This window comes from Pseudomonas putida, from assembly GCF_025905425.1.
GTDB classification, from domain to species: Bacteria; Pseudomonadota; Gammaproteobacteria; order Pseudomonadales; family Pseudomonadaceae; genus Aquipseudomonas; species Aquipseudomonas putida_AF.
The window spans coordinates 1157532-1215202 of sequence record NZ_CP109603.1 but is presented as its reverse complement, the minus strand read 5'-3'; the positions used below and the strand labels follow the sequence as shown (position 1 = coordinate 1215202).

General features: G+C 61.5%; 45 protein-coding genes and 1 pseudogene (2 of these 46 cut by a window edge). 31 read left to right on the top strand and 15 right to left on the bottom strand.

The window, feature by feature from the left end; genetic code table 11:
• Together OGV19_RS05435 and OGV19_RS05430 are read left to right on the top strand one after the other, a co-directional pair.
• A protein-coding gene (locus OGV19_RS05435; protein WP_264312474.1) for a TRAP transporter permease crosses the window boundary here: on the top strand, positions 1 to 1868 show its 3' portion. 160 nt of this gene lie to the left of the window's left edge; 1868 of the gene's 2028 nt are visible here — the last part of the coding sequence; its start codon lies off the left edge, out of view; the stop codon is at positions 1866 to 1868.
• Complete coding sequence (locus OGV19_RS05430) at positions 1865 to 2248, top strand: DUF1850 domain-containing protein (RefSeq protein ID WP_264312473.1); 384 nt, start codon at positions 1865 to 1867, stop codon at positions 2246 to 2248. Before OGV19_RS05435 ends, OGV19_RS05430 begins: the two co-directional genes overlap by 4 nt.
• A gap of 63 nt (positions 2249 to 2311) precedes the next feature.
• On the opposite strand, the gene OGV19_RS05425 is transcribed toward OGV19_RS05430, so the two are convergent.
• The gene (locus OGV19_RS05425) at positions 2312 to 4285 is read right to left on the bottom strand and encodes a BCCT family transporter (protein ID WP_264312472.1); all 1974 of its coding nucleotides are present in this window, start codon (positions 4283 to 4285) and stop codon (positions 2312 to 2314) included.
• 307 nt (positions 4286 to 4592) lie between these two features.
• Between OGV19_RS05425 and nhaA the strand changes: the two genes are divergently transcribed.
• The 12 genes from nhaA (at position 4593) to OGV19_RS05365 (ending at position 15697) form a co-directional block, all read left to right on the top strand.
• Positions 4593 to 5954 (top strand): Na+/H+ antiporter NhaA, encoded by a 1362-nt coding sequence (nhaA, locus tag OGV19_RS05420; RefSeq protein ID WP_264313891.1) that lies wholly within the window; start codon positions 4593 to 4595, stop codon positions 5952 to 5954.
• A gap of 130 nt (positions 5955 to 6084) precedes the next feature.
• Positions 6085 to 7443 carry a chloride channel protein gene (locus OGV19_RS05415; protein ID WP_264312471.1) on the top strand — a complete coding sequence of 453 codons (1359 nt, stop codon included), beginning with the start codon at positions 6085 to 6087 and terminating at the stop codon, positions 7441 to 7443.
• A 196-nt stretch (positions 7444 to 7639) separates the two neighbouring features.
• Entirely contained in the window at positions 7640 to 8059 is a 420-nt protein-coding gene (locus OGV19_RS05410) for a helix-turn-helix domain-containing protein (protein ID WP_264312470.1), read from the top strand.
• A 209-nt stretch (positions 8060 to 8268) separates the two neighbouring features.
• Positions 8269 to 8604, top strand: coding sequence for an integrative conjugative element protein, RAQPRD family (locus OGV19_RS05405; RefSeq protein WP_264312469.1), 336 nt, complete (start codon positions 8269 to 8271; stop codon positions 8602 to 8604).
• Positions 8591 to 8830 carry a TIGR03758 family integrating conjugative element protein gene (locus OGV19_RS05400; protein WP_041167230.1) on the top strand — a complete coding sequence of 80 codons (240 nt, stop codon included), beginning with the start codon at positions 8591 to 8593 and terminating at the stop codon, positions 8828 to 8830. Before OGV19_RS05405 ends, OGV19_RS05400 begins: the two co-directional genes overlap by 14 nt.
• A 15-nt stretch (positions 8831 to 8845) precedes the next feature.
• Positions 8846 to 9223 carry a TIGR03745 family integrating conjugative element membrane protein gene (locus tag OGV19_RS05395; protein ID WP_264312468.1) on the top strand — a complete coding sequence of 126 codons (378 nt, stop codon included), beginning with the start codon at positions 8846 to 8848 and terminating at the stop codon, positions 9221 to 9223.
• A 7-nt stretch (positions 9224 to 9230) separates the two neighbouring features.
• Entirely contained in the window at positions 9231 to 9632 is a 402-nt protein-coding gene (locus OGV19_RS05390; protein ID WP_264312467.1) for a TIGR03750 family conjugal transfer protein, read from the top strand.
• A complete protein-coding gene (locus OGV19_RS05385) occupies positions 9629 to 10267 on the top strand; it encodes a PFL_4703 family integrating conjugative element protein (RefSeq protein WP_264312466.1) in 639 nt (212 codons plus the stop codon). The genes OGV19_RS05390 and OGV19_RS05385 overlap by 4 nt, the downstream gene beginning before the upstream one ends.
• On the top strand, positions 10267 to 11073 hold the full coding sequence (locus OGV19_RS05380; protein ID WP_264313890.1) for a TIGR03749 family integrating conjugative element protein: 807 nt from the start codon (positions 10267 to 10269) through the stop codon (positions 11071 to 11073). Before OGV19_RS05385 ends, OGV19_RS05380 begins: the two co-directional genes overlap by 1 nt.
• Positions 11063 to 12571: a TIGR03752 family integrating conjugative element protein gene (locus OGV19_RS05375; RefSeq protein ID WP_264312465.1), complete on the top strand. Its 1509-nt coding sequence runs from the start codon at positions 11063 to 11065 to the stop codon at positions 12569 to 12571. Before OGV19_RS05380 ends, OGV19_RS05375 begins: the two co-directional genes overlap by 11 nt.
• Positions 12534 to 12953 carry a TIGR03751 family conjugal transfer lipoprotein gene (locus tag OGV19_RS05370; protein WP_264312464.1) on the top strand — a complete coding sequence of 140 codons (420 nt, stop codon included), beginning with the start codon at positions 12534 to 12536 and terminating at the stop codon, positions 12951 to 12953. The genes OGV19_RS05375 and OGV19_RS05370 overlap by 38 nt, the downstream gene beginning before the upstream one ends.
• Positions 12953 to 15697: a conjugative transfer ATPase gene (locus tag OGV19_RS05365; protein ID WP_264312463.1), complete on the top strand. Its 2745-nt coding sequence runs from the start codon at positions 12953 to 12955 to the stop codon at positions 15695 to 15697. Before OGV19_RS05370 ends, OGV19_RS05365 begins: the two co-directional genes overlap by 1 nt.
• A 37-nt stretch (positions 15698 to 15734) precedes the next feature.
• On the opposite strand, the gene OGV19_RS05360 is transcribed toward OGV19_RS05365, so the two are convergent.
• Both OGV19_RS05360 and OGV19_RS05355 read right to left on the bottom strand, forming a co-directional pair.
• A complete protein-coding gene (locus OGV19_RS05360) occupies positions 15735 to 16037 on the bottom strand; it encodes a hypothetical protein (RefSeq protein ID WP_264312462.1) in 303 nt (100 codons plus the stop codon).
• 209 nt (positions 16038 to 16246) lie between these two features.
• Positions 16247 to 16783, bottom strand: coding sequence for a chalcone isomerase family protein (locus OGV19_RS05355; protein ID WP_264312461.1), 537 nt, complete (start codon positions 16781 to 16783; stop codon positions 16247 to 16249).
• A 321-nt stretch (positions 16784 to 17104) separates the two neighbouring features.
• On the opposite strand from OGV19_RS05355, the gene OGV19_RS05350 reads away from it, so the two are divergent.
• From OGV19_RS05350 to OGV19_RS05335, 4 genes are read left to right on the top strand one after another with little or no spacing between them, the layout of a single operon-like run.
• A complete protein-coding gene (locus OGV19_RS05350) occupies positions 17105 to 17998 on the top strand; it encodes a TIGR03756 family integrating conjugative element protein (RefSeq protein WP_264312460.1) in 894 nt (297 codons plus the stop codon).
• Positions 17998 to 19353, top strand: a complete 1356-nt coding sequence (locus tag OGV19_RS05345; protein WP_264312459.1) for an integrating conjugative element protein — start codon at positions 17998 to 18000, stop codon at positions 19351 to 19353. The genes OGV19_RS05350 and OGV19_RS05345 overlap by 1 nt, the downstream gene beginning before the upstream one ends.
• Positions 19350 to 19655, top strand: a complete 306-nt coding sequence (locus OGV19_RS05340) for a hypothetical protein (RefSeq protein ID WP_264312458.1) — start codon at positions 19350 to 19352, stop codon at positions 19653 to 19655. The genes OGV19_RS05345 and OGV19_RS05340 overlap by 4 nt, the downstream gene beginning before the upstream one ends.
• A 9-nt stretch (positions 19656 to 19664) precedes the next feature.
• Complete coding sequence (locus OGV19_RS05335) at positions 19665 to 21206, top strand: conjugal transfer protein TraG N-terminal domain-containing protein (protein ID WP_264312457.1); 1542 nt, start codon at positions 19665 to 19667, stop codon at positions 21204 to 21206.
• Here the strand turns inward: OGV19_RS05335 and OGV19_RS05330 are convergent.
• Positions 21195 to 21557, bottom strand: a complete 363-nt coding sequence (locus tag OGV19_RS05330; protein WP_264312456.1) for a hypothetical protein — start codon at positions 21555 to 21557, stop codon at positions 21195 to 21197. The genes OGV19_RS05335 and OGV19_RS05330 overlap by 12 nt on opposite strands.
• A gap of 432 nt (positions 21558 to 21989) precedes the next feature.
• Between OGV19_RS05330 and OGV19_RS05325 the strand changes: the two genes are divergently transcribed.
• From OGV19_RS05325 to OGV19_RS05315, 3 genes are all read left to right on the top strand, one after another.
• Positions 21990 to 22355 (top strand): DUF3085 domain-containing protein, encoded by a 366-nt coding sequence (locus OGV19_RS05325; RefSeq protein WP_264313889.1) that lies wholly within the window; start codon positions 21990 to 21992, stop codon positions 22353 to 22355.
• A gap of 300 nt (positions 22356 to 22655) precedes the next feature.
• Positions 22656 to 22979: a hypothetical protein gene (locus tag OGV19_RS05320; protein WP_264312455.1), complete on the top strand. Its 324-nt coding sequence runs from the start codon at positions 22656 to 22658 to the stop codon at positions 22977 to 22979.
• Between the two features lie 83 nt (positions 22980 to 23062).
• Positions 23063 to 24001, top strand: a complete 939-nt coding sequence (locus OGV19_RS05315) for an ArdC family protein (RefSeq protein ID WP_264312454.1) — start codon at positions 23063 to 23065, stop codon at positions 23999 to 24001.
• 87 nt (positions 24002 to 24088) lie between these two features.
• Here the strand turns inward: OGV19_RS05315 and OGV19_RS05310 are convergent, their stop codons facing one another.
• Positions 24089 to 24454 (bottom strand): histone-like nucleoid-structuring protein, MvaT/MvaU family, encoded by a 366-nt coding sequence (locus OGV19_RS05310; protein WP_264312453.1) that lies wholly within the window; start codon positions 24452 to 24454, stop codon positions 24089 to 24091.
• A 127-nt stretch (positions 24455 to 24581) separates the two neighbouring features.
• Positions 24582 to 24776 (bottom strand): DUF7740 domain-containing protein, encoded by a 195-nt coding sequence (locus OGV19_RS05305; protein WP_264312452.1) that lies wholly within the window; start codon positions 24774 to 24776, stop codon positions 24582 to 24584.
• 222 nt (positions 24777 to 24998) lie between these two features.
• Between OGV19_RS05305 and mobH the strand changes: the two genes are divergently transcribed.
• Positions 24999 to 26717, top strand: coding sequence for a MobH family relaxase (gene mobH / locus OGV19_RS05300; protein ID WP_264312451.1), 1719 nt, complete (start codon positions 24999 to 25001; stop codon positions 26715 to 26717).
• Positions 26718 to 26720: 3 nt separating this feature from the next.
• Here the strand turns inward: mobH and OGV19_RS05295 are convergent, their stop codons facing one another.
• Entirely contained in the window at positions 26721 to 26867 is a 147-nt protein-coding gene (locus tag OGV19_RS05295; protein WP_264312450.1) for a hypothetical protein, read from the bottom strand.
• A 23-nt stretch (positions 26868 to 26890) separates the two neighbouring features.
• Between OGV19_RS05295 and OGV19_RS05290 the strand changes: the two genes are divergently transcribed.
• Together OGV19_RS05290 and OGV19_RS05285 are read left to right on the top strand one after the other, a co-directional pair.
• On the top strand, positions 26891 to 27469 hold the full coding sequence (locus OGV19_RS05290) for a KwaA family protein (protein ID WP_264312449.1): 579 nt from the start codon (positions 26891 to 26893) through the stop codon (positions 27467 to 27469).
• A 3-nt stretch (positions 27470 to 27472) separates the two neighbouring features.
• Positions 27473 to 28396 (top strand): Kiwa anti-phage protein KwaB-like domain-containing protein, encoded by a 924-nt coding sequence (locus OGV19_RS05285; protein ID WP_264312448.1) that lies wholly within the window; start codon positions 27473 to 27475, stop codon positions 28394 to 28396.
• Between the two features lie 427 nt (positions 28397 to 28823).
• Here OGV19_RS05285 and OGV19_RS05280 read toward each other — a convergent pair whose 3' ends face one another.
• Positions 28824 to 30356 (bottom strand): IS66-like element ISPpu13 family transposase, encoded by a 1533-nt coding sequence (locus OGV19_RS05280; protein ID WP_264311494.1) that lies wholly within the window; start codon positions 30354 to 30356, stop codon positions 28824 to 28826.
• An 18-nt stretch (positions 30357 to 30374) separates the two neighbouring features.
• Positions 30375 to 30734 carry an IS66 family insertion sequence element accessory protein TnpB gene (tnpB, locus tag OGV19_RS05275; RefSeq protein ID WP_010954006.1) on the bottom strand — a complete coding sequence of 120 codons (360 nt, stop codon included), beginning with the start codon at positions 30732 to 30734 and terminating at the stop codon, positions 30375 to 30377.
• Positions 30735 to 30882: 148 nt separating this feature from the next.
• Between tnpB and glsB the strand changes: the two genes are divergently transcribed.
• Positions 30883 to 31791 (top strand): glutaminase B, encoded by a 909-nt coding sequence (gene glsB / locus OGV19_RS05270; RefSeq protein ID WP_264312447.1) that lies wholly within the window; start codon positions 30883 to 30885, stop codon positions 31789 to 31791.
• A 121-nt stretch (positions 31792 to 31912) separates the two neighbouring features.
• Here glsB and OGV19_RS05265 read toward each other — a convergent pair whose 3' ends face one another.
• From OGV19_RS05265 to OGV19_RS05255, 3 genes are all read right to left on the bottom strand, one after another.
• Entirely contained in the window at positions 31913 to 32245 is a 333-nt protein-coding gene (locus tag OGV19_RS05265) for an SH3 domain-containing protein (protein WP_264312446.1), read from the bottom strand.
• 183 nt (positions 32246 to 32428) lie between these two features.
• Positions 32429 to 32794 carry a histone-like nucleoid-structuring protein, MvaT/MvaU family gene (locus OGV19_RS05260; RefSeq protein WP_264312445.1) on the bottom strand — a complete coding sequence of 122 codons (366 nt, stop codon included), beginning with the start codon at positions 32792 to 32794 and terminating at the stop codon, positions 32429 to 32431.
• Between the two features lie 533 nt (positions 32795 to 33327).
• A complete protein-coding gene (locus OGV19_RS05255; RefSeq protein ID WP_264312444.1) occupies positions 33328 to 33750 on the bottom strand; it encodes a ribonuclease H family protein in 423 nt (140 codons plus the stop codon).
• Between the two features lie 631 nt (positions 33751 to 34381).
• Here OGV19_RS05255 and OGV19_RS05250 point away from each other — a divergent pair.
• A complete protein-coding gene (locus OGV19_RS05250) occupies positions 34382 to 34990 on the top strand; it encodes a hypothetical protein (RefSeq protein WP_264312443.1) in 609 nt (202 codons plus the stop codon).
• Positions 34991 to 35237: 247 nt separating this feature from the next.
• Here OGV19_RS05250 and OGV19_RS05245 read toward each other — a convergent pair whose 3' ends face one another.
• Positions 35238 to 36146, bottom strand: a complete 909-nt coding sequence (locus tag OGV19_RS05245) for a DUF2167 domain-containing protein (protein ID WP_264312442.1) — start codon at positions 36144 to 36146, stop codon at positions 35238 to 35240.
• An 879-nt stretch (positions 36147 to 37025) separates the two neighbouring features.
• Between OGV19_RS05245 and OGV19_RS05240 the strand changes: the two genes are divergently transcribed.
• Positions 37026 to 38603, top strand: coding sequence for a hypothetical protein (locus OGV19_RS05240; protein ID WP_264312441.1), 1578 nt, complete (start codon positions 37026 to 37028; stop codon positions 38601 to 38603).
• Positions 38604 to 38864: 261 nt separating this feature from the next.
• Here OGV19_RS05240 and OGV19_RS05235 read toward each other — a convergent pair whose 3' ends face one another.
• Both OGV19_RS05235 and OGV19_RS05230 read right to left on the bottom strand, forming a co-directional pair.
• Positions 38865 to 40262, bottom strand: coding sequence for a diaminobutyrate--2-oxoglutarate transaminase (locus tag OGV19_RS05235; protein WP_264312440.1), 1398 nt, complete (start codon positions 40260 to 40262; stop codon positions 38865 to 38867).
• 25 nt (positions 40263 to 40287) lie between these two features.
• Positions 40288 to 40503: an MbtH family protein gene (locus OGV19_RS05230; protein ID WP_264312439.1), complete on the bottom strand. Its 216-nt coding sequence runs from the start codon at positions 40501 to 40503 to the stop codon at positions 40288 to 40290.
• Between the two features lie 201 nt (positions 40504 to 40704).
• Between OGV19_RS05230 and OGV19_RS05225 the strand changes: the two genes are divergently transcribed.
• From OGV19_RS05225 to OGV19_RS05210, 4 genes and pseudogenes are all read left to right on the top strand, one after another.
• Complete coding sequence (locus tag OGV19_RS05225) at positions 40705 to 41682, top strand: TauD/TfdA family dioxygenase (RefSeq protein WP_264312438.1); 978 nt, start codon at positions 40705 to 40707, stop codon at positions 41680 to 41682.
• A gap of 6 nt (positions 41683 to 41688) precedes the next feature.
• The gene (locus OGV19_RS05220; protein WP_264312437.1) at positions 41689 to 50628 is read left to right on the top strand and encodes a non-ribosomal peptide synthetase; all 8940 of its coding nucleotides are present in this window, start codon (positions 41689 to 41691) and stop codon (positions 50626 to 50628) included.
• The gene (locus OGV19_RS05215; RefSeq protein ID WP_264312436.1) at positions 50625 to 53717 is read left to right on the top strand and encodes an amino acid adenylation domain-containing protein; all 3093 of its coding nucleotides are present in this window, start codon (positions 50625 to 50627) and stop codon (positions 53715 to 53717) included. Before OGV19_RS05220 ends, OGV19_RS05215 begins: the two co-directional genes overlap by 4 nt.
• A 4-nt stretch (positions 53718 to 53721) precedes the next feature.
• A pseudogene (locus OGV19_RS05210) lies at positions 53722 to 57671 on the top strand (non-ribosomal peptide synthetase) (its annotated part continues 817 nt past the right edge of the window); the annotation flags it as partial.

The following is a 57671-nucleotide window of genomic DNA, read 5'->3' as shown; positions in this document are numbered from 1 at the left end:
TGGTCGTGTTCCTGAGCTACCCGGTAGTCGGTCACCACCGGCCTTGGCAACCGCTTGCCTGGCTGTTGGGGATTGCGGGAATGGCGACGGCCGTCTACCAGTGGTACTTCGAAGGCGACCTGATCCAGCGCTCAGGCGAGCTGACCACCGGCGATCTGATCGTCGGTCTATTACTGATCGGCTTGGTTTTCGAGGCCGCACGAAGAGTCATGGGCGTTGCGCTTCCGTTGATCTGCGCGCTGTTTCTGGCCTACGGACTGCTAGGCCAGCACCTGCCCGGTGACCTTGCACATCGAGGTTACGGCCTTGACCAGATCGTCAACCAACTGGCCTTCGGCACAGAGGGGCTGTATGGCACCCCTACCTATGTATCGGCCACCTATATTTACCTGTTTATCCTCTTCGGTGCCTTTCTTGAGCAGGCGGGCATGATCCGTCTGTTCACCGACTTTGCCATGGGCCTGTTTGGCCACCGTAGTGGTGGCCCGGCAAAAGTCGCGGTATTTTCCTCGGCGCTGATGGGGACTATTACCGGTTCCGGGGTAGCCAACGTGGTGACTACGGGACAGTTCACCATTCCGTTGATGAAACGATTTGGCTACAAGCCGGCATTTGCCGGGGGCGTCGAAGCGACTGCCAGCATGGGCAGCCAACTGATGCCACCGGTCATGGGTGCGGTCGCCTTCATCATGGCGGAAACCATCAACGTGCCCTACGCCGAAGTGGCCAAAGCTGCGCTGATTCCTGCCTTGCTGTACTTCGGCTCGGTTTACTGGATGGTTCATCTGGAGGCAAAACGCAGCCACCTGCATGGCCTGCCCCGCGAAGAATGCCCCAGTGCCTGGGACGCGTTGCGCCAACGCTGGTTCCTGCTCGTGCCGCTGGTGATATTGGTCGCGCTGCTGTTCTCGGGGCGTACGCCCCTTTATTCAGGCATGGTTGGCCTGGCCCTGACGGCTATCGTCATCCTTGGTTCGGCCATCATCCTGCGCGCTCAGGGCACCTGGCTACGCGCGGCCTTTTGGGTCGCATTGGGGCTACTGTGCTCCGGCTTTTTCCGCATGGGTATCGGCGTCATCCTGCTGGTGATCGCCGCACTTGCCCTCGCCTGCGTCTTCGTGCAAGGCGGCAGGGCTACCCTTCGCGCCTGTGTAATGGCGCTGGCAGAGGGTGCGCGGCATGCCGTGCCGGTGGGCATAGCTTGTGCGCTGGTGGGGGTCATCATTGGCGTCATTTCCCTGACCGGACTTGCCACAACCTTTGCGGGATACATTCTCGACCTCGGCCGCGACAACCTGTTCCTGTCACTGCTCTTGACCATGCTGACGTGTCTGGTGCTAGGCATGGGCATTCCCACGATCCCCAACTACATCATTACCAGTTCCATCGCCGCCCCCGCCCTGTTGGAGCTCGGTGTGCCACTGATCGTTTCGCACATGTTCGTGTTCTATTTCGGCATTCTGGCCGACCTCACCCCGCCGGTCGCGCTGGCGTGCTTCGCGGCCGCCCCCATTGCCAAGGAAAAAGGGTTACTGATCAGCTTCTGGGCGGTCCGCATTGCCCTGGCTGGTTTCGTCGTGCCATTCATGGCGGTCTACGACCCTGCGTTGATGCTGCAGGGCGACAGCCTCAGCGCCACTTTGTACATGGTGATCAAGGCCGTGCTAGCGGTGACGCTCTGGGGCTGCGCATCGATTGGTCACTTCCGGATGTCCATGACCTGGTGGGAGCGCCTGCTGGCCTTCGTAGCGGGTGTCTGCTTGATTCTGGCCTTGCCCGTCACGGATGAAATCGGATTCGCGTTAGGTATTGCGGTATTGGGCTGGCATGGGTGGCGAAATCGGTCGGCAGCCGAGCAAAGGGTATGAATGGTCTATGCCTTGGGCTTGCTGGCGTAGTGTGGGCCAGCCTGCCCGTTCAAGCGTTCACTTTGGCCTGGCAGCACACGATCGAGAAAATTCGCTGGGAAGAGGATTACCACGTCACCCCCCTCGGGTTGGTACTCACAGAAGCACGTGTACGGGGTAGCGGCGCTGGCATGGAAATACCCGACGACGCCGAGTTACGAGATGGCGTTTGGCATTACCATCGCCAATTGCCGCCTCTGAACCCCTTGCACGCCGGGCGCACGCCCGAAGCCGGAGATTATGAGCTGTGCTTTGAGGGCTCCTGCCAGCCACTTACCCACTGGCTAGGTCCGCCCTCCAAGCATATTGCAGCCGTTGACTTCTGGCCCTGCCGGCTTTAAATGCCCGCTAACGATCGCTCTGCACTGCCCTGACGCCTTATGCAGGGCAATACGCGGCCAGTCTCAACTCACCACATGCAAATAATGCAAGTGTCGCTCGTATTGATCGAGGATATCGCCGATCACATCGTCACGACTCCAGCCCATGATGTCGTAGTCCTGCCCCCCCTCACGCAAATGCACCTCGGCGCGGAAATACTTACGGCCATCGGTTCCGTCTTCGGTATCACGCATGACGAAGCTCGGCGTGTTGAACGCGCGTGGACGGACTTCATAGAGAAAGCGCCCTTCGCCAGCGTGGGACAGCTCGAGGGTGACACGGCCATCATCCCGCTCATTCACCGCGACGTCGTAGCCTTGCTTGCGCAGCTCAAGTGCAACCTCTTCACAGCCCGGCTTGACCACCTCGGCAATAAAGCGCGTGACATGGGCGCGGCGCGGCATCATGGCAATATTGCGCAGCCGGCGCTGCCAGCCACCATGGTGCTGCCGGGTATGACGAGTACCTGGAAGAGCCTGATTACGCAAGCCGCGACGGGTGGCATCCAGGCTCAAGGCCTTGAACAATCCCCAGATGGCAATCAACAAGATGGCGGCGAACGGCAAGGCGCTGGCGATGGTGGCGGTCTGCAAGGCTTTGAGGCCGTTGGCCAAGAGCAACGCAATGGCAACGGCACCGATGCTGAGCGACCAGAAAATCCGTTGCCACAATGGGGAATGGCCCTGGCCGGAGGACGCGAGCATATCGACTACCAAGGCCCCCGAGTCTGCCGAGGTTACGAAGAACACCACCACCATCAACACCGCGATCAGCGAGATCACCGTGGAAAACGGGAAGTGTTCAAGGAAAGCGAATAACGCCAATGAGCTGTCTTGCCCAACGACAGCGGCCAAGTCTTTTATCCCGTCATTGAGGATCATGTGAATAGCCGAATCACCAAACACCGTCATCCACAGCAAGGTGAAACCGGCAGGCACGAACAGCACACCACACACGAACTCACGGATGGTACGTCCACGTGAAATGCGAGCGATGAACAGGCCTACGAAAGGTGACCAAGACAACCACCAGCCCCAATACAGCAACGTCCACCCACCGATCCAGTCAGTCGGTTCATAGGCATAGAGGTTGAAGGTCTTGTTGACGATGTCCGAGAGGTAGGCGCCGGTGTTCTGTACATAAGCCTGCAGCAGGAATACGGTAGGCCCAAGAATCAATACAAACAGCATCAAAATCACTGCCAGGCTCAAATTGAGCTCGGACAGAATGCGAATGCCTTTATCCAGCCCACTGGCCACCGAAAGCGTTGCCAACCCACACGTGGCTGCAATGAGAATGACCTGAACCGTCGGGCTGACCGGCAGACCAAACAGATGGTGGAAGCCACTGTTGATCTGCAGCACCCCATACCCCAGCGAGGTCGCGACGCCGAATACCGTGCCGAGGATGGCGAAGATATCCACCGCATGACCAAGGGGGCCGTAGATACGCTCACCAATCAATGGGTAGAGTGCCGAGCGCAGGGTCAGCGGCAGGCCGTTGCGGAAGCTGAAGTAAGCCAGAATCAGTGCAACAATGGCGTAGATCGCCCAAGCATGCAGCCCCCAGTGGAAAAACGTGATCTTCATGGCTTCGCGCGCCGCCGCGACCGTGCCAGGGTCACCCACTGGAGGCGTGGTGAAATGCATCACCGGCTCCGCCACACCGAAGAACATCAAGCCGATGCCCATGCCGGCGGAAAACAACATGGCGAACCAGCTGCTCTTCCGGTAGTCAGGCTCACTGTGATCGGGCCCTAACTTAATATCACCGTAACGACTGACGGCCAGGAACACCACACTGATCAAGACCAACGCTACGGTAAGGATGTAGAACCAACTGGCATTGGTAATGATCCAGGTCTGAACGTGCTCGAACAGCGCCTGCGCATGCGCTTGAAATGCCGTGGCATACAGCACGAGAAGAAAGATCAAAACCGCGCTGGTGTAGAAAACGGGAGGATTGAGGGTGCTCCTGGGTTTCGGGGCTGCAGTCATTGCGGCAGTTCTCCTTGTAAGGCGATGAGCACAGGGGGCGAGCAAGGCGACTTGATCCAAGACCAGCAGCCAATGCAGTACCTGATGGCGGCACCTGCCCGCTCTAAGTTGACTTTAAACCCTACCGCCCGCCACAAAAAATCTCAAACACCCATCAACAAACAGTGTTTGAACCACTGACCGCAAATTGAGCATTCATCTGAGCATCATGATTGGTTAGACTCTCCACGGGTGCTAGCTGCACGGCGCAGTGAGGCAGGTTAAACAACAGCGCTGGTCGGGCCGCCATGCGGGAGCCACTGCGCCTATGCCCCGGAAAGAATTGCCTCGCGCCCAGGAATTGGCCGAACGGGCCTTTGCCAACTTTGAACGCTTTCTCCACATCGAAGCCGTCAGCGGCATTGTCCTTCTGGTGGCCGCACTCGCCGCGCTGGTCTGGGCGAACTCTCCAGCGGCAGAAAGTTATGAGCATCTTTGGCACACCCCGCTGACACTCGGCATCGGTTCGCTGATCTACGCCCAATCCCTGCATTTCTGGATAAACGACGGCTTGATGACCATCTTCTTCCTGGTGGTCGGCATGGAGATCCGTCGTGAGATCCATGAGGGGGCACTTGCCAGCCTGCGCCAAGCCGCTTTACCGATGGCGGCGGCCATCGGCGGTGTGGCCGTCCCTGCGCTCATTTACCTAGGTTTTGGCCATGCCCCTCAGGAACAACAAGGCTGGGCCGTGCCAACAGCCACCGACATCGCTTTTGCCGTGGGTGTACTGGCACTGCTTGGCAAATCGATTCCTTCCAATGTCCGCGTCTTCTTGCTGGCACTGGCGATAATCGATGACATTATCGCAGTGCTGATCATCGCCCTCTTCTACTCGGGCGGCCTTGATTACAGCGGCTTCGCGGTGGCTGCGTTTGGCATATTGCTGGTCATGGGATTGCAGAAAATCGGCGTGGGTAGCGCATGGGCCTACATCCTCCCGGGCGCCATTACCTGGCTGGGTATGCTGATGACCGGTGCTCACCCGACGCTTGCCGGTGTCGTGCTAGGTCTGATGACCCCGGTAACGGCGATGCCCATGCGTGAGCGTCCGTTGGATGCTGTCAGCCGCTTTACCAGCGAGCTGCTGGGCAATGCCAAGGCGCCCGAGAAGGATGCCAGCGACCTGATGGACCCGTTGAAACGACTGCGCTCAGCGCAACGCGAACTGGTACCTCCGGTAGTACGCATACAAGGCCTGCTGCACCCTTGGGTGGCATTTGGCATCATGCCGTTGTTCGCCCTGGCCAACGCTGGGGTGAGCCTGTCGGGCGCTGACCTTTCCGCCGAAACATCCCGCTGGGTAATGATGGCCGTGGCCGTCGCCCTGGTCGCTGGCAAACCGTTGGGAATCGTCAGCGTCAGCTGGTTGATGGTCCGATTGGGCTGGTGTGCACTCCCGGCCGAGGTCAACTGGCGCGGCATCATGTTGATCGGTCTTTTGGCAGGCATAGGTTTTACCATGTCGATCTTCATTGCCAACCTTGCATTCGTTGATCCTGCAGCGCTCGGCGCCGCCAAACTGGGGGTGTTGTCCGCTTCTGTCATCGCCGCAGCGCTGGGTTTGACCTGGGGTGTCATCGCCATACGCAACAACTCTTCACCTGGCGAAGTCCGGTCGACGTCATAACGCAACGGCGGATGTCTGGCAGGTGCGAGATGACTCGCCTGCCAGACTGTGCGTGAGTACCACTTCGGTCGGGTATGCCAGCTCAACAAATCACGCCATACTCTCCGTTTGTCCAATCACATGACAAGCAATGGCCGACTTGAAAAGCGCCACCCCCTCTTCTAGCACTTCATTCTGGCGAGAATGGCGACAACGCCTGGCATTCTGGATAGGCGCACTTCTGGTCGGGCTGGCGGCGTTGGCATTCGCGTGGCTGGCCGACGCAGCGTTCGCGTCGTTCAGGCGCTTGCTTGAATGGGCGCCTTGGTCCCCGTTGCTGATCACGCCCTTCGGTTTCGCGCTGCTGGCGTGGCTGACACAGCGCTGGTTTGAAAATGCCAAAGGCAGCGGCATTCCCCAAGTCATCGCCGCCCTTGAAATGCCCTCCCGCCGTTTACGAGCCAGATTGCTTTCACTGCCAGTCGCCGCTGCACGCATGAGCCTGACCCTCGGAGCACTCCTGGTTGGGGGCTCGGTAGGACGGGAAGGCCCAACCGTTCATATCGGGGCCGCCGTTTTGTATGCCTTCGGCCGCCAGCTGGGCCTGCATGGGCGACGCACGATCGCTGGACTGATCCTCGCCGGCGGCGCCGCAGGCATTGCCGCAGCCTTCAACACGCCATTGGCCGGGGTGGTCTTTGCCATTGAGGAATTGAGCCGCACGTTTGAGCAACGTTTCAGCGGACTGGTGCTAACGGCAGTGCTGATTGGCGGCGTCGTGACACTGGGCCTGATGGGACACTACGCCTACTTTGGCGAAATCGGTGGACGGATGCCAACTGGATGGGGTTGGAGCGTGGTCCCTGCATGCGCAGCACTGGGCGGGTTGCTGGGAGGTTTTTACGCGAAGCTGGTGCTGCCCACCGATCAGGGCATCCTCGGCCGTGTCTGCGGGCTGCGCAGTCGATACCCAGTCCGTTTCGCAGCGCTCTGCGGCTTTACGCTGGCAATACTGGGGTTGGTTTCCGGTAATCACGTATTCGGTACCGGATATGAAGAAACGCGCGCCCTGCTTGAGGCACAACCCGTCACCGATCCAGGTTTCTTGCTGTGGAAGTTTCTGGCCAACGTCGTGTCCTACCTCTCCGGTATTCCTGGCGGGCTGTTTTCACCTTCGCTGAGCATAGGCGCGGCGTTCGCGCCACTACTGTCGTTGATACCCGATGTTGACCCGCAAGCATGTGCATTGCTGGGTATGGGGGCCTATCTGGCCGGCGTGACACGCTCACCGCTCACTGCCTCCGTCATAGTCCTCGAACTGACCCACAGCCCCGACCTTGCCATACCCATGCTCGCGACCACACTGATGGCTACCGCCATCTCGGGCTGGATTTCACCTGTCTCGCTCTACCATGCACTCGCGCGACAAATTATCGACAAACTACACGCGTCCGGACGAGAATCGAACGACGGCACCGTTACGCAAATTCAGCTTACCGAAAAACCGTGAATCGCGTAGACATGACGCTGTAACCGGGGGGCGACTTAAATTGCTCACCCAAGTTGTTCAATGACGCAGGTTGTTGAGGGCCGATCTACCACAAGCCAAGAATGCTCGTTGCAGCGGTCGCGTCCAGTCATTTGCGCCAATCAACTTCGATGAGACGACAAGGTCGCTATACCTGCCTTATGTCTTAGGTAACTCAATGACACTAAAATCATCGTTTGCCAATGTGCTTCGGGTGCTACGCAACCAGCGCAACATCACCCAGCGCGGATTTGCCGACACGACCAGCCGCACCTACTTGTCCAAGCTCGAAACCGGTAGATCAAGCCTCACGCTGGACAAACTTGAACAGCTCAGCGAGCGATTGGACATGAGCCCTTTGACACTGATGGCGTTGACACTGAGCGAGGATACGGGGCAGACGGCAAATGAGTTGCTGGCCAGAACCCAAAAAGAGATTCGAGCACTTCAGTCAGAGGGCCGAATTCCAGGGTTACAGGCGACTTTAGGGGACGATGTACCTGCGGATCCGTTGCCGGCCAGCTCACGCAATCCCCGAAGGAAAATGACCGCACGCGCTCCAAGCGTACGTCAGGCGGAGCTGTCATTCTCTGACTGATGGCGGGCTAGTCTTTAAAACGCTCGCTGCAGCGCTCGTAATAAGCCCGCAGCGCTAGCAGATTCGAATCCCCCTTGATACTTCACTCCAGGCTCACCCGACGTCTGCGCTATCTCGGCAGAAAACGACAGACCGAGAATCCTTTTAATTCGTGCATCAGCTCGCCCGCGCAATGATGGTGGCAACCAGAGATTGCTCTGGAGCTCGCCATGAGGACGTATGCCTTCCCATTGCTTGTGATGTGCCTAGTAAACCTTCCAGCGGTTGCACAGGAAAGCCGCGAGCGCTCGGATTTGGGACTCATTCAACGACAATTCACGGCCATCGACCAGTTGGCCGATCGTGCGAAAAGCGGCTCTGAAAACATCGATGGCGCGCGCTATCGCTTCGACTATTTACGGTTTGCGGCAGACCTCGCACGTATGCGCGAAGGCATCCAACAATACGTGTCGCCCTCCCGCGCGCAACCAGCTGATTTGGTCGAGCTGGCTGGTCAGTACCGTGCTGAAGCGCCTCACTCGAGTTCCTCCGATGAGCATGACTGACGCCCAACTCAGCGCATTCTCCGCCGTGGCCGGATTTACCCCGCAGCTCAGTTCGGTGTTGTGGCGCTCCTCGGTGCTAGTGCTCGCGTTGCTCTGGTGCACTTGGGCGCTGTGGACCGGGTACCGCGGCTGGGCGGCCGGCAACCTCAATTTCGGCGCGCTTGGCGGCAGCACGCTGCGCCTGGCGTTAGCACTGATCGTGCTGATGTTTTTCATGCTGTCGTAACCAGGAGACTCTGCCATGAAACTCTCCCGTCACTTCCTTGTTCCGCCGCTCCTGCTGCGGGCAACCTGTACAAAAGCCCTGTTCGGCGGATGGGTGCTGCTGAGCTCGACGCTGGCCAGGGCTGATCTGCCAACCATGGAAGCTCCTTCGCGCGGTGAAGGTTCGGGCCTGATCGACACCATCAAGAACTACGCCTACGACGGCGGTATCCTGCTCGGACTGCTGATCGCCACCCTCGCCTTCCTCGGCGTAGCCTGGCATTCACTCACGGTCTACGCCGACGTGCAGAACCAGCGCAAGACCTGGAAAGACCTCGGCGCCGTGGTCGGCGTCGGCGCACTGTTGGTGGTGGTGATTTTGTGGTTCCTGACCAAAGCCGCGACGATCTTGTGAGGCCGCCATGTCCGACGTCCCTGCCACCCTGCCTGACGGCACGCTGACCTTTCTGCCGGAACGCCTCAACCGTGATCCGGCCGTCATGCGCGGCCTCACCAACGACGAGATGTGGGTCGCGCTGATCGTCGGTGCCATGCTGGGCCTGATTCTGGGCGGGCCGCTGGCGGTGGCCACCGCCTCCATCGCGACCCTGCCCACTTGTATGTTCCTGTGCATGGCGCTGGTGCTGCTTGGCGGCGGCAAGCTGCTGCGCCGGGCCAAGCGTGCTCGTCCCGAAACTTGGCTGTACCGAAGCCTGCAGTGGCAGCTGGCCGTGCACTGGGGCGTCGGCTCTCAGCTCCTGATAATGCACTCCGGCCCGTGGACGGTCCGCCGTACGCGCCGACATACGAGGCCCACCCCATGAGCCGCTTCAGCAATAAGGTGGATGCGCAGCAGGCGCATATCCTCAGCCTCCGCCTGGCGGTAGCGATACTAGCGCTGCTGTGCACCGGGCTCTGGTACGGCTGGCAGTCTGCGCCTTCCGAACTGACCATTCATGTGCCGCCGGATCTGCGCTCCGGCAGCACGCGTAAATGGTGGGACGTGCCGCCCGAGAACATCTATGCCTTCGCCCTGTACATCTTCGGCCAGCTCAACCGCTGGCCCACCGACGGCGAAGTCGACTACCACCGTGCCATCTTCACCCTGCAGCCCTACCTGACGCCAGCCTGCAAAACCTTCTTCGATGGCGACTTCGAGTACCGCAAAGCCGCCGGCGAATTGCGTGGCCGCGTGCGCGGCGTGTACGAGGTGCTGGGTCGTGGCTACAGCGATGACCCCGACCTGCGGGTGAAGCAACTGGATAAGCACAGCTGGCTGGTCAAGCTCGACCTCAATGCCGACGAGTACTACGCCGCCGAGCCGGTGAAGCGCGTGGTCGTACGCTACCCCCTGCGTGTCGTGCGCTTCGACGTCGATCCCGAGCACAACAAGTGGGGCTTGGCCCTGGACTGCTACGAAGGCACACCGCAGAAGCTGACACTGCCTGGAGGTGCATGATGATGCGTGTCTTGATCCTGATGCTGGTCTCGCTTGCCGCGTGGTGTTCAGCCGCAGTTGCCGTCGAGGTCAAATACTGGGACCGCCTGCCGCTGGCCGTGCCGCTGACGGTGGGTCAGGAACGTATCCTGATGCTGGATGAGGATGTCCGCGTCGGATTGCCCAGTGCGATCACCAGCAAGTTGCGCGTGCAATCGGTAGGCGGGACGGTGTACCTGCGTGCCTCGGAAGCCATCCCCCCTACCCGCCTCCAGCTGCAGTCGGTGAAGTCAGGGGACATCATCCTGGTCGACATCGAAGCTCTTGAGGGCAGCGAGGCGCTGGAGCCGGTCAAGATTGTTGCCCAAGCGCAGGCGCCAGATGTGGACACCGCGCCGGACGCAGCGCCTGCAGCGACGCCGGTACCGGTGGTGCTGACTCGCTATGCCGCGCAGAACCTTTATGCGCCGCTGCGAACTGTGGCGCCCTTGCCTGGTGTGCGTCGGGTCCCACTGGACAAGTCTTCTGGGTTTAGCACACTGCTACCGACCGAACACGTGGCCATCAAGGGGCTCGCCGTCTGGCGGCTGGGTGATTACTGGGTAACGGCGGTGAAGATCGTCAACCGTGGGCCGGGAAAGGTGACCCTGGACCCGCGTCACTTGCAGGCCACCCTGTATGCCGCCACCTTCCAGCACGAGTACCTGGGGCACGTCGGCACACCTGAAGACACCACCGTGGCATACCTTGTCACCCGCGGTGGCGACCTGAAGCACGCACTGCTGCTGCCACCACCTGCACCGGAGGCCGCCGATCATGAAAGCTAACGGCTTGCTGAAATGGCTGGTACCAGCAGTCCTGCTGGGGATTGTGCTGATCATCGGTAGATCCTGGGTGGCGGCGCCGGATGCTCAACCTGCCCATGATCCCGAGAACACCGTCCTTAGCCCGGACCAGGCCAAGGCCCTCGGCATTGCCGGCGACACGCCGCGTGACACCGTGGCAACGCTGATTGGCCAGGTCAAGGCGATGCGCAGCGAGATGCTGTCGCTGAAGAAAGGCAACGAGACCCTGCAGACCGAGAACAACCGCCTGCGCACGCGCGAAGGCAACATCGACAGTCGCATTCAGAGCACCCTGAGCAGTGTCACCCAGCAGGTCACCGAACAGCGCCAGCAGGCGAACGATGCTCGGCAAAAAGCCGAGCAACAGCACCGAGAGACCCAGGGTTTACTGTCCCGGCTCAAGGATCAACTCACCAGCAAACCGACCGCGAACCCCGACGTACCCGTGGGCTTTGGACTCGAGCCGGGTGACGAACAACAATTCTCCGAGGCACAACCACCGGCGGATGCGCTGCAGTGGATCGAGCCATCCAATTCACGTGCTGGCCAGGAGAAAGCCAGCGAAGCTGAGGGTCCGTTATCGACGCTCACGTCGAAGTTCAAGGATCTACATGGCCTGGACAACAACGCCATCGACCGGAGCCAAGACCATCTGCGCGCCGTGGCCAAGGGCGAGCGCGACCTGGAGAACACCCAGGATCGGGCCGAAGGCACCAAGCCGGTCTACACCATCCCAGAGAACTCGACCCTGATGGGCTCGATCGCCATGACCGCGCTGATTGGCCGGGTGCCAGTGGACGGCACAGTGAATGATCCCTACCCGTTCAAGGTGCTGGTGGGGCCGGACAACCTCACCGCAAACGGCATCGACCTGCCTGACGTGGTTGGCGCGGTCATGAACGGTACCGCGGCAGGCGACTGGACCTTGTCCTGTGTACGCGGCCAGGTCGAGTCGATCACCTTTGTCTTCAGCGATGGCACCGTCCGCACGGTGCCGCAGCCACAGAAGTTGGTCAGCCGCAACCGTAGCAGTACCCAGACTTCGGACACCGAGAAGATCCGCGGCGGCCTGGGCTACATCTCAGACCCCTACGGCATTCCCTGTATCGCCGGTGAACGTCGCTCCAACGCCCAGCAGTACCTGGGTAGCCAGAGCCTGATCACCGCAGCCGGTGCCGGCTTCGCGGCAGCGTTGGGCAGTGAACAGACCAACACCTCGTTCATCACCTCGGGCAGCGGCAGCTTGGGACTGAGCCAGAACAGCGGTAACAGCGCGCTGAGCTCGGTCATCAGCGGTGGCATCGGCGACATCCGTGACTGGATCAACAAGCTCTACGGTGAAGCCTTCGCCGCCATCTACGTCCCGCCGGGAGCCAAGGTGGCCTTGCACCTGGATCACGAAATCAGCATCGACTACGAACCCAAAGGCCGGAGAGTGAATCATGAACGCCCATCCGTTTCGGTACTGGACCTGGATTAGCTTGCTGCTGTCCCTGCACCTGGCAGGCTGCACCACCAGCAAGGACGAGATGCTGCCCCACGGCGATCACACCATGCTGGATATCTGGAACAGCGGCGGCGCGGTCGGCACGCAGCAACAGTTGCAGGAGGCTCGCGGCGAACTGCGCCGGCCAGTGCTCGACCCCGAGCGCCTGATCAAGGACCAGAGCGCCTACACCCGCACAGCCGCCAACGAGATCCGCACCCAGTTCCCACGCCTGCCTAATCCCGACCTAGTGATGTACGTCTACCCGCACCTGGCCGGCACGCAGCAGACGCCGGTGCCTGGTTACTCGACCGTGTTCCCGCTGTACGAGAAGGTCCAGTACGCACTGCCCGGCGAACGCCTGGACGATCTGTGATGGACGAGGATGCAGATCGTACGTCGCCGCGCTGGCAGCCCTGGCGCGCGGCACAGCGCCGGCGAGCAACGCGCGCGGATGAAGCCGCCCAGTACGCACACAACCCCAGCTTCACCGACCACTTGCCCTGGGTCGAATACCTCGAGGAGGAGCAGTGCTTTCTGCTCGACGACAACCGCTCGGTCGGCGCCGTGTTCGAGTTGCAGCCGATCGGCACCGAAGGCCGTGAACCCGAGTGGCTGATGGCGGCGCGCGATGCACTGGAAGATGCGCTGCAGGACAGCTTCGACGAGCTCGATCAGGCACCCTGGGTGGTGCAGTTCTTCTGCCAGGACGACAGTGATTTTTCCCCGTACCTGGAGCGCCTGGACCAGTACGTGGCACCACGGGCGACAGGCACCCCCTTCACTGAAGCTTTCCTCGCCTCGATGCAACACCACCTCGATGCCATTGCCAAGCCAGGCGGCTTGTTCGACGACCATGTCGTGTCGCACCTGCCCTGGCGCGGCAGCAATCGACGGATTCGGCTGGTGGTCTATCGCTGGCTCGGTGACCAGGCCGACGACGACGGGCAAAAACCCGCTCAGCTGCTGGAAAGAACCTGTGATCGCCTGATGGCCTCGTTGCAGGCCTGCGGGGTCAATCCTCGTCAGCTGACCGGACGTGACTTCTACGCCTGGTTACTGCCCTGGTTCAATCCGGCCCCGACTCTCACAGGTGAATCACCAGCGGCGTTCTATCGACGGGTGCCCTACCCGGAGACCGATGCCGGCGATGGCCTATCGCTGCCGTTCGACCACGACTTTGCCGAACGGCTGTTCTTTCAGGAGCCACGCTCGGACAGCGAGCTGGGGCTGTGGTACTTCGATCAGCAGCCGCACGCGGTGATGTTGGTCGACAAACTGCGCAGACCACCCCATATCGGCCAGCTGACCGGCGAAACCCGCAAGGGCGAAGCGCTCAATGCCTTGTTCGATCAACTGCCCGAGCAGGCCATCCTGAGCCTGACCTTGGTGATTACGCCCCAGGATGTGCTTGAGGAGCAGCTCAACCGCCTGGCGCGCAAAGCCATCGGCGAAAACCTGGCTTCGACCCAGACCCGCCAGGACGTGGAGGAGGCCCGCGCGCTGATCGGCCGTCAGCACAAGCTGTACCGCGGAACTTTGGCGTTGTACCTACGCGGCGCCGATGTACAGCAACTGCGCCAGCGCTCAGTCCAGGCGGCCAATGTGCTGCTCGGTGCCGGCCTGCAGCCGGTGCGCGAGGGCGATGAAGTGGCCGCCTGCAACAGCTACCTGCGTTGGCTGCCGATGGTCTACAACCCCGCCCGCGACACGCGCAACTGGTACACCCGGCTGTTGTTTGCCCAGCATGTCGCCAACCTGCTGCCCCTGTGGGGCCGCAGCATTGGTACCAGCAATCCAGGCATCACCTTTTTCAATCGGGGTGGCGCGCCACTGTCGTTCGACCCGCTGTCACGCTTCGACCGCTCCATGAATGGCCACCTGCTGTTGTTCGGCCCGACTGGCGCCGGCAAGTCGGCCACCCTGGTTTCGATCCTGATGCAGGTTATGGCGGTGTACCGGCCGCGCCTGTTCATCGTCGAAGCCGGCAACTCCTTCGGCCTGCAGGGCGACTACTTCGCCACCCTCGGCCTGACCGTGAACAAGGTCCAACTCAAACCGGGCAGCGGCTTGAGCCTGGCCCCCTTCGCCGATGCCCGCCGGCTGATCGAGCGCCCCGACCAGGTCGCCAGTCTGTCAACCGAAGACCTGGATGAAGACATTTCGGGCAGTGACGAGCAACGCGATGTGCTGGGCGAGCTGGAGATCACCGCCCGCCTGATGATCACCGGTGGCGAAGCCAAGGAAGAGGCCCGCCTCACCCGAGCAGACCGTAGCCTCATTCGCGAATGCATCCTCGACGCGGCGAGGCACTGTGCGGCCAGCGACCAGCAGGTCATGACCCGCCACGTGCGGGATGCCCTTCGCACGGTGGCCAGCGACGCCCACCTGCCCGACAAGCGTCGTGAGCGCGCGCAGGAAATGGCCGAGTCCATCGACCTGTTTTGCCAAGGCTTTGAGGGTGCGCTGTTTGACCGACCTGGCACACCCTGGCCGGAAAGCGATGTCACGATCGTCGACCTCGCCACCTATGCCCGCGAGGGCTATGAAGCGCAGATGTCGATCAGCTACATCAGCCTGATGAACACCGTGAACAACCTGGCCGAACGCGACCAGTACCTCGGTCGTCCGATCATCATGGTTACGGACGAAGGCCACATCATCACCAAAAACCCGCTGCTGGCGCCCTTCGTGGTCAAGGGCACCAAGATGTGGCGCAAGCTCGGTGCCTGGTTCTGGCTAGCAACGCAGAACTTGGCTGACTTCCCCGACGCGGCGCAGACCATGCTCAACATGATCGAGTGGTGGATCTGCCTGAACATGCCACCGGCGGAAATCGAGGAAATCGCACGCTTCAAGAAACTCACGCCAGCACAGAAGACCCTGCTGCTGTCAGCGAGCAAGGCTTCGGGCAAGTACACCGAGGGGGTGGTCTTGTCGAAGCAGTTGGAAACGCTGTTTCGTGCAGTCCCGCCGAGCCTGTACCTCGCCCTGGCCATGACCGAACCCGAGGAAAAGGCTCAACGTTGGCGACTGATGGAAGAACAGCGCATTACTGAGTTGGAAGCCGCCCTGAGCATCGCGGCGGAAATTGATCGGCGACGGGGTATAAAGCCGTAATCCAACAGCACGCGTCCTCAGCGAGGTGAACCGGCACTCAGCCTTGTTTCGATCGAATGCTGTCACCGGTGGAAGGATGTTCGAGAGCTATCCGTCTGGCACGCCCAACGCCCCATGCCAGCGCCCGCGTCATCGATTCGCCGGGCCGCGAGTCAAAAGCTTCTTCATGTACCGCCATGCCCTGTGGCGCGTATACGCCAATGAACATTTGCGTACTGCCGGTACGCGACAATCGCACCTGGACTTCGATGAAGGTTCCGTCGTCCAGAGTCTCGTCATGAGTGCGATGATAGAGCGTTGGGTCCGCCCAATCCCAAAACACATCACCGCGAATTCTCATGTCGCCTCCTATAACTTTAGTTTTATACGGAGCGTGTAATGCCACGATAGCGAATGCCCCCCATTTCGCAACCGCGTACACAGGCTTTGAAGGGTACCGTCTGACAAGAGGTCAACGCCAGCTGCCATTTCCGAAATAAATCGCTAATCAACTGGTCATAAGGCACTCCTCTGATTGTCCCCCATCGCCCCATCGCATGTTCGGATTCGTTAAACGCCCAGCAACGCGCGCCGCAACCTTGGAAAACGTGTTCTGCCATCTAGCCAAATGGAGAAGAATGCTCGGGCGAAGTCAGGGTCAAGCACCTCTCGGCTCAGTTGATCATTCACATAGAAACGACAACCGCGCCCAGGCAGGTACACCCCAGTCAGCCGCTGCCCCGCCCGAACATCGTCAAACGCCCTGCGCATCTCAAAGCTCCATTTCGCCAATTGCTCTTCCCTAAGCTCGTCGCCGCCCAGTCGGCGGAGTTCATCCTGAAGCATTTCGACAAGCGTGGCTCTGCTGACATCACGCAGGAACGTGACCTCCAGGGCCAAAGCGGTGTCTAGCGTCGGCTTGGGATGGCGGCTCCACAGACGAGCCTCATAGATGGCAAGGCCAAACCAGCGAAACTCGCCTGCCCCAATGGAGCGTGCTCCAGGGATATCATTAAATAGATCGGCGTCAGCCCCTGGCGCAGCAAGCAAAAGCACGAGTGTCACCACCCGCAGGTTTCTAGACCAGTGTTCCAGGTGCGTGCCCATAGCAACCACGCCTTCTCCCCTTTCAGTAATAAAGCTTATCCCTAAAACAGCTTGCCTTCGTTGCCTATGCCCCGACATAGGTTCGGACGTTACGCTGGCTTGAGAACCTGCAAAAACGATGCTTCGGCTCTCATTTAGTTGGTCCACAGCGTGAGTCAGACCTCAGACACTCAACAACGCCGTCGTCGTTACATCGATTAGGTGCTGGGTATAGCTATGAAAGACTCATTAGACAGATCTGTCTCTCTAGGTCGGCACTCCGGAGCACATCGCAGCAGCAGACGCGGAAATGCCAAGCGGATATTTGCCGCATCTCTCACGATGTTCCTCACCGAACAATGCTTGGCACTGACCACCCCCGCCATCATTGCCTCGGTCGCGTCGCTGCAGTGTCTGGAGTACCGAATCGTCGGGATCTGCTACTGGCTGCTGTGTACGCCCTTCGGCTGCACGGTGCGAATCTCACCTAAGGTCCGGCACTTCATTCCAGAGCTGGTGGTGTCGAGCTATTCCGACACCGGCAGTAACCCCTGGGGCGAAATGTCTGCCTTGTCGGCGCCCACCCCCCTGTCGCAAGGCGGGGGCAACCTGCTCACGCCCTCGCCGCAGCGCAACAATCTGCCCCGCTTCAAGAATGTCGACGGCATCGGGCATCCCGGCGGCGCAGCCCTGACGGCCCTGGCCCACAGTTTCGGCTATGCGTGTCCGAGCGGGGCGGTGCCGCTTACGCCCTACTATCTCAGCACGCTAGATCCGTTGGCCTGGCGTCACGCCGTTCCCGAGTCCGTTTATCCGCAGGCACTGATCCCAGGCATGCGCGAAATCGGGAGCCAGGCCCTCGGCAACATGTGGGGCAGCGTCTACCCACGCCAGGGCTTCCTGGTACAGCCCGACGACTTCAAAGCCGCCGCGGTGATGGCACAGCGCGCCAGCGATTTCATCACCCGTGCCGGCCAGCCGCACGTCTATCTGCCGCTGCAGCCAATGCCAGCTCCCGGTTATTGGCCGCCGCAGCCGGTGATGGAGAACAACATCAACAATCACCGCTGGCAGTTACTCGCACCGATGGTGCAGAGCACCTGCGCCATCTTCCCCAGCGCCACCCTCCAGAGTGTCGAGGGCGCCTACGCCTGGTCGCTGTGGCGCCCGTACAGGTGCTGCCAACGCATGGGCCAGACCTTCCTGTTCAGCATCGACTTTGATGGAGGCCAGTGATGAACACCCTCTCGTTCGGATTGGTATGTCTTTTCGTGTGCGCCGCTGGTCACGCCGCCGAGAGTGGCTACCACCTGGGCGACCAAGCGCAGGTGCTGGACGACCGGGTGATGTACACCATCGGTGGCGGATCGGCGGCAGGCGCGCCCTCCTCGCTCTACCGCCCCAGCGGACTCGGCGTTGGCCTGTCCTGGCGCGCGAACATGATGTGCGGAAACATGAACCTTTCCAACACCCTACAGAACCAGCTCAATGGGGCCACACAGGGCTTTCAGCAGATCATGGGCAACGTCATCCAGAACGCCACCCAGGCGGTGATGTCGCTGCCGGCAATGATCATCCAGCGCGCCAATCCCGGGCTGTATGAGCTGCTGAGCAACGGCGTGCTCCAGGGGCGGATCGACTTTGACCGCTCCAAGCTCACCTGCCAGGCGATGGCGGCGAAGATGGCTGACAAGGTGGATCAGGCCGGTTGGGGAGCACTGGCGCAGAACCAGGAAATGCAGCACAACCTGGAGCAGTCTGACGGTGATGCCGTTACGGCGGTGAAAGACACCGAATCCAACAACGGCAACAACGGTGTCAGCTGGGTCGGCGGGCACAAGGCCGGCGGCCATAGCCAGGCGCCGATCCAGGTGACCTCGGACGTGGTCAAGGCGGGATACAACCTGCTGCACAACCGCTCGGTCGAAGAAACCTCGGCCGTCGGCTCAAGTTGTCAGAATGGCGCGATCTGCCAAGCCTGGTCGAGTCCCGAAGAGGCCGCTGAGTGGGCTACTCGAGTGCTCGGAGAAACTGAGGTGAAGACCTGTGATGACTGCGAGACGTTGCGCGTCAGCGCGGGTGCCGGTCTCACGCCATTAATCCAGGAAACCTACACCCAGCACCTCGAAGGCTTACAGCGCATGCTGTCGGGCGCTGAGGAACCTACTCCAGAGAACCTGGGCAAAGTCTCCAGCCCGTTACTGCAGGTCTCACGCGGCGTCATCGAGGGCCTGCGCGATGACCCCGACCAGAACCTGCTGGCCCGGCGCCTGGCCAGCGAGACCGCGCTGTCGAGCGTGATCTACAAGGCGATGCTGCTGCAGCGCACGCTGCTGGCCGGCAGCCACGAACCCAATGTGGCGTCGGCACAGCCCGCTACCACCGCCCTCAACAGCAGCGTCGAAACACTGGAACGCGAGATCCGCTTGCTGCAAACCGAGTTGCAGGTGCGCCAAGCCTTGGCCACCAACACCGCCAGTCTGGTCCTCGATCGCCACGCAGGCGGCGCCGATGCCTCACGCAATATCGACCAGCGCGATCCACGCCCAGACCGCCTGCAGCGAGCGGATCAGGGAAGGAGCACGCCATGATGCCGTTTTCTGTGAGGAGCTCGGTCGTTCGGGGCCTGCTGATCCTAGGCGTCGTGATGGTCATGTTGCTGATTGCCTCGATGGCGCTGCAATTGAGCAGCCCCCAGTTGGAATGGATCAAGGAGGCACGGGGGAGTACGCCGTATCTCGCCTACTGGCGAGCCCTGCTGTACAGCCTGATCCTCGCTGGCTGGACCGCAGCACTCCGCTTGCAGCCGCACCTGGAAGACCAGCAACGGCTTTTGCGCTTGGGCCTGATCGGCTTCAGTTCGATCATCTTGGTCGAACTCTCGCGCGTGTGAGGTGCAGCCATGAACATGAGCACCAACAGCTACCTTGAGTACTACCTGTCGCTGCTGGCCTGGATCATCAACAACGGCATCTGGAACACGCTGGCGGACACCGGGCTGTTCGCTGCGCCGTTTGGGGCGATCATCCTGCAGGAGTGGTTATCCGCCCGCCAACAGGGGGCCGACGAGGGCAACAAGGGCTTGCTGTCGATCCCCCGCGTCGAGAATCGGCTGTGGATGAGCTACATCGTCATCCTGTTTGGCTGCATGCCGTTTTTCCCGTTGAACCTGTCCTCCGTGACCTTCGACGATGCGGCGAGCCAGCGCTGTGGGGTGTCGATGGCCAAGCCCGCCGACACAGCCTGGGGCCTGACCTTCAACACCATTGGCGAGAAATCCGCCAACGTGCCGGTGTGGTGGTACCTGGTGCATGCCCTGAGCAAGGGCATCACCGCCGCCGCCACGGCGTCGATCCCCTGCGCACCCGACATTCGTGCGATGCGGATGGAGATCGACAGCTCGCGGATCAATGACCAGGTACTGCTGCAGGAAGTAGCCGACTTCACCCGCGACTGCTACGGCTTTTCACGCTCGCGGTTGTTTACCAACCGTCCCGAGCTGGACGATTCGCAGAGCTACGATGCGTCCTGGATTGGTTCGACGTATTTGCTCGACACACCGGGCTACTACGACACGGATCGCTCGCGCACGCCCCGGATTGATTGGCCATATGACGAGACGCGGGACACCTCCCTGCCCCGGTTGAACAACGGTGCGGGCTACCCAACCTGCAAGCAGTGGTGGAGCGATGCCACGGTCGGGTTGCGCGATCGCCTGGTCGCCGAGGTCGATCCCAATCTGATCACGCAATTGCGCGGCTGGCTGACCGGGCGGAGTTCCACCGAAATCGAAGATGCCACCCTGCGTGAGCTGGTGAGCCCGCGCCAGCAGTCATTGAGCATGGCGCCTGGTCAGGTGTTCCAGGACTACGGCAGCAGTGCCCGAGGTGGCTCGTTGACGCAGGGGCTCAACAACCTCGCCACCAATACCGGCCTGGCTCTGGGCTCGTTCAGCAACTTCCCGGCGATGAATGCGCTACGCGCTGCATTGCCCATGGTGCAGGCCTTTCTAATCATGGGTACGATCATCTGCCTGCCGCTGGTGCTGCTGATCAGTACCTATCAGCTCAAAGCGTTGATGACGATCACCTTCGCGCTGTTCACCCTGCACATGCTGACGTTTTGGTGGGAGCTGGCCCGCTGGATCGACTCGAGTATGCTCGACACGCTGTACCGTCAGGTCTCTGCCACAGACCAGGCGCTTTTAACATTACCAACGGCAGGATTCATGGATGGGACGGTCACCGCGCAGGTGATTGAGTACGTCATGGGGGCGATGTTCATTGTCCTACCAGCTTTATTCGTCGGCACTATGAGCTGGGCAGGCTATGCCGTCGGTAATGGGATTCAGAGCATGCTGGCAAACGGGGGCAAAAATGCAACCGACGCCGCAAGCAAAGGCACAGCGCAATTGACGAGCGCCAGCAAGAAATCAATCAGGTGACTTAAAATCACCTATGTAATGGCCGTTGCTATCGTAATCGCCGATATAGAAGTCAGCACCCAACGCATCTGGGACTGACTCTTCTCGATTTGCCATAGGTTCGGCCGTCTCCCACCAGCTGCGGATCAAAGCTACTACTAAGTTAGTGATGATCAGCAAAGAGAAAGTGAGAGCTACGGCAGCAAGACCAAGCAAGCAAAGCAACTTTCCACCTGCCATCACCAAAAAATGTCTACGTGGTCGTTGAGACGAGCTTTGAGAGCTAACCATCTTGGAGATTAAATTTCGCCAGACTTTGCCAATGCCAAACCCCATACGGCCTGAAAATGAATACCTGCGGACCTGTTTCATCTCGCACCTCCACAGGCTGATAGCCCGTTGGATCCAAGATTTTAGTCTACTCCTTTCCTACCCACGAACAGCACCGCTCATCGTTCAGCAGCGGACTAAAACATCGCCTTGGACCAATCTGGACACGAACCCTAAATCTGCTTCTGGCCCACCGTTGACCACACCCAGCTTGCCTGATATTGAGTAAGTGCAAAAGCTGGAATTCCAGCACCCCAGGTGGCCTCAACCTTAAAGGCCACGTCACTCCCGTGACGGTTGTCCCAAGGGCGATTAGCGTTCGGTGGCTCGCCCGGTTACCGCTCCCGCGGTGATGAGCGCTCTTTCACATCTGCCTCACGGAGCCCCGCTTCGTTGAAGCTCCTGTTCCATTTCCGTGCTGGGAATTCTTCCCGCATGGGTGGCATTCCTCCGCACTGCCTGGAGGAACACACCATGTTGCGCTTCACAGGAACTGAACTTCATGCTGTCTTGACTGAAGCGGCCGTCATCGGCTGCCGAGTCATCTTGGTCAAAGACCACGGTGTCTACCTGATGTCCGAGTTCGGCGAAAGCAAACCCGACGGAGGTAGCCGCAAACACATTGCCTACGCCATGGGCTGCAACCCTGACGTCGACGACTTTGACGCCTGGTGGAATCGCGCACGCAGTGAATTCGGTGGCGACGATTTCGCCGAGTACTTCGACCTTGATGATCCCGTTCTGGAAAGCCTACGCGGCACAGACGGGGCATTGGTGGTTGAGGCCACATCCACGCACCTGTACATCGCTGCCGAGATTGCCCTGCCCGGGAAATCCTGACTGCTCTGGAGACACATGCGATGTTCCAGGGAAGCACGAGTTTGTGCCTCTCTGGGATATCGCTCATTTCAGTTCCAAGCCCACAGCAGCGAGCCATTCATCTGGAATTTTGGGATGGAAAATCTTCGCTGGAAGCGACTGGAAATTCGACCTGCTAGCCAGTCTGGATTAGGCATTGACCCCACAAGCAAGCGCGTTTTAATGCCTGGACACGTCCAGTTTTCAGTGAGCGTTGTGGCGATGGAACTACCCCGGGATGCACCTGGAGGCCATCGCTGGATCAGCTCCCGGGAGGCACCAGTGTCCAGAAACAACCGCTCCTTACCCGCCATTGTCCTGAGCCCAGGGGTATGGCAATTCATCGCCGAGGTTGGTACGGCTACTGACTCAGTTGAGCAATCAGGACAGCGCTTGCAGGCCGTACTGGGCATCGCTCTGGCTTCGGTAGATCACCACTTGCGCCAGTCGCTCGAGTTGCTACTCGATCAAGCTTCCCAGCGCAAATCACGCCCCTCGGCGGCAGCCACTCAGTTTCAGGTAACTCACATCACGCCAGAAACCGGCCCTGTTTTTCTGCACATCAGCTTGCCACATGAGATCGGTGTGGACATCTCATCGGCCTGAACACCCACCCTACCACTGTCCACTTACCCCACCGGGAACCCTTCCCGGTGGGGCAGCGTTCCCCTCTTTGACTGGAGAACGTCATGTCCGATATCTACCTGGACGTCACCAACAAGATTGTCAGTGCCCTGAGCCAAGGGGTCATCCCCTGGATCAAACCCTGGACCACTTCAGGCTCAAGTGCTGACGCACCTTTCCCCATCAACGCGATCACCCGGCGCCCCTACGCCGGCATCAACATTCCACTGCTATGGGCCGAAGCCCGCCTGCGCGGGTACCGCCAGGATCGCTGGCTCACCTACAACCAAGCCCGCAAAGCCGGTGGTCATGTGCGCAAGGGCGAACAATCGACCCTCGCGGTGCTGTACAAACCCATGAGCAAGGAAGCACACGACGAAGACGGTCAGGTCGTCCGTGATGAGCAAGGTAACGTCAAGATGGTGCAGTTCGCACTGCTACGGACGCATTGCCTGTTCAACATCGAGCAGACCGAGGGACTACCCCACGAGGAACAGCAACACGACGAGGGTGAAGATCCGGTGGCGTTCATCGATCATGCACCTGCCGAGCGACTGTTGGCCGCCAGCGGCGCACGTATCGAGCATCCCTACGGGGATGACGCGTGCTATCTACCGATACGGGATCTCATCCAATTGCCCACCAAGGCCCAGTTCATGGACGTCGGCAGCTACTACGCGACCGCGCTGCATGAGCTGACGCACTGGTCGGGTCATCGATCGCGCCTGAACCGGGAAGGCATCACAGGCGGGCACGCGTTTGGCTCTGCAGCCTACGCCTTCGAGGAATTAGTCGCGGAGATGGGGGCGGCATTTCTCTGCGCCCTCACCGGCACCCAGGGCGAGCTGCGCCACGAAGAGTACCTGGCGTCCTGGCTGAAGATCCTCAAGGAAGATAAGCGTGCGATTCTCCGCGCCAGTGGCCTGGCCCGTGAGGCCTCGGAGTTCTTACTAGCACTGCAACCCGATCACACCACTGAACCGCCGGAGCAACTCACGGCGTAATTTCCCTCAACCAGCAAAAAGGCCCCGATTTGGGGCCTTTGTTATGCCTGCAGCGCCGTGGATCTGCCGCTGCAAATGCGCAGTCGATTACTGCAGCCAGCTCTCAACGGTATCGGAACCGTGCTCCTGCTTCCACTGCTTGAGGATCTTGTGATTGCCACCCTTGGTTTCCACGACCTCGCCGCTGTGAGGGTGCTTGTAGCGTTTAACGTCACGCGGCTTGCGCTGAGCGCCGGTGGCGGAGCTGGAAGTGGTCACGCTCACGCCTTTGGACGGGTCAAGAATGGTGATGACTTGGCGCAGGTTCATGCCGTACTGATCCAACAAGGCCTTGAGCTTTTGTTCGAACTCGATTTCTTGCTTCAGGCCGGAATCGTTCTTCATCGCATCCAGTTGTTGAAGTTGAGCAGCCAGTTGAGCTTCCAGTGCTTTGAATTCGGCAAGTTTGGACATGTGAAATTTTTCCTAGGGTTAGGGCATGTGTGGCGATATTACCTGAAGCACAACTACTAGCCGAGCGTTAATTCGCTCTTCAGCTAACTTTTCATCCCTAAAAATGTGCACATATCTATGTGACTAATCAGTCCGGCAAGAACTGGCAAAGGTACCCCACTAGTTCACGAGGTGCAGCACTGTTTCCGATCTTGAACAGCATGTCACGCTGACTGCGCGGCAGCTTTTTCGCGCAACGCGTGGCGGCTGATCGAATGGCAGCATCGGCACCATGAATCCGGTCAGCCAGAAGCACGATCAAAATGGCATCGCTCAACGTCATCAGGCTACATTCCTCGAAATAATGTCGGACAGTCTACCTCCCGGGAAAAGGACAGGCCATTCCGGTACCACAGGTAACCCGATGCGCCAGGCTTCGAATTTTCGCGTTCGCGAAAAGGCTTAAGGCGTTAAAGGGTAACGGCGGCAATGTTAAGGGGGCACAAGGGTAAGAGGCCTATCCGAAACGGCAAAAGGGCCTTCTGAATGTAAAGCAGGTAACGCGATGAAGCGCTGGTGGTACAAACATCAAAAAGGCAATACTGCGGAGCCCTCGCTCGCTCAAGCTCCCGAAGGGTTTCACCTCCCTCTATCCTCTGAATCCCTGCTCTGTGCCGACCACCGGAAAAAGCTGCTGGAGCGCATCTGGCAATACACAGCGCTCTCCGAGCCGCAGTTCAATCAGCTCTACCTTGATCCGATCCGCCGCTACGCCACCTATGTACAGCAACTCCCTGCCAGCGAAAGTCACCACCATGCCTATACGGGCGGCATGCTGGACCATGGACTAGAACTGGTAGCCTGTAGCTTGAAGCTGCGCCAATCGTACCTGCTACCCAGCGGCGCCGCGCCAGAAGACCAGGCCGCGCAGGCCGATGCCTGGAGCGCGGCGATTGCCTACGGCGCCCTGCTCCACGACATTGGCAAAATTGCCGTCGACGTGCAGGTGGAGTATCAGAATGGCGAGGTGTGGCACCCCTGGCACGGTCCTTTGACCCAGCCCTACCGCTTTCGCTACGTGGTCGGTCGCGACTATAAGCTTCACGGCGCCGCTGCGGGGCTGTTGTACACGCAATTTTTGACTTCCTATCAGCTCGACTGGCTCAGCAGCTATCCGGTCTTGTGGAGCCAGCTGCTCTTCCTGCTGGCCAACCACTACGAGCATGCCGGTACCCTCGGGGAACTGGTGCTACAAGCGGACCGCGTATCCACCGCGCAGAACATCGGTGCCAATCCCACCAAGGCCTTGCAGGCACCCAAACACTCGCTGCAGCATCATCTACTAATGGGCCTGCGCCACATGGTCAAAAACGAGTTCAAGCTTAACCAGCCCGGCGCGGCCGGCTGGCTCACTGAAAACCACCTGTGGCTGGTCAGCAAAACTGCGACCGACAAACTACGTGCTTACCTGCTGGCTCAATCGGTAGACGGTATTCCCTCCTCCAACATCGCCTTGTTCGATGAGCTGCAATCACATGGATTGGTGGATGCGACAGATGAAGGGAAAGCGGTGTGGAGCGCCGCCGTCACAGACGGGGACTGGCAGCATCGTTTTACCTTTCTTCGACTGCGGCCGGGCCTGATTTGGCGCGAAGACAGTCGGCCTCAATGTTTCACAGGTACCGTCAAACCTGTGATAGCGCCTGCAGAGCCAGCCACTACTGACGAATCAACCCCTGATCAAGCACGGATTTCACTGGAGGTGAAGCGCCCTCAAGACGCCATGCCTTCTGCGCAGGACTTCGACTACGTTAATCACTTCATGAACCTGTTTTGCGACGAAGCCGAGAACGCAGTGGAGCGCCTCGCCGGTGGTACTGAGGCATCAGAGCCGAACTCGCATAATGCCCCTGGGCAGGAATTTCTCGACTGGCTGCGTTCGGGTATCGGCAGCCACAGGCTGCTCGTTAATGACCGCAAGGCCAAGATCCATGCAGTTGCAGGGACGTTCTTCCTAGTCTCACCCGGCATTTTTCAACTTTATATTTCTCAACACCCGCGTCCTGCAGGTACGACGGGAGCTAACGATGCCTGGCGACGGCTTCAGCGCGATTTCGAACGGCTGGAGATCCATCAGAAGCTACCCAACGGTCAGAACATCTGGACTTGCAAGGTTCAAGGGCCCCGTAGAAGCACATCGCTAAACGGTTATTTGCTATGCGATGCCGTAGCGGCGTGTGGAAAGCCTCCGGCTGACAACCCCTTTCTGAAGATCGACTCCTAGAACTCACAGCAGCGGCTGTACAATAAAATTTTTAGCGATCGTCAGCAGCACTCCTGCAGAGGAGGCCGCCCGCAGGTCATAGAAATCTCTGATGCTTCCAAGTGAGCCAAAAAATTGCCATAGTGCTATCACTGCTTTGACTTTTGGCACTGACGGCGCACCAGGGGGATGCGATGAAGGTCAAAATTACTCCGGCGGCTTTCCTTTTTCTCGGCTCGTACTTCCCGCTGAGTGTAATTTTGCTCCTGCAAGATTTCACTGACGTCAGTTGGTCACAGTCTGTTTGTTGGTCGCTGCAAAACTGCACCCTGCCAACCTTGATGAATGGGGAGCGTTCGCTCGGGTTGTTCATCATATGCTTGCTGAGCTTGGCACTTTTTTCTTACGTGCTCAAAAGCATGCCTGCTGACCATCAGCTCACAGTCAGAGAATCGAAGACAGTTCCAAACGACCTCATCAACTATGTCTTTCCGTACGTTGTCTCGTTCATGGGGCTGGATCTGGCCAGCAACGGAAAATTTTACGGCTTTCTTGTCTTCTTGGCGTGGATGTTCCTGATCACCTATCGATCTGGGCAGATCCTCATGAATCCGTTGTTGCTTGCGATCGGCTGGCAGCTTCATGAACTGAGTGTGACGACTTCTGGGCACACCCGCAGTGTCGTCGCACTCGCCAAAACGAAGGTTAACCCTGGCGACACACTCCAATTCTGTGTGATCCAAGGAATTTACGTGCTTGCAAAAAAGGAGTGAGTCATGACCGCAGATCAGGCTTTGGTGAAACTTAGGGCATTTGATTTAGAAAACGCAGAATTGAGCGTGTGGACCTTCAAGAAAAGTAATAGCAGGAACTCACGCTTCCGCGCTTATTCCGTAATAACAACGCCTGTGCTGGCCAATGAACTAAGGAGTTTGGCGAATAACTGCATTCGCAGGTGTACCGAGGTCGAGGACTATGGGCTGCTCGCGTCGACTAATGAAAACTCATGCCTGCACCTGGAATGTGATGAGACGGTTTTTTCTGCTTTGGAAGACCTTGTGCGCCAACCGCCTGAAGAGCACCTTATCGAGGACGTGGCAGAACTGGAAGGCAGCGACGGATACCTTGTTCGCATGACACAAGGCGACGATACTCTCCACTGCGTCTGCCGCCTGGCATCCGACTGGAAAGTTAAGAAGCGTTCGCGCATGTTGAATCTGGTGCTGAATCGAAATGAGCTCGACCTTGCAGGTGAGCAAGCCTTCAGTATTCCCAAACGGTTTGATTTCTTCGCGATCAATGAAGACATACTGGTCATTTCCAAACCAGCCTTCGAGTCTTTGCTTGAACACAAGCAGACCTACGTAACATCGTTTACGGAGCTACAGGCAGACCTCGCATTCCAAGGAGTCTTCGCGGACCTGGCCGTGTTGGTCGAATACGTCGGCACCAACACCACCCACTTGCGTCGTATGGCTGTGGTGCAAGAGCGTGCTCACTACCTGGACGCTGGCTTCATGGCCCGGCTGCGCCAAGTAAACGAAGCACGTCAATGGAACATTGATTTTGATGCCGACGGCAAGATCATCCCCTCTGCTGAAACAGCACGAGCAATCATTCAAGTACTGCTGAATCATCGGCTACATTCCGAGTTGACCAACAACGATTTCGACGTCGCCTCTGCTAATCCTGTCGGTTAGCTTGAGGTTACCACGGCAGTCAACTTCGTGTTCTGGGCATGAAGCGCCCTAGGGTCTAGGTGCACATTGACTTTTTGCCCCGTCGCGCTGTGAGTTATCGAGGAACACAGGCACCTTGAGCTTGAACAAACAGGGTCAGTAGGTTCGCCGGAAATATTTCATCTTGGCAATTTTCCAGCTCGCTTTCTGACCACCACTTTGCCTCACAGACCACTTCACACTCTTGCTCGCTCCACCTCACCGCCGAGCGATGTTCGTCATTTGAGTGCACCACGTAATAGCGCTCTACCGCAATCACTTGCTCTCCATTCGGCATTTGCCAGAGAAACTCGTAGGACGCAACGCACTCGCCGACGGACAGAACCTCAATCCCTGTTTCTTCGTAAGCGCTCCATAAACCCCACCTAACCAAAGATGGGCAGCGCACCTAGCTGTGTATGTGAGGTGTGCAATTCCATGGCAGTAGCGCTTCGTAGTCTTCGACTGAGCACGCCTGCGGCAGGCGTTCCAGTGCGTGGCGCAGCCACGCATAGGGTTCTTGGCCGTTGGCTTTGGCCGTTTCTACCAAGCTGTAAAGTTGTGCGCTGGCAGTGGCACCTTTGGGCGTGTCACTGAACAACCAGTTCTTTCTCCCGATGACAAACGGGCGGATCGCACGCTCGGCCGCGTTGTTGTCCATCGGCAAGTAGCCGTGCTCGACGTAGCGTTCCAATTTGCTCCAGTTGCTGGCCAAGTAACCGATGGCCTTGCCCAAGGCATTCTGCGTCGTGACCTGAGGTTGCGTTTTCTCTACCCAGTTTTTCAGCTGAGTCAGCAATGGCAGGCTGCGCTCCATGCGGGCAACCTTACGATCTTCGTCGTCACTGTCCTTCAAGTCGCGCTCGACGCCATAGAGCTTATTGATCAAGTTCAATGCGATGTCAGCGCGTCCTGTTTTGCCCTTGGGCTGTACTTTCTGCGCTTCGACGAACTTGCGGCGCGCGTGCGCCCAGCAGCCCAATCGCTCCAGCCCGTCCTGTGCGGCCAGCGCGTTGTAACCGGCGTAGTCGTCGGTCATGACATAGCCGCGATAGCCGTCCAGCAGGCGCACCGGCACCTCCTGCGCTCGGCTGGTGGTGTAGTCGAAAAGGATCACCGGGCGATCAGGTGGGCCGCCGGTTTGCACCCACATCCAGGATTGGCTGCTGGGCTCACGACCAGGCTCTTTCAACACCTGCACACGTGTTTCATCACAGTGGATGATCCGACTGTTCAACAGGCTTTCGCGCATCAGATTCAGCAGCGGCTGAAAGTGCTCGCTGCATTGAATCACCCAGCGTGCCAGGGTTTGGCGCGGGATATCGATACCGTGACGCCCCAGCACTTTTTCGAAGCGGTGAAGCGGCAAGCCGTCTACGTATTTAATGGTCAGCAGCATGGCCAGCACACTCGGGCTGGCCATGCTTTTCTCGATCATCTGGGCGGGCTTGTCCGCCGTTACGGGCGCTGACTCGCAGTCCCGGCAGCCGTACACCTTGCGAACATGTTTGATGACGCGAATCTGCATCGGGACGATTTCAAGCTGTTCGCTGACTTCTTCACCGATGGCATGTTTACGGCAGCCACAAGCGCAGGTCAGTTCATGCTCGGGCAGTTCGTGGACAACTTCGATACGCGGCAAATCAGCTGGCAGCGGCTTGCGCTTGCCACGGCGTTTGGTTGGCGCAACGACTTCTTCGTCGTCAGCCTCATCCAAGGGCTCGGCCAGGCTTTCCGCTTCGTCGAAGAGTGGCAACTGTGGTGTCGCCGTATCGCCAGTCTGCTCGGTCTTGCGCCCGAACAAGCGCTGGCGCAACAGCGCAACTTCCTCTTCGAGATGAACGATCTTGCCCTTGTCGGACGCGCGCTCGTGGATCATCTGCTCAAGCAGTTGCTTGAGCAGAACAGGATCGTCAGGGAGGTTTTCGGGCATGGAAATCATGCCGCGGATTATACCGAATCAGGCGACGTATCGAGGCGTCAAAACCTGATGCGGACGGTTGCGCCAGAGGTCGAAGCCATCGAGCAGCCAGTTCAGTTCCTGAACGGTCAGGACAATGGCGACGTCAGTCGGATCAGGTGAAGTTTTGAAACGTTCGGACTCCAGGCGTTTGAGCCAGAGGCAGAAGCCGTTGCGTTCCCAATACAGGATCTTCACGCGGTTGCGCGGCTTGTTGAGGAAGACGAAAAGCACTGGGTCGAACACCGCCACTTTGATATCGAGTTCGACCAGTGCGGCCAGTCCATCGATGGATTTTCGAAAGTCGACGGGCTTGGGGTAGAGGTACACTTTTTCGACTTTGGCGTCGGGTCGCATCATGGTCGGCGAGCTCCAGAAAGAAATCGGGAGCACAGCATCGAGGATCAGGTAAGCGCTTTGAATGTGGGGTTCATGGAGCGCTTACTCTTAGCCTTCGTCAAGGATGCAACCCCCTCCTGTCATTGGGGGACTTTCCGCAAGGCACCCTATGCAAGCGCTGTTGAACGAAATTCTCGACGAAGTGCGCCCATTGATTGGCCAGGGCAAAGTGGCTGATTACATTCCAGCGCTGGCTGACGTACCCGCCCAGCAATTGGGCATCGCCGTTTATGGCAACGATGGCAGCTATCACTGTGCGGGCGATGCACTAGTATCGTTTTCGATACAGAGCATCTCTAAAGTATTCAGCCTGGTTCAGGCGATTGGCCATTCTGGCGAACGCATTTGGGATCGACTTGGTCATGAGCCCTCAGGCCAACCTTTCAACTCTCTTGTACAACTGGAATTCGAGCGCGGACGACCACGAAATCCCTTTATCAATGCCGGAGCGCTTGTAATCTGCGATATCAACCAGTCGCGCTTCGCGGCCCCAGCTTTATCGATGCGAGATTTCGTGCGACGGCTATCAGGCAACCCCCAGATTTTGGTGGACAGCCATGTGGCAGAATCGGAGTACCAGTTCCGTGCGCGCAACGCGGCCATGGCTTACCTTATGCAATCATTTGGTAACTTCCATAATGAAGTAGAAGCCGTTCTGCGTAGCTACTTTAGCTGTTGCGCGCTGCGAATGAACTGCCTCGACCTGGCTCGAGCATTTTGTTTCCTGGCCAACGATGGATTCTGCAAGCATAGCGGTGAACAGATTTTGACCCGTCGTCAGACCCAGCAGGTGAACTCAATCATGGCTACCAGCGGGCTGTATGATGAAGCAGGAAATTTCGCCTATCGGGTGGGGCTTCCTGGAAAAAGTGGTGTGGGGGGAGGAATTGTAGCAGTCGTGCCAGGACAATTTACTGTATGCGTATGGGCTCCAGAGCTAAATGCCACTGGCAACTCCCTCGCTGGTATGGCGGCACTGGAGTTGCTCAGCTCACGGATTGGGTGGTCGGTATTCTGATCGACGAACTTGGCTGAAAACTCGTCGCCCGCAATGCGCGCCGACTTGATCAAGGCTGGCTTCACTGAAATCTCAGCACGGTGATGATGGGCCAAGCCCGTCAGAGCCAGCGAGTAAGTGGTCATGCTTGCGCCTTGTCAGCGATCGGTGCCGTACGGGAACGAGACATCCACCCCTCCGCTTCCTCGTCATCCAGATCAACAGAGACCTTGATCCAACCATCTCGCTCTTCCAGCACTTCGACCCGGTCACTCAAACGCAGGCGCCCGGCCTTAGCTGATCCTGATTCAGGGCCGGCGCGCAGAACCGCTTGCTCACGAATGACTACACGGTAGGACGCAAGCAGTGCTCGATGCTCCGATGGCAGCGCCTTAATGACATCTTGAACCTGCTGGGCCGACGCGGCACCCTGAAGTTTGCTATCAACGTATTCGTACGCTTGCGCGACGGCCACGACGTGGAGCCGAATTTAGCCGAGCACGAAGATCGCCACGCAAAGAAATGGATGGCCCCTCCAGGTTGACTAGATGATCGCTGGCCTTCTCGGCGACGCTTTCTTGGCCTTGGACAGTCTGATCATTGCCAGCGTTGTCATCCGACAGTGTCATGGTGAACCTCGGTCCTTAGAAGTTCGAACTCAAGCCTGCCAGCTTTCTACCAATGCAGCACCGTACTTGGACTTCCACTCCTTCAGCACCTTGTGGTTGCCACCCTTGGTTTCAATCACTTCGTGGTTGTGAGGATTCTTGTAGCGCTTCAACTGGCGCGGCTTCCGAGTTACCGGAGCCGCGGCAGCGGGAGCTGCTGGACGAGCAGCAGCCTGCGGGTCAAGGATGGCGATGACGTTACGCAGGCTGTAACCGTACTCGGCCAGCAAATCACGCAATTTCTTCTCAAACTCGATTTCACGCTTAAGGCCGTCATCATTTTTGAGAGATTCGAGCTCGGCAAGCTGAGCTGCCAGCTGTTGCTCCAAGGCGCGAAACTCGGCAAGGCGGGACATGGTGTACTCCTATTTATGTGATATCCACATCATCCGGCTTGCCTGCTCAAATCACAACACCAGCATCATCAGTCGAGTCGAGTCGAGTCGAGTCGACAAGCTTCGATTAGACAATCGATTCCGAAGGAGCGCCGGCGTCCTCTAATTCCGGAGTTGACTCCTGAACACGGAGCCCGGCGGGAACCGTCTCAACCTCAGCGAGAATCTCAGGATGGGTCCAAATACTTTTGGAAACGGCGCACGGCGCGATAGCTGTTGTAGGGAGGCATGGTTACGTGAGCATCGCCCCCATGTCAACACGATGGGCCGGGTCGTGACAGATTCGAGTAGCGGATCCAATGCCATTTCGCTGCCACCTAGTCCGAGATTGCTTGATCGCTGGGCATGGACGACTTGATACTCATGGCTCATGAACGTCGCCGCGGCGTTCTCAACTCTCGCCTCACTAGTTCATATCGGGCTGGCGACTCAGCTGACCGACAGCAATGCAGTGTTTGAGCATCGCTGGATTCAAAGGACGATGGTGGTGGTAGTCACTCGCCAGGGCTGTGGACTAAGGCTGAATGGTTGAAGTACATGACGAGCCCGCTCCTTCCAGCCACGATTTTTGAGCGGAGTTCGTCGCCACGTCCCTCCCAGACCTCAAAATCAAATACGCAGTCTCGCTCTTGCAAGTCTCTAATGAGACTAGCCACAAGGTCTGCGTTGACGCCCTTGCCTCGGGCTGCTTTTTGCAGACCAATCTTGGTTGCCGTAACCAGCCGCACAGAACACGGCTCCTTGAGCTGACCTACGCCTGCGATCAGCCCCTCAATGATGCAGCGGTTGGCAGTCGTATCTTGCAATTGTTGGTTGAGGTACTTGGTCTTGCCGTTGTACTCAAGCAGCGACTCTGCTGTTCCGAGACGAGTGGCGGTGTCGCAACTACCAACAGAGTAGATGAATACGGTCTTCATTGGTCCTGACGTCGGAGGCTGTGTTGGTTATGTGAGGAGCCCGAGAGTACGAAGCCGCTGGCTTTGTGTCTACGGTCAGCATGGACTTTGCGTTACCACTCAAACCGCTCATTTTTTGACCGAGAGGCCCCGAACGAACGACACACCGAGTCGATAGCTGTCGCTCGCAAATGACCGCTTTCGACCCATAGCTGCCATTGGTGGACGACGGCTACCGGCCGGAAGCGGGCCTTAACTCGGACTAGTCACCATCTACCGTACCAACTGCCTCTCTAGTGATGTAGGAGGCGCCCCCTCTCATTGCTTGCTAGACCTAGCAAAGCTCGGTTTTACTAGACTTCCCGGTCAATGGCTAAGGCTGTTTTCCCGCTATTCCTTGCTGTGATCTTGACATGTTCTCGCTCTCGCCTTGCATAGCCGCAGCGCTTCTGTGCATATCAGCCCGGCAGGAATGAAGGCGTAAAATGTGGAAATCAAGCGATACGCTAAGCCTTAAAGTTAGCCGTATAAGCTATTGATTTTTTAGGCGCGTACCATAAGACGCGGCAGCCTAAAGTAAATACTTGTACCGCCAGCATCCACTGATACACAATTCAAGAATGGCTCTCTAAACACCGTTAGGCGAACACCCATGAATTTTGACTTTCTGTTCTCCCCACCCATTTTGCTTGTTCTTTTAGCATGCCTTGCAATGTTCTTATTCTGTCTATTCAATTTTCTGATTAGCTTTAACCTTACACGCCCTGTCGTATTTATGCTTGGGATTTGCTTTATTGGTGCCGGCGTCTTTGGGCACATTGTTTTTCTAGATATGTTGGAGCGATGCAAGGAGTTGCAAGCATCAGGCAATGTGTCGCAGGATGTACTGTCTCGGCTTGAGCGTTACCATCTAGTATTCGCCTACATGCTTCCATTCGTATCCGGAGCAATTGGCACCAACGTTATTTCCGATGCGCTACTGAAACACCATACTTATGAGCGGTCCTTTTCTACGCTCCAGTTCCTCCAAGATCTTACGAAAGTTCTTTTGATGCCAGTCGGTCTAGTCATCGGTATTGTTATCAGCATCTTCTGGGTCGTACTTCTGCCGATAGCTCCCGCTCGCCGCCTGCTTCGTTCTATACTTCCTAAAGCTTGGCGCTGGATATTTCTGAGGGTTTTCAAACTCAGTATTATCACCCGAAATAATATTAGCTCGATGCGCGGCAGCCTAAATCCAGCGCCCGATGACACTCGCTGACAATTTTTTCAAATTATTCGTTACGCTCAATCGGGACCGGCCAAGGCCGATCCCTTAGCCTAATCATTAGTGACAGGTCTTGGCAGGACTCTGCCGTGCGTGAGGGGCCGCTTTGGGTCGATGGTGGACGTTCATGGAGATAGCCCCACCACATTGTGCCCTGATCGGCAATGGTGCCTGGGAGCATTCAGTAGGCACGTTCGTTTTAAGGAGGTGGCCCACCCAGTAAGGGTGAGCCAGGTCTGAATCAGGATTGCTTGCGCTTGAACAGCTTGCCGAAGAGGCCGGCGATGGCCACCAAGCCCAGAATGATGAACTTCTTGAACGCCAGCAAGGCAACACCGATCTTGGCGAACAGGCCCGCCTTGGCGGCGATGCCACCGGCGACCAGGGCGGCCAGTCCGTATGGCGCCAGCTTGTCGGTCTTGGCGTCGTAATCGGCGTAGCGGTTGCCGTCGGTGAAGTTGGTGAAGGCGAGGATCTTCGGCGTTTCCTGCTTGATGGTCTGCAGGTCGGCCATCGCCGCCACGGCGTTGAGTTCCAGCACCCCTTCGCGGCCCAGCACGCGGATGCTGTAGTTCAGAGTGGTCTGGTCGGCGTCTTCGGCCTTCAACTCTCGCGCCCAGTACATCTTGTGGGTAGCCTGATCGTAGCTCGGGGGTTCGGCCCAGCCCAAAAGTGTCAGGCCGGCATAGCCGTTCTTGCGACGCTCCTTGTTGTCTTCCTCGTCATCGGCCTTCATCTGCTCGAGCAGCTCGGCGTAGTCGATCTTGGCTGCGTCATCGTCGGATATGTGGCCATCGTTCTTGTAGCTGATGATCACGCCCCAGCCGTTCTCCGCCAGAGGATTGACGGCGGTAGGGATGATCATGCCGAGGGTCTTGAAGCCCGGTGGGTTGCCCCAGCCTTCGGTCAGCAGGCGCTCGGTGTCGTCCGGCGACAGGTAGTAGAACTCGTTGTTGAGTTGCAGGCTGGCGATACCGCCGGGCAGGGTGATGTTGCCATGCTGTTGCTTGAGCGTGGCCAGCCACTGTTCGGCGGTCTGGTGCGGTTGTTCGCTAGCGGTTGGCGCAGACGCGGGAGTGCTGGCGGCAATGGCGGGCAAAGTAGTTGCGCAGAGCAGCACTGCCGCCACCAAATGGCGCAGGTGTTTCATCGTAGTCCCTTACAATTTGAAATAATTTGGCCGCGCAGGATAACTGAAAGAGCTGGCCAGTCGCCAGAATCTCGTGTCCTTGCCTAACTTTCGATGCCAAAGGGACACTCTTGCGGGTCCTCCTTTCTGGCGGTCACGCAGTGACATCCTCTGTGCCCAGCTTCTGCCTGGACGCAGTCAGCATTCCGTCAAGCCAACGTGACTGTTCCATGCGGTGTTAGCGACATCTCTTTTCGTGCAGAGCCTAATTTGAGTTATGTGCAGGAAAAACAGAGTCACAAGGACGGACTAGACTTGGGCTGAGGTGGTGCTATGCGATGCTTCATTCTTGGTGCCGATCTAACAAGAGATGCTTGGCTCGTCGTCGCGCTGCGATCGCGGCGATATAGTGTCGTGGACATCCCGCACTGCAACCTCTTGCAAACCCAAGAGAAACCAAACTGCCCATGCACGCTGCCCGCGGCTTTCCCGCCTAGGGGTACCGAGTGATGGATGGGCGTACTTCAGGCCAAATAGCGCATGCAGATGGTTTCCGACCTAAATATCCCAAATTTCGGCACTTTCACTTGACTACTACGATTTTCCGAAAAAGCAATCGTCCATGTTCCATAGAATGTGGACATCTGAATCCTAGTAGTCATGCGGTAGTCAACGTTTTTATTTTTTGATAGCTATCCCAATTATGGCTTAGTCGTGTTCCGAAAAATTGCTCTTGGCTTTGTGCGAAGCGTCTAGAAGAAGCCAGCCTTCAACGGGCAGAACCAGGCGATCCAGCGATCTATCCGCTGACTGGCATGCCAATGTTTTTCGAGCATCTGCTCTAATGATAAATAGTGGCCTGCCGATATCACTAATGCACCCGAACACGGCAGGACGCCCATGAATCCGATAACAGCGACCCAGCGCCTGGCCCAGGTCATGATCACCCCGCAACCAACTCCGACCGGTGCCAGCAATCCAACGAGTATCACCCATGTCTCTGCGGTCCCAAGCACGAGTGTGATTCTCGGCCAGAACACCAGTTCCAGCGATTCACAGACTTACTCACGCCATGGCCTTCAATCAGGCCAGACTCGCTATGCCTGGGAAAGCGATAGCCAGGACAAGCTCGTAACCAGCCTGCAGACTGCCTTCGAGTCGTCCAGAACCGCAGGCCGCTTCAGCGGCATCGGTTCTGCCCTGATCGAACAGCTCGCGCAGAATGGCGGCAAAAATATCTCTCAGTCGGTGTTCGCCTTCAGAGATGACTCTCCACTCGACCCTGCCGAGTTAAAGCTTCTGCAGCAGGACCTACGCGAGAACCCCGATAACAGCGTCACCTTCAGCCTAACGACCGCCTCTGGGGCCAGCATCCGTCTGTTGCTGGCCAGTGGAGAGAAGGGTCTAGCGGTAAGTGCCGAAGTCGAGGGCGGGACACTTAGCACCGAGGAGCTCAAGGGCCTGGGCAAGCTCGCCGACTCGTTCCAATCCATCATCGACGGTCTGTATGAGGTTCCGCCTCAGCTGAAGCTGGGCGCGCTTGCCAAGCTAGATCCGAGTCTGTTCACGTCATTGCAGATGACCTCAAAGCTGGAAACTCCAAGCGGCGAGCAGATATTTGCCTTAACCCTCAATGACAAGGCACGTAGCGTCAGCCTGGAAGGCCCCTCAGGCGAAGTGCAACTGAACATGGATACCCGCGACACCGAGTTGCTGGGGAGTTCGGCTCAGCGTAAGACTGCAATCGACAATTACCTGACCCAGTTCGACGCTGCCCAAAGTCGCGGACGCGGTGACAAGAACCTGATGAACCTCCTCAAGGACGCGTTCATCCAACTCAACAGTGTCGACGACTACCGTCAGCATGCAGTCCAGCGCCCTTCCCCCCTGAACGAACAGGATCGCGCTTTACTCAGCGGTCTGGCCGACTTCAACGCGTCGATAAGCGAGAGCACGCGCAGAAGCAACCCAATGCGCCTGGATGAAGTTGACAGTTTCAGCTTCCAGACTTCGCAGATCACCACGGTCAAGGGCCGTGATCGGCAGGACTTGTCGGTAGAACAGAGTCAGCAGAGTAAGCTCAACGCTTCGTTCCACCGCAGCCTCAGCCCGATGACGCCTTTGGCGCTGGACAACGACCGTAAGTCGCAAAACTACAGCTATCACCTGATCGACGATCAAGCGAGCAGCACTACCCGCTTAGCCTATGACAAAGGCCTACTGGTCGAAGCCCGCGCAACTCAGCAGGCAAGCCAGAAGGAGCGGGTCCTTACCTATATCGACGGCGACCTCAAGACTGACGTGACCACGCCAAAGGCCATGACCCAGTCACGCAACGTGCTGAACCTGCTCAATGATGTGCTTGAGAAAGACCGCAGCGCCCAGCGAGACCTCGGCGTCTCGCTGCTCGAGGGACTACTGCAACCCCAGCGCAGTCGCTGGTTACTGCAGGCGGATCCGTCGAAAATCACAGCCTGATAACGTGATGACGCCCGCGCAGGTCTGTACCGCCTCATGATGATGCAGAACCTGTGACGTGCCGGGAGCCTATACAGACCTACGTGCATGGTCTCGATGGCCGCAGTTACGCGCAAGAAATACCTTTGACAGCAGCAAATGTTCGACTGAAAGTGAACCACGTTTGCAGGCACACGCCCGACGCGAACAGATATCTGCTCGCGAAGGGCGCTGTAGCGTTCGTGGTTCCATTCAAAATGGATACTGCCTGGTCAAGCCCGCTTAGTTGCGCTCGGCTTGGATGCTTTTTGTCAAAGCGCGCTGGAATTTCTCCATCAAGACATCTATTTCGTCGGCACCAATCGTCAGCGGCGGCAAGAAGCGCACTACCGCGCCATGGCGCCCACCCAGCTCGAGAATAATGCCTTCATGCAGACATTGCTGCTGAACCACCTTGGCCAAAAGGCCATCGCCGGCCGGCACCCGTGCTTGAGTAGCCTGCGTCGAGACGATCTCGACACCGACCATCAGGCCACGCCCACGGACATCGCCGATGCACGGGAAGTCACGCTGCAACTGGCGTAGCCGCGCCATCAGGTAGTCGCCCATGCGCTCAGCGTTGGCCACAAGCCCCTCGTCCTGGATATGACGCAGGGTCGCGGTGCCGGCCGCCATGGCCAGTTGATTGCCACGGAACGTCCCGGCATGGGCGCCCGGCTTCCACACATCCAGCGCTTGCCGGTAGACCACCACCGCCAATGGCAGGCCGCCGCCAATTGCTTTGGAAATCACCAGAACATCCGGTTCGATATCGGCGTGCTCGAAGGCGAACATGCGTCCCGTGCGCCCAATGCCGCTCTGCACCTCGTCGATGATCAGCACCACACCGTGCTCGCTGGTCAGTTTGCGCAAGCCCTGAAGCCAGCGGGCCGGCGCCGGAATGACACCACCCTCGCCCTGCACCACCTCCACCACCACCGCCGCGGGCAGCGGCACACCGGACTCCGGGTCGCTCAGCAGCTGCTCGATATAGCTCAGCCCCGCGTCGACACCGGCCTCGCCACCAATGGAAAACGGGCAACGATAGTCATAGGGGTACGGCAGCACCTGCACATCGGGCATGAGTGAGCCCGGTAGTTGCTTGGGCCCCAGGTTACCCATGAGGCTGAGCGCACCATGGGTCATCCCGTGGTAACCGCCGGAGAAACAGAACACGCCCTTGCGCCCGGTCGCGATCTTGGCCAGCTTGATCGCCGCCTCTATGCCATCGGCCCCCGTCGGCCCGCAGAACTGGATACGCGCCTGAGCCGCGAAAGCTGGCGGCAAGGCATCGAACAAGGTCTCGACGAACAGGTCCTTGACCGGTGTTGTCAGGTCGAGGGTGTGCAGCGGCACGCCGCTGTCCAGGGTCGCGCGCATCGCCGCCAGGGTGCAGGGATGGTTATGGCCGAGCGCCAGTGTGCCCGCACCCGCCAGGCAGTCCATGAACAGCTGATCACGGGTGTCCTGCACGTAGATGCCGTGGCCCGCCTTCAGTGCCAGCGGAATGCGTCGTGGATAAGAACGCGCATTCGACTCCCGCGCGGCCTGGCGCTCAAGCAGCGGGTCAGCATCGAAGTGGCGTAGCGGCTGGCGGCGAAAATGCGCCAGGCTGAACTGCGCAAGCTGAATGTCTTCCATGGGGCGATCCCTCTACTGCTTGCGATTAGCGTTGATCGGCGGTTTGCAGAGCCTGGCGCAGGCTCAGCGGGCGCATGTCTGTCCAGTTCTGTTCGATCCAAGCCAGGCACTGGGCTTTGTCGCCCTGCTCGCCGACCGCGCGCCAGCCATCGGGCAGTGCCTTGTAATCCGGCCAGATCGAATACTGCTCCTCATGATTGACCACCACCACGAACCCGCTTTCGGCCTTTTCCAAACCCATTTTCGATTCCTTGAACACGTGACTTCACTGGATCCCGGCTGCCCGAAAAAGGCTGCAGTCGAGGCGCACACAAACAGCGCAAATGCTAATGAATTGCACTAACACTTACCATATCTTTCGTATATATTTCGCCAGCGCCCGGTGGTCTACCCACGATGGCATTTGGCTGTGACAACTAGAAGAGAACAAAGGAGCAAGCTCATGGGACGAGGTGTCGGGCAGAACAATGGCCTGTCTGTGCAAGCGCTCTTGCCAGACCGCAACCTGCCGCTACTGGTCAAGCCGGAGCAGCCCGGCACATGGAGCGTCGAGGCGCTCCATGCACTGGCCGACGAGTGCCTGCATGAAAGCGGCGCCCTGCTGCTGCGTGGTTTCGATGTGCTGGGTGAACAGTCGTTCCAGGCGCTGGTACGCAGCTTCGGCCACCCGCTGCTCAACTACGAATTCGGCTCCACCCCGCGCAAGGCGATCGAGCAGGGGGTGTACACCTCCACCGAATACCCCGCGCACCAGATCATCCCGCTGCACAACGAACAGTCCTACACCCTGCAGTGGCCCATGAAGATTTGGTTCCATTGTGTCCAGCCCAGTGCCGAAGGCGGTGAAACGCCGATCGCCGACAGCCGGCAGATCTTCCAGCAGCTCGACCCCGCCCTGCGCCAACGCTTCAGCGACAAACGTCTGATGTACGTGCGCAACTACGGCAACGGCCTCGACCTGCCTTGGGAACAGGCCTTCAACACCGAAGAACGCGCCGTCGCCGAGGCTTACTGCCGGGCCAACCAAATTGCCTTCGAATGGAAGGACGACGGCGAACTGCGCACCCGCCAGGTGTGCCAGGCCACTGCTCGCCACCCTGTCACACAGGACTGGGTATGGTTCAACCAGGCCCACCTGTTCCACGTTTCCAACCTCCCACCGGCGGTGCGTGAAAGCTTGCTGGCCGTGGTCGATGACCCGCTCGACCTACCACGCAACGTCTATTACGGCGATGGCAGCGAGCTCGAAGAAAGCGCACTGGCGGAAATCCGTGGGGTGCTGGAGCAATGCACCGTGCGCTTCCCCTGGGAGCAAGGCGATGTGCTGATGCTCGACAACATGCTGGTGGCCCATGGTCGCGCCAGCTTCAAAGGGCCACGCCAAGTGATCGTGGCCATGGCCGAACCGGCTCAGGAGTGACCCAGGATGACGACCTCCCTTTTGCAGCACCCTGCCAGCGCCGGCCAGCAGGCGCTGTGGCAGTACCACCAGCTCAACCCAGCCAGCCCGGCGTACAACATGGTCGCCGCCCGCGAGCTGCGCGCCAACCTCGACCCGGCCACCTTGTGCCGAGCGTTCGCACGGGTGGTCGAGCATTGTGAAACCCTGCACTGCGGCTACCGCGAACAGGACGGCACGCTGTTCATGTATCGCCCCGAGCAGGTCCGGGTAAACGCCAGCATCGAGCGCATCGATGGCCTGGACAACGCCGGCGTCGCCAGCTGGATCGAACAACACGCCGACCAGCCGTTCGACCTCGCCGCCGCGGACATCTGCCGGCTCAACCTGCTGCAGAGCGAGGGCCGCCTCTACCTGTGCATGGCCGCCCACCACATCAGCGGCGACTTCCTCAGCGTCGAATGGATGCTCAAGCTGACCTTCGCCGCCTACCATGCCGAACTCAGCGGCGAGCCACTGGAACTGCCCCAGGCCGGGCTGTATTTCGACTGGCTGGCCGAGCAGCGCGAGCTGCAGGCCGAGCATAAGCTCGGCGCGGCTGCCAGCTACTGGCATAAGCAGTTGAGCGGCAGCCCAACCGCACTGACGCTGCCCGCCGACCGCCCTCGCCCACGCACACCCGGCTTTGTTGGTGGCGAGGTCGAGTGCCTGCTCGACCAGGCCCGCAGCGATCAACTGCGCCAACTGGCCGAGGCCCACGGCGTCAGCCTGTACGTCGTCCTCGCGACCCTGTTCCAGGTGTTCATGCACCGTTACACCGGCCAGGACGATTTCCTGATCGGCACCCCGACCATGGACAGGCACAAGGCCCGCTACAAGGAACTCATCGGTTTCACCCTCAACAGCCTGCCGCTGCGCGCCCGTTTCGCCCATGCCCCGAGCCTGGTCGATTGCCTGCGCGACACCGCCCAGCAACTGCGCGAAGCCCTGCGCCATCGCCGCTACCCGGCAGCGCGCCTGCAACAGGAGGTCGCCAGCGGCCCCCTGTTCCACTGCATGATGACCTACATGCCGAGCCGTCGTGACGACGCGTTCACCGACTACAGCGTACGCGAGCACCTGTTCACCCAGCGTGGCGCCGCCAACGAGCTCAACCTGCGTTGGCAGGACGACGGCGAGCAATTGCTGGCGCAGTGGCGCTATCGCAGCGACCTGTTCGATGCCGACCGTATCGCCCGCCTGGCCGAAGATTTCGCCTGGTTCGCCGGCAACGCCCTGGCGCACCTCGACGCCCCGGTTCACCAGTTGCCCGCAGCGCCACCGGCCAACAGCGCGCGCCGCGCCGGCGCCTGCCAACCGCCCGCCTTCGACACCGCCGTGGCCGCCTTCAACCACCAGGTCCGCAGCCACGGCCAACGCACCGCCCTGCGCGATGCCGACGGCAGCCTGAGCTACGCCGAACTGGACCAGGCCGCCAGCACACTGGCAGCGCGCCTGCGTGAGGCCGGCGCCGGTGCCGGCCAGGTCATCGCCATCGCCCTGCCCCGCAGCCGCGCACTGATCACCGCCATGCTGGCCAGCTGGAAACTCGGCGCGGCCTACCTGTGCCTGGACCCTGCCCTGCCCGTCACCCGGCAACGCCAACTGCTCGAAGACAGCGCCGCCAGCGTGCTGATCGACCCCGCCCACACCCTGCATACCCTGGCCGGCAACCCCAGCGCCGCGAGCGGCCAAACGCACCCGCTGCAGCTGGCCTACCTGATCTACACCTCCGGCTCCACCGGCACGCCCAAGGCGGTGCGGGTGACCCAGGGCAACCTGATCCACTACGCCGAGGCCGTGCTCAAGCCACTGGCCCTGAGCCCCGAAGCCAGCCTGACTGCGCTGGCCAGCGTCGCCGCGGACCTGGGCTACACCGCCTGGTTCGGCGCGCTGCTCAGCGGCCGCACCCTGCAACTGATCAGCGACGAACTGGCCAGCGCCCCGGAAGAGCTTGCCCAGTACCTGGCGTGCAACCCGGTCGACTGCCTGAAGATCGTGCCCTCGCACCTGGGCGCCCTGCTCGCCGTGGCCGAACCGCAACGCCTGCTGCCCCGCCAGTGCCTGGTGCTCGGCGGCGAAGGCCTGGACCTGGCCCTGGTCCGACGCATCCAGGCCCTGGCCCCGGCCTGCCGGATCGTCAATCACTACGGCCCCACGGAAACCACCGTCGGCTGCCTGACCCACGCCGTGCAAGACGAAACCCCGAGCCTGTCCGGGTTCGCCCCGGTCGGCCAGCCGCTGGACAACGTCCAGGCCCAGGTGCTCGACCAACACCTCACGCTGCTGCCGCTGGGCAGCATCGGCGAGCTGTACATCGGCGGCGCCGGGGTGGCCGACGGCTACCTGGGCCAACCTGGCCTGACTGCCCGGCAGTTCATTCCCGACCCGTTCGCCGGCCCCGGCCAACGCCTCTATCGCACTGGCGATCGCGTGCGCATGCTGGCCAGCGGTGCCATCGAGTTCCTCGGTCGAATGGACGACCAGGTCAAGATCCGCGGCTTTCGCGTCGAACCTGGCGAGGTCGAAGCCTGCCTGCGCGCCTGCACCGGGGTCCGCGAAGCGGCGGTGCTCGCCCGCACCCTGGGCGAAGGCGAAGCGCCACGGCTGATCGCCTATCTGGTTGCCGAGCCCGGGCTAAACCTTGGCCAACTGCGCCAGCAACTGGCCGAGCAACTGCCCGAGCCGCTGCTGCCAAGCCTGTACCTGCAACTCGAACGCTTGCCCCGCCTGGGCAACGGCAAGGTCGACCGGCACAACCTGCCGCTGCCGGCGCCAGAGCAGCCCGCCGCGCAGCAGCACGACGCCCCGCGCGACCCGATCGAGGCCGTGCTGCTGACGCTGTGGTGCGAAACCCTGGACAGGCCTGCGCTGTCGATCCATGACGACTTCTTTGCCCTGGGCGGCGACTCGATCATGGCCCTGCAACTGATCGCCAAGGCGCGCAAGGCGCAGCTCAAATTCACCCCCAAGCATTTCTTCGCCCACCCCACCATCGCCCGCCTCGCGGCCACGCTGGACTCGCCGCTCAAAGGCCTTGAAGCACAATTGCTGGCGGTCTGGCGCGAAGTGCTGGAGCGCCCGGACATCGGTCGCCAGGACGACTTCTTCGGCATCGGCGGCGACTCGATCATCGCCCTGCAGGTGATCGCCAAGGCGCGCAAGCTGGGCTTGAAGTTCAGCCCCAAAGAACTGTTCGCCAACCCGCGCATCGACGCCCTGGCCCTGCTGCTCAGCCAGCGCCAGCCGGCACAGCCCGCCGCTGCCACGCCGGCGCCGCAAACGCCGGCCAGCCCGTCGGTATCGCTCACTGTCGAGCAGCGCCAGGCTCTGCAGCCCTTGGTTGGCACAACCCTGGAAGACGCCTACCCGCTCTCGCCACTGCAAAAAGGCCTGCTGTTCCACAGCCTGCTCGAAGGCAGCAGCGGGGTATACGTCAACCAACTGCAGGCCGAGCTGCAAGGCCCCCTGGACGCCGAGCGCTACCTGGCCGCCTGGCACGCCACTTTCGCTGCGCATCCACTGATGCGCACGGCGATTCTCTGGCAAGGCCTGGACGAACCGGTGCAAGGCGTGTGCAGTGAACTTAACCTGCCGGTACAACGGCTGGACTGGAGCGCCTTCACCCCGGCGCAACGCCAGCAGGCCCTCGACGCGTACTGCCAGGCCGACCGTGCTCTGGGCTTCGACCCGCAACGCCCGCCGCTGCAACGGGTGGCGCTGATCCACCTCGACGCCCAGCACAGCTGGCTGATCTGGAGCCGCCATCACCTGATCGCCGACGGCTGGAGCTCGGTGATGCTGATGGAGGAGATCCTGGCCCGCTACAACGGCCACGCCGTGCCGTCGCGTCCCCCCTACCGCGACTACATCGCCTGGCTCGCCGCGCAGCCGGCCGAGCACAGCCTGCACTATTGGCAGCAACACCTGGCGAACTTCGAAGGCGTCGGCAGCCTGCCGGCCCTGAACCCGGCCGAACCCACCGCCACCGCGCGCTACCACAGCCGCAGCCTGCGCCTGAGCGAGGCCCACAGCCGCCGCCTGAACGAACTGGGCAAAGCCTGCCGGGTGACCCTCAACACCCTGATGCAAGCCGCCTGGGGCCTGCTGCTGGCGCGCAGCAACAACCACACCGAGGTGATGTTCGGCGTCACCAGCAGCGGCCGCCCGGACGCGCTGGCCGATGCCGGACAGATGCTCGGCGTATTCATCAATACCCTGCCGCTGCGCCTGCAGGCTGCCCCGGGCATGTCCCTGGGCGACTACCTGCAACAGGTCCAGGCGGTCAGCGTGGCCATGCGCGAACACGAGCAGACGCCACTGGCGCAGATCCTCCAGCAGCACCCACGCGGTGCCGGGCTGTTCGACACCCTGCTGGTGTTCCAGAACCTGCCAGCGCTCAGCGAACGGCAGTTGCAAGCGGGCGAGCTGACCTTCAAGGTCCTCGACAACCTCGAGCAGACCAGCTACGGCCTGACCGTCGAAGTACTGCCCGGCCGTTGCCTGGAAGTGCTGTTCAGCGCCGACGCCCAGCGCCTGCCCGCCGCCGCCCTGGAGCGCCTGAGCGATGACCTGCTGAACCTGCTGCAGGCGCTTGACTGCCCGCTGGACACACGCCTGGAGCAACTCACCACGCTCAGCCCGGCAGAGCATCGACAGCTGCTGGACTGGGGGCTCAACCCGGCCGACTACAGCCTCGAACAAAGCTGGGAAGCGCGGGTAGCCGCCCAGGTTGCCGCCCATCCCGAGCGCATCGTCGCCCGCTGTGCCGAACAGTCGCTGACCTACGCCCAACTGTGGCAGCGCTCCGAACGCCTGGCCCGTGGCCTGCAGGCCCTGGGCGCACGGCCCGACCAACCGGTGGCGCTGCTGGCCGAACGCGGCATCGAATGGTTCTGCCTGATGGTCGCCACCCTGCGTGCCGGCTGCGCCTGGCTGCCGCTGGAGCCCTCGCAGCCGCCGGCGCGCTGGCAACAGGTGCTGTCGCGCCTGGAAGAACCGCTGGTGGTCTGCAGCCAGGCCTACGCCGAACCCCTGGCCTCGGTCTACCAAGGCCACCGCGCCGTGCCGGCCGACCTGCTGGAGATGAGCACCAGCGGCATCCTGCCGAGCCAGCCAGCGTGCGCCGAGCAACTGGCCTACGTGCTGTTCACCTCCGGCTCCACCGGCCAGCCCAAAGGGGTGATGGTGCCCCGCGCCGGCATGCTCAACAACATGCTGGCCAAGCTGCAGCCCCTGGGCCTGAACGCCGACGACGTGATCGCCCAGACCGCCCCGGCCTGCTTCGACATCTCGGTCTGGCAGACCCTCACCGCACCGCTGTTCGGCGCCTGCGTGGAGATCATCGGCGACCACCTGGTGCGCGACCCGCACGCCTTGCTGCAACTGGTGAGCGAGCGCCGGGTCAGCCTGCTCGAACCGGTACCGGCGCTGCTGCAAGCGATGCTCGAAAGCCTCGACGGCCAGCCGCTGCCGCTGCCGCACCTGCGCTGGGTATTGCCCACCGGCGAGGCGCTACCGGTGGCCACCGCCCAGGAATGGTTCCGTCATTACCCGCAGATCCCGTTGATGAACGCCTACGGCCCGGCCGAGTGCTCCGATGACGTAGCCTTCCAGCCGCTGTACCAGGCACCCGGCCAAGGCGCCAATGTCGCCATCGGCCGGCCCACCGCCAACAGCGAGCTGTACGTGCTGGGCCACGACCTGCAACCGGTGGCCGCGGGCGTGGTCGGCGAACTGGCCATCGGCGGTATCGGCGTCAGCCGCGGCTACCTGGCCGACCCGGCGCGCACCGCCGCCAGCTTCATCCCCAACCCCTTCGGCGCGCCGGGCAGCCGCCTGTACCTGAGCGGCGACCTGGCCCGCTGGGACGCCGACGGCGTGCTGCAGTACCTGGGCCGCAAGGACTTCCAGCTCAAGCTGCGAGGCTTCCGTATCGAGCCCGGCGAGATCGAGGCGCACCTGGAGCGCCACCCGGACGTGTTGCGCGCCATGGTCAGCCTGCAACACCTGGGCGGCAGCGACATGCTGGTGGGCTACTGGCAGGGCCGCAGCGGCCATCAGCTCAATGACAGCCTGCTGGCCCAGCACGTGCGCGACAGCCTGCCGGCGTACATGGTGCCGTCACTATGGGTCGCCATGGATACCTGGCCGACAAACGCCAACGGCAAGGTCGACCGCAAGGCCCTGCCGCCGCCGTCGTTGCAACACATCGACGTCGAACCGCTGGCCAGCGCCAACGAGCAACTGCTTGGCGAACTGTGGACGGCCCTGCTGCCCGCCCAGCCACTGGGCCGCAACAGCCACTTCTTCGAGGCCGGCGGGCATTCGCTGCTGGCCACCCGACTGATTGCCCGTGTCCGTCAGCGCTGCGCCCTGGAGCTGCCGCTGCGCAGCGTGTTCGAAGCACCGCTGTTGTGGCAAATGGCCGCCCGCCTGGATGCCCTGGCCGCCGAGCCGGCCCTGGCTGCGGCAGGCCCGCAGTTGCTGCCGGTAGCGCGCCAGGCGCACATGCCGCTGTCGCTCAGCCAGCAACGGTTGTGGATGGTCGATCGCCTGCACGGTCCATCAGCGGCCTACAACATGGCCGCCAGCCTGACCCTGGACGGGCCGCTGGACATGCCCGCGCTGCGGGCCACCTTCAATGCCCTGCTGGCGCGCCACGAAGTCCTGCGCAGCAGCTACCAGGACATCGACGGCGAGCCGATTACGCTGATTGCCGAACAGCTGGAGCTGGACGTCACCCTGCGCGATCTCAGCGCAATTGACGACGCCCAGCGCCACCAGGTGGCCGAACAGGAAAGCCTGGACAACCTGCGCCTGCCATTCGACCTGCGCCAGGCGCCACTGATCAGGGCGCGGGTGCTCAGGCTCGGTGAGCAGCAGCACCTGCTGTTGCTGGCCCTGCACCACATGGTCGCCGACGGCTGGTCGGTGGGCGTACTGGTCAACGAGTTCAGCCAGCTGTATGCCAACCTGCGCGAAGGCCGCCAGGCGCCGCTGCCGACGTTGCCGGTGCAGTACGCCGACTACGCAGCCTGGCAGCGCCAATGCCTGCAAGGCGCCGCACTGGAACAGGAAGTCGGCTTCTGGCAGCAGCAGCTGCATGGCGCGCCCCAGGTGCTGGCCCTACCCTGCGACTGGCCACGACCGGCCCAGGCCGACGCCCGTGGCGCCGCCAAAGCACTGGAAATTCCCGCACCCCTGCTGGCACGCCTCGACGCCCTGGCCCTGGCCGAAGGGGTAAGCCTGTACATGCTTCTGCTGGCCAGTTTCGAACTGCTGCTGCACGCGGTCACCGGTGCCGACGACCTGCTGCTGGGCACCGACGTCGCTGGCCGCGAGGAAGCCAACCTCGAAGGCCTGATCGGCTTCTTCGTCAATGTCCTGCCGCTGCGCTCGCGCCGCCTGGCCGGCGAGAACCTGCGCGCGTTCCTCGGCCGCACCCGCGACACCTGCCTGCAAGCCCTGGAGCATCAGGCGCTGCCGTTCGACCGCATCGTCGAGGCGCTGCAGGTTCCGCGCGAGCGCAGCCGCAACCCACTGGTGCAGGCGCTGTTCGTGCTGCAGAACACCCCTGAGGCGGACTTCTCGATCCCTGGGCTCGAGGTGCGCATGCAGCCTGCGGCCGAACGCACCAGCAAGTTCGACATGGCGCTGTTCCTCGAGCGCCACGGCGAAGTCATGCGCGGCGACTGGGTGTATGCCCGCGCCCTGTTCAAGGGCGAGCGCATCGACGCACTGATCGACGCCTGGCTCAACCTGCTGCAGCAAATAGTCGACCAGCCCCACGCAGCCCTTGCCCAATTCACCGTCACGCTGCCCTCCGTGGAGACACCGGCCTTGGCAACACCAGCCCCATCATCCAGCAAGCTAGACAAACTGAAGAAGCTCCCGGCTCGCGCCGCCGCGCCGCGGCCACTGATCCGCACCACGGCGCTGCAACCCGGCCGCGAGTTCCCGCTGCTGATCGAACCCGTGGCCGCGGACCTGGACCCGGTAGGCTGGGCCCAGAGCTCCCGCGACCTGATCGACACCCTGCTGTGCCAGCACGGTGGCCTGCTGTTCCGCGGCTTCGCCCTGGATGACCCGAAAGCCTTCGAAGCCTTTGCCGAAGCCATTCACCCCGGCCTGTTCGGCGGCTATGGCGACCTGCCCAAGAAGGAAGGCGGGCGCAACATCTACCGCTCCACGCCCTACCCGGAGCGGGAAATGATCCTGTTCCACAACGAGAGCTCGCACCTGCCCCGCTCGCCGCGCAAGCAGTGGTTCTACTGTGAACAGCCCTCGCCGGTCGGTGGCGCCACACCAATCGTCGACTGCCGTGAGCTGTACCGTCAGCTGCCGACGGAGCTGGCCGAAACCTTCGAACGCAAGGGCCTGTTGTACGTGCGCACCTTCACCGAGCGCCTGGACGTCAATTGGCGCGAGTTCTTCAAGACCGACAGCCGCGAGCAGGTCGAGGCCCTGTGCCGGGCCAGCAACACCGACTTCCGCTGGCTGGCCAACGACGAACTGCAAACCCGTACCCGTTGCCCGGCGGTGATCCGCCACCCGCTGAGCGGCGAGCGCAGCTTCTTCAACCAGTTGCAGCTGCACCACACTTTCTGCCTGGAGCCCCAGGTGCGTGAAGACCTGCTGAACATGGTCGGCCAGGAGCGTATGCCACGCCAGGTGTACTTCGGTGACGGCAGCCCGATCGACGACGCCAGCATGGCCCTGATCGGCCGTTTGTACGAAGCCTGCGCGGTGCGTTTCGACTGGCAGCGTGGCGACGTGGTGATGCTCGACAACCTGATTGCCGCCCACGCCCGCGACCCGTACGAAGGCCCGCGCAAGATCGCCGTCGCCATGGGCGACATGCATGAACCGGCCCAACTGGCCGCCCGACACAACGCAATGGAACTGCAGGATCAGACCGCGCAATGAACCACACCCAGGATTTGAACCACGACCTCCCCTTGAGCGCCGAACAGGCCCTGGCCGTGCAGCACGGCCGTGCGCCCCTGCACCTGGGCGTCAACCTTGCCGGGCCATTGCAGCCGGGCCGCCTGCATGAAGCCTTGCTGCAGGTGATCGAACGCCACACCAGCCTGCGCGTGGCGCTGCGCCCATCGACCCTGTACCGCAACCTGCGCCAGAGCGTGGTCGCCAGCACCCTCGACTGGCACCTGCTGGACGCCGGGCAGCACGCCCTGGCCGCCCAGCCGCTGGCCATCGACCAAGGTCGCTTGGTGCGCGGTATCGTGCGCCAGCTGGGCGCCGAGCAGTGGCGCCTCGACCTGTACGTCGCCACCTGCGCCAGCGACCGGCTGAGCCTGCAGAACCTGCTCGGCGAACTGGCGTCGCTGTATGCCCAGCCCGCTGCGGTGCTGGAGGAAGCCTTCCAGTACAGCCAGTACGTCGAATGGCGCAACGATCTGGACGCCGACGAGGAAGCCCCCGCCGGGCGTGCCTACTGGGCCGGCCTTGGCCTGGAAAGCCTGGCACCGTTGCGCCTGGCCGGCCTGGGCGAACCTGCGCCGCAGGCCATCGGCAATGCCGTGCAGCACGCCGTGCCCGAGCCGCTGCTGGCACAGCTGCAACAACTGGCCGAAAGCGAAGGGCAAGAACTGGATACCGTGCTGCAGGCCGCATGGTGGACGCTGTTGGCGCGCATCTGCGGTAGCGCCGAGTTCATCGCCGGCTGGCAGCAGGACTGCCGCTTCGACTATGAAACCCTGGCCAACGGCATCGGTGTCTACGAAAAGATCCTGCCCCTGGCCCTGGCGCCAGCGCTCGACCAGCCCTTCAGCACCTGGCTGCAACGCCTGGCCGACCAGCTCGAAGGTCATGCCCAACAGCAGGAGTACTGGAATGTCGCCGACACCACGCTGACCCTGCAGCGTACGGTCGGCTTCAACCTGGTGCGCCACAGCGCAGCGTTCGCCAGCGGCGGTCTGCGCTGGTCGGTCGATACCCTGCCCGGCGTCGATCCGGGCTTCGAGCTGGCGCTGCAGGTAACCCTCGACGCCCAGGGCCAGCTGCAGCCACTGAGCCTGCAGTCACCCACCGCGCAGTACCCCGAGGCCGATCTGCGCTGCCTGCTGGAACAATATGTCCAACTGCTCGAAACCCTGGTCGAACAGCCGCGCCAGCGCACCCTGCGCGAACTGCCACTGAGCCCGCCTGCGCATCAGCGCGTGCAGCAACAGCTGCGCGGCCCGCAGCGTGACTATGGCAGCCGCCCGCTGATCGAGCGTCTGGCCCACTGGGCGCAGCATTGCCCCGACGCCCCGGCTCTGATGGCCGCCGAGCAGACCCTGAACTATGCCCAGCTGCATGCCCAGGTCGAACACCTTGCCGGAGTGCTGCAAGCGCGTGGCATCGGCCGCGGCGCCAACGTCGCGCTGCTGCTGCCACGCTCGGCCGAGCTGCTGCTCGGCCTGCTCGCCGTGCTGCGCGCCGGCGCCGCCTATGTGCCGCTGGACCCGGCCTGGCCACAGGCGCGCGTCGAGCGGATCCTCGCCGACGCCCAACCGCAGCTACTGATCGGCGGCCCGCAGGGCAGCGCCCTGGCCGAACTGCTCCAATCCCCAGCCGCCGCAGTGGCCGACAATGACATCAGCCTGGCCGATGCCGCCTACCTGCTGTACACCTCCGGCACCAGCGGCGAGCCCAAGGGCGTGCTCATCGAGCACGGCCAACTGCTCAACTACACCGCGGCGGTCAGCGAAGCGCTCAGCCTGGAGCAATGCCAACGTTTCGCCCTGATATCCTCGGTGGCCGCCGACCTAGGCAACACCACCCTCTACGCCGCACTGTGGACCGGCGGTTGCCTGGTGCTGGCCGACGACCAGGCCAGCCGCGATGCCGCCGCCTTCGCCCGCTACCTCGAAGCCGGGCAGGTCGACTGCCTGAAGATCGTGCCCTCGCACCTGGCGGCGCTGCTCGAAGGCCAGCCGGCCTGCAGCCTGCCCCGCGTGCTGATCCTCGGCGGCGAAGCCTGCCCCGGCAGCCTGCGCCAGCGCATCGAACAGCTGGCACCCGAGAGCCGCGTGCACAACCACTACGGCCCCACCGAAACCACCGTGGGCGTGCTGTACAGCCTCGAGCAGGGCTACAACCCACGCGCCCCGCTGGGCCTGCAGCACGCCCTGGCCAACACCTGGGTGCGCCTGCTCGAAGCCACGCCGACCGGCCTGCAACCCGCCCCGCTCGGTGCCCTGGCCGAGCTGTACATCGGCGGCGCCCAGGTCTGCCGCGGCTACCTGAACCGAGACTCCGACGCCTTCATCGACGACCCGCTGCAACCCGGCCAGCGCCTGTACCGAAGTGGCGACCTGGCACGCCTGTCGGCCAGCGGCCAGCTGCAACTGGCAGGGCGCAGTGACCAGCAGATCAAGATCCGCGGTTTCCGCGTCGAGCCCGGCGAACTGGAAGCGGCCCTGGCCTGCCTCGAAGGGGTCAGCCAAGCCGTGGTGCAGTACCGCGACGGCAAGCTGCTGGCCTATGCCGTCAGCCAGCGCGACAGCGCCACGCTGCTCGGCGAACTGCGCGGGCGGCTGCCCGACTTCCTGATGCCGGCCCACCTGCTGTGCCTGGCCGCGCTGCCACGCCTGGCCAACGGCAAGGTCGACTTCGGCGCACTGCCGAGTGCAGACAGCCAGGCCAGCGAGCGGGTCGAGTTGCCACCGCGCGATGCCCTCGATGCACTGCTCGTCGACCTCTACAAGGAACTGCTCGAACAGCCAAGCCTGAGCATTACCGACAGCCTGTTCGACCTCGGCGGCCATTCATTGATCGTCATCAAGCTGTGCACCCGCCTGCGCAGCCTGCTGCAACTGGAAGTCGCCCCGGCGCTGGTGTTCGACCACCCGAGCGTGGCCGCACTGGCCGATGCCCTGCGTGCCCAGGAGAGCTCGCCAGGCAAGCTGCTGAAGGTCACCGAGCTGCGCCGCATGCTGGCGGCGATGTCGCCCGAAGAGCGCGCCGCCCTGCAGGCCCGTGCCCAATCCGCCGCCACGCCAAGGAGCTGAAGCCATGCAACTCGACCCCCAGCAACTGGCCGCGCGAATCGCCAGGCTCGCCCCGGAAAAACGCCAAGCCTTCGCCGCAGCCCTGGCCGCGCAAGGCTTCGCCCTCAGCCGCTTGCCGATCGTCGCTGCCAGCGAAGCCGGCCCGCACCCGCTGTCGTGGGCGCAGCAACGCCTGTGGTTCCTGCATCGCCTGGACCCCTCCAGCAGCGCCTACAACATGCCGGCAGCCCTGCACCTGCGCGGCCGTCTGGACAGCGCGGCCCTGCAACGCAGCTTCGACCAGTTGATCGACCGCCACGCGATCCTGCGCAGCACCTTCGATGAGATCGACGGCCAGGCCCGCCAGACCGTCCACGCCCAGTTGCCGATGCCCTTGACCCAGGTGGACTTTTCGGCGCTGCCCGCCGAGCAGCGGACCGAGCGCCTGCAACAGCTGATCGACAGCGAGAGCAACCGCCCCTTCGACCTGCGCCAGGCGCCGCTGCGCGGCCTGCTGGCGCGGCTCGACGCCGATGAGCACGTGCTGATTCTGTGCGCCCAGCACATCGTCGCCGACGGCTGGTCGCTGGGCATTCTGGTCAAGGAACTGACCGCCCTCTACAGCGCCGCCCTGCAAGGCCGCGACAGCGACCTGCCGGGCATGCCGATCCAGTATCACGACTACGCGGTCTGGCAGCAGACCAGCCTCAGCGACAGCGCGCTGGCGACCGACCTTGCCTACTGGTGCGAGCAGCTCGGCACTGAGCAGCCCACCCTGGAGCTGCCTACCGACCACCCACGGCCCCGGCAGCCGAGCGGTCGCGGCACGCGCCACTCGCTGCACATCGACGCGGCACTGTGCCAGGCCCTGCGCGAGCTGGCCCAGGCCCGCGGCACCACGTTGTTCAGCGTGCTGCTGGGCGCCTTCAACGTGCTGCTGTACCGCCTCAGCGGGCAGACCGACCTGCGCGTCGGGGTACCGGTGGCCAACCGCACCCGGGTCGAGACCGAGGGCCTGATCGGTTGCTTCATCAACACCCTGGTACTGCGCTGCCAGCTTGATGGCCGCCAGCCCTTCGACGCCCTGCTCGACAGCATCGAGCACACCCGCCGCCAGGCCCTCGCCCACCAGCAGCTGCCCTTCGAGCGGCTGGTCCAGGCGTTGGAGCCTGAGCGCCAGCTGCAGCACTCCCCGCTGTTCCAGGTGATGTTCAACCTGCTCGACGGCAAGACCCCACGCCGTCTGCAATTGCCCGGCCTGGACATCGACGAGATCGAGCGCGAGCAACTGAGCGCGCAGTTCGACCTGGTGCTCAACGTCGTCGAGCGCAGCGACGCCCTGGAAATCACCTTCACTGGCAACGCCGACCTGTTCGAGCCCGCCACCCTGGCAGCGCACGCCCACAGCTACGCCACCCTGCTGCACAGCCTGGCGCAGGCGCCCACTGCACGCATCGCACAACTGCCGCTGAGCAGTGCCGAGCAACAGCAACGCCTGCTGGCCGACTGCCAGGCTTCGCTGGCACTCGGCCCCTTGCCGGAGCTGGTGCACCTGCGCCTGGCCGCGCAGGCGGCCAAGCAGCCCCAGCGCATCGCGCTGATCCACGACGACAGCACCTGGAGCTACGCCACCCTGCAGCAGCACGTCGAGCTGATCAGCCGCCACCTGCTGGCCCTGGACCTGCCCGCCGAAGCGCGCATCGGCCTGTGCCTGCCGCGCGGTCTGGACATCGTCGCCGCAGTGTTCGGCACGCTCAATGCCGGGCTGACCTTCGTGCCGCTGGACCCCCAGTTCCCCGGCGAGCGCCTGGCGCACATGATCGACGACGCCGATATCCGCCTGGTGCTGGTCACCCCGCAGACCGAGGCCGTGATGGCACCGTACCAGCGCCCCTGCCTGGACGTCACCCGCCTGGACGCCAGCGCGCCAGCGCTGGTCGGGGTGCCAAGCACACGCCCGGTACATCGGGAGCAGTTGGCCTATGTGATCTACACCTCCGGTTCCACCGGAAAACCCAAGGGCGTGGCGGTCACCCACCGCTCCCTGGCCGGCTACAGCGAAGTGGCACGCGCCTACTATGGGGTCGAGGCCGACGACCGGGTACTGCAGTTCTCGACCTTCAACTTCGACGGCTTCGTCGACCAGCTGTTCCCGCCGCTGGTCTGCGGCGCGGCCCTTGTGGTGCGCGGCCCAGAATTGTGGGACAGCCGCGAATTCCATGCCCGCCTGTACCGCCACCGGATCACCGTCGCCGCCTGCCTGACCACCGCCTACTGGTTCCAGTTGGCCCAGGATTTCGCCCTGCAACCGCACGCGGCCTACGGCGAGCTGCGCCTGGTCAGCGTCGGCGGTGAAGCGATGCCCAGCGCAGGCCTGGATGCCTGGCGCAAGGCCGGCCTGGCCGCGGTGCGCCTGCTGAACATCTATGGCCCCACGGAAATCACCGTGGTCTCCAGCATCCAGGACTGCAACGCGCTGCTGCAGCACGACCCGCTGCCACTGCAACTGCCGATCGGCGCCCCCCTGCGCGGGCGCGCCTACTACCTGCTGGACCGCGACGACAACCTCACGCCAGCGGGTGTCCCCGGCGAACTGTGCATCGGCGGCGAGCTGCTCGCACGCGGCTACCACGACGTGCCCGGCCTGACCGCCGAGCGCTTCTGCCCCGACCCCTACGGCCCACCGGGCAGCCGCATGTACCGCACTGGCGACCGCGCCCGGCGCCTGGCCGACGGCACCTACGAGTACCTCGGGCGTATCGACCAGCAAGTCAAGCTGCGCGGCTTTCGCATCGAGCTGGGCGAGATCGAGTCGCGCCTGCGCACCCACCCGCTGGTACGCCAGGCCCTGGCGCTGGTGCGCGAGGACCGCCCCGGCGACCGCCGCCTGGTGGCTTACCTGGTGTACCACGGGCCAGCCCCGGACACCGCCGAACTGCGCCAGCACCTGGCCAAGCAGTTGCCCGACTACATGGTGCCCGCAGCGTTCGTCGCCCTGGCGCAGATGCCCATGACCCCCGGCGGCAAGCTCAACCGCGCCGCCCTGCCGGCGCCGGACTACAGCGCCCAGGGCAGCAGCCAGCGGGCACCGCAGAGCGAGCGCGAGCAGCAGTTGCTGGCACTCTGGCAGAACGTGCTGGGGCAGCAGGCGATCGCCATGGACGACAACTTCTTCGCCATCGGCGGCCACTCGCTGCTGGCCGCGCAACTGGTCGCCCGCATCCGCCTGGAGCTGAACCTGGAACTGCCCCTACGCAGCCTGTTCGAGGCACCGACCATCGCCCAGCTGGCAGTGCTGCTGGATCACGCCGAGCCCGGCCGCCAGGCGCCGATCACGCTGGCCGCGCTGCCGGCCGCTGGCCGCCGGGTGCTGTCCCATGCCCAGCAGGGCATGTGGCTGGTACAAGCCATGCAGCCGGACAGCGCGGCCTATCACATCCCCAGTGCCGCGCGGCTGCTTGGCCGGCTCGACCTATCCGCTCTGCGCCAGGCCTTCCAGCAACTGGGCCAGCGCCACGAAGCGTTGCGCAGCAGCTTCCACGAACAGGACGGTGCCCTGCATGTCACCGTGCAGGACACTATCGAGCTGCCGTTTGAGCGCCATGACCTCGGCCAGGTGCCCGAGGCCGAACGCGAAGCCCACGCCAAGCGCCTGCTGATCGAACTGGCGACGCGCCCCATCGACCTGCGCCAGGCACCGCTGCTGCGCCTGCACCTGGTCCGCCTGGACGACCAGCAGCACCTGCTGCTGCTGGTGATGCACCACATCGTCTCCGACGGCTGGTCGATGGGCGTGCTGGTACGCGAACTCAGCCAGCTCTACAGCGCGGCCCTGAACGGCACCGCGGCGAGCCTGCCGGCGCTGCCGATCCAGTACAGCGACTACGCCGCCTGGCAACGCCAACAGCTGCACAGCACCCAGCAAACCCACTTGGGCTATTGGCAACAGGCCCTGGGCGAGCCCCTGCCGCCGCT

Coding starts and splice junctions, on each gene's coding strand:
- OGV19_RS05290 (WP_264312449.1), top strand. CDS start 26,891: ATGAAGGTCAAAATTACTCCGGCGGCTTTCCTTTTTCTCGGCTCGTAC.
- OGV19_RS05240 (WP_264312441.1), top strand. CDS start 37,026: ATGAATCCGATAACAGCGACCCAGCGCCTGGCCCAGGTCATGATCACC.
- OGV19_RS05405 (WP_264312469.1), top strand. CDS start 8,269: ATGAGGACGTATGCCTTCCCATTGCTTGTGATGTGCCTAGTAAACCTT.
- OGV19_RS05245 (WP_264312442.1), bottom strand. CDS start 36,146: ATGAAACACCTGCGCCATTTGGTGGCGGCAGTGCTGCTCTGCGCAACT.
- glsB (WP_264312447.1), top strand. CDS start 30,883: ATGCAAGCGCTGTTGAACGAAATTCTCGACGAAGTGCGCCCATTGATT.
- OGV19_RS05220 (WP_264312437.1), top strand. CDS start 41,689: ATGACGACCTCCCTTTTGCAGCACCCTGCCAGCGCCGGCCAGCAGGCG.
- OGV19_RS05225 (WP_264312438.1), top strand. CDS start 40,705: ATGGGACGAGGTGTCGGGCAGAACAATGGCCTGTCTGTGCAAGCGCTC.
- OGV19_RS05350 (WP_264312460.1), top strand. CDS start 17,105: ATGTTCCTCACCGAACAATGCTTGGCACTGACCACCCCCGCCATCATT.
- OGV19_RS05250 (WP_264312443.1), top strand. CDS start 34,382: ATGAATTTTGACTTTCTGTTCTCCCCACCCATTTTGCTTGTTCTTTTA.
- OGV19_RS05230 (WP_264312439.1), bottom strand. CDS start 40,503: ATGGGTTTGGAAAAGGCCGAAAGCGGGTTCGTGGTGGTGGTCAATCAT.
- OGV19_RS05260 (WP_264312445.1), bottom strand. CDS start 32,794: ATGTCCCGCCTTGCCGAGTTTCGCGCCTTGGAGCAACAGCTGGCAGCT.
- OGV19_RS05330 (WP_264312456.1), bottom strand. CDS start 21,557: ATGAAACAGGTCCGCAGGTATTCATTTTCAGGCCGTATGGGGTTTGGC.
- OGV19_RS05355 (WP_264312461.1), bottom strand. CDS start 16,783: ATGGGCACGCACCTGGAACACTGGTCTAGAAACCTGCGGGTGGTGACA.
- OGV19_RS05215 (WP_264312436.1), top strand. CDS start 50,625: ATGAACCACACCCAGGATTTGAACCACGACCTCCCCTTGAGCGCCGAA.
- OGV19_RS05375 (WP_264312465.1), top strand. CDS start 11,063: ATGAAAGCTAACGGCTTGCTGAAATGGCTGGTACCAGCAGTCCTGCTG.
- OGV19_RS05365 (WP_264312463.1), top strand. CDS start 12,953: ATGGACGAGGATGCAGATCGTACGTCGCCGCGCTGGCAGCCCTGGCGC.
- OGV19_RS05325 (WP_264313889.1), top strand. CDS start 21,990: ATGTTGCGCTTCACAGGAACTGAACTTCATGCTGTCTTGACTGAAGCG.
- nhaA (WP_264313891.1), top strand. CDS start 4,593: ATGCCCCGGAAAGAATTGCCTCGCGCCCAGGAATTGGCCGAACGGGCC.
- OGV19_RS05430 (WP_264312473.1), top strand. CDS start 1,865: ATGAATGGTCTATGCCTTGGGCTTGCTGGCGTAGTGTGGGCCAGCCTG.
- OGV19_RS05425 (WP_264312472.1), bottom strand. CDS start 4,285: ATGACTGCAGCCCCGAAACCCAGGAGCACCCTCAATCCTCCCGTTTTC.
- OGV19_RS05235 (WP_264312440.1), bottom strand. CDS start 40,262: ATGGAAGACATTCAGCTTGCGCAGTTCAGCCTGGCGCATTTTCGCCGC.
- OGV19_RS05410 (WP_264312470.1), top strand. CDS start 7,640: ATGACACTAAAATCATCGTTTGCCAATGTGCTTCGGGTGCTACGCAAC.
- mobH (WP_264312451.1), top strand. CDS start 24,999: ATGAAGCGCTGGTGGTACAAACATCAAAAAGGCAATACTGCGGAGCCC.
- OGV19_RS05255 (WP_264312444.1), bottom strand. CDS start 33,750: ATGAAGACCGTATTCATCTACTCTGTTGGTAGTTGCGACACCGCCACT.
- OGV19_RS05380 (WP_264313890.1), top strand. CDS start 10,267: ATGATGCGTGTCTTGATCCTGATGCTGGTCTCGCTTGCCGCGTGGTGT.
- OGV19_RS05315 (WP_264312454.1), top strand. CDS start 23,063: ATGTCCGATATCTACCTGGACGTCACCAACAAGATTGTCAGTGCCCTG.
- OGV19_RS05370 (WP_264312464.1), top strand. CDS start 12,534: ATGAACGCCCATCCGTTTCGGTACTGGACCTGGATTAGCTTGCTGCTG.
- OGV19_RS05345 (WP_264312459.1), top strand. CDS start 17,998: ATGAACACCCTCTCGTTCGGATTGGTATGTCTTTTCGTGTGCGCCGCT.
- OGV19_RS05385 (WP_264312466.1), top strand. CDS start 9,629: ATGAGCCGCTTCAGCAATAAGGTGGATGCGCAGCAGGCGCATATCCTC.
- OGV19_RS05415 (WP_264312471.1), top strand. CDS start 6,085: ATGGCCGACTTGAAAAGCGCCACCCCCTCTTCTAGCACTTCATTCTGG.
- OGV19_RS05400 (WP_041167230.1), top strand. CDS start 8,591: ATGAGCATGACTGACGCCCAACTCAGCGCATTCTCCGCCGTGGCCGGA.
- OGV19_RS05340 (WP_264312458.1), top strand. CDS start 19,350: ATGATGCCGTTTTCTGTGAGGAGCTCGGTCGTTCGGGGCCTGCTGATC.
- OGV19_RS05280 (WP_264311494.1), bottom strand. CDS start 30,356: ATGATTTCCATGCCCGAAAACCTCCCTGACGATCCTGTTCTGCTCAAG.
- OGV19_RS05310 (WP_264312453.1), bottom strand. CDS start 24,454: ATGTCCAAACTTGCCGAATTCAAAGCACTGGAAGCTCAACTGGCTGCT.
- tnpB (WP_010954006.1), bottom strand. CDS start 30,734: ATGATGCGACCCGACGCCAAAGTCGAAAAAGTGTACCTCTACCCCAAG.
- OGV19_RS05285 (WP_264312448.1), top strand. CDS start 27,473: ATGACCGCAGATCAGGCTTTGGTGAAACTTAGGGCATTTGATTTAGAA.
- OGV19_RS05335 (WP_264312457.1), top strand. CDS start 19,665: ATGAACATGAGCACCAACAGCTACCTTGAGTACTACCTGTCGCTGCTG.
- OGV19_RS05395 (WP_264312468.1), top strand. CDS start 8,846: ATGAAACTCTCCCGTCACTTCCTTGTTCCGCCGCTCCTGCTGCGGGCA.
- OGV19_RS05305 (WP_264312452.1), bottom strand. CDS start 24,776: ATGACGTTGAGCGATGCCATTTTGATCGTGCTTCTGGCTGACCGGATT.
- OGV19_RS05360 (WP_264312462.1), bottom strand. CDS start 16,037: ATGAGAATTCGCGGTGATGTGTTTTGGGATTGGGCGGACCCAACGCTC.
- OGV19_RS05390 (WP_264312467.1), top strand. CDS start 9,231: ATGTCCGACGTCCCTGCCACCCTGCCTGACGGCACGCTGACCTTTCTG.